Origin of the sequence: Nonomuraea sp. NPDC050328 (genome assembly GCF_044459405.1) — a bacterium.
In the GTDB taxonomy this organism is placed as follows: Bacteria; Actinomycetota; Actinomycetes; order Streptosporangiales; family Streptosporangiaceae; genus Nonomuraea.
In genome coordinates this window covers 1-57,671 of the sequence record NZ_JBITIW010000003.1, presented here as the reverse complement: position 1 = coordinate 57,671, position 57,671 = coordinate 1, and the positions used below count along the sequence as shown (strand labels likewise).

Sequence of the window (57,671 nt, the reverse complement as noted above, 5' to 3'; positions counted from 1 at the left end):
CCTCCGGCCGCTACCCGCACCAGCGCGACGACCACCCCGCCCCGCACGACCCGAACTTCTCCGGCGTCGGCCGCTGCCTGACCGGCGAGGACGGCTCCTACAAGTTCACCACGATCAAGCCCGGCGCCTACCCCTGGCGCAACCACCGCAACGCCTGGCGTCCGGCGCACATCCACTTCTCCGTCTTCGGCACCGCCTTCGCGCAGCGGCTGGTGACGCAGATGTACTTCCCCGGCGATCCGCTGTTCGCCTTCGACCCGGTCCTGCGCTCGGTCACCGACGAGCGCGCCCGCCAGCGGCTGGTCGCCGCCTACGACCACGAGCTGTCGGTGCCGGAGTGGTCGCTCGGCTACCGCTGGGACATCGTGCTCGACGGCCCCGCCGCCACCTGGACGGAGTCCTGATGCTGCCGCCCACCCCCTCCCAGACCGTCGGCCCCTTCTACGGCTACGCGCTGCCCTTCCCGGGCGGCGGCGACCTCGCCAGCGGCGGGATCACCGTGCACGGGCTGGTGCTCGACGGCGCCGGGGAGCCCATTCCCGACGCGTTGCTGGAGTTCTGGCAGGCCGACGCGGCCGGATCGCTGCGCGGCGCGCCCGGCAGCCTGCGCCGCGACCCGGTCACCGGGGCGATCGTCGGGCGGCACGGCGCGGACTTCACCGGCTTCGGCCGCGTCGCCACCGACGCCGACGGGCACTGGATGGTGCGCACCGAGGTGCCCGCCACGGGGTACATCAGTGTCTGCCTGTTCGCGCGCGGCCTGCTGCATCACCTGTACACGCGGATCTACCTGCGGCCCGATCCGTTCGTGGCGGCGCTGGAGCGGGGTGAGACGCTGCTGGCCGTACCGGAGCGGGACGGGGTGTGGCGCTGGGACCTGCGGCTGCAGGGGGCGAAGGAGACGGTCTTCCTTGACTTCGGATGACGCCGGTAGCTGGGCGGACGTGGGCCTGCTCGCGCCGGCGCGCGGGGCGGTGCGCGAGAGCGGCGACGAGGCCGTGCTGCGCGCCATGCTGGCGGCGGAGGTCGCCCTGACCCGGGTGAGCGGCGCTCCGGCGGAGGCGGCCGAGGCCGTGGCCGCCGCGGCGCGCGAGCTGGCCGTACGCCCGGCCGAGCTGGCCGTCCGGGCCCGCGCGGGCGGCAACCCGGTGATCCCGCTCGTCGAGCTGCTGCGCGCGGCGGCGGGCGAGCACGCCCGCTGGGTGCACCCCGGCGCGACCAGCCAGGACATCCTGGACACCGCGCTCATGCTGGTCACCCGGGACACCCTGCGGCCGATCCTGACCGACCTGGGCGCCGTCGCGCGGGCGCTGACCGCGCTGGCGCGGGAGCATCGTGACACGCCGATGGCCGCGCGCACGCTGACCCAGCAGGCCGTGCCGACCACCTTCGGGCTCAAGGCCGCCGGCTGGCGCAGGCTGGTGCTGGACGCGCACGCCCGGCTGACCGCGCTGGCACCGCCCGCGCAGCTCGGCGGTCCGGCGGGCACGCTCGATCCGGCCCTGACCGCCGCCTTCGCCCGCGAGCTCGGCCTCGCCGAGCCGCCGCTGCCCTGGCACGTCCTGCGCACCCCGATCGCCGACCTGGCCGGGGCGCTGGCCTTCGCCTCGGGCGCGCTCGGCAAGCTCGCCCTCGACGTGCTGGTGCTGTCGCGGACCGAGATCGGCGAGCTGTCGGAGGGCGTCGGCGGCGGGTCGTCGTCGATGCCGCACAAGCACAACCCGGTCAGGTCCGCCCTGATCGCCGCCGCCGCGCGGCAGGTTCCCGCGCTGGCTTCCGTGCTGTACGGCTCGCTGGCCGCCGAGGACGAACGCCCCGCCGGGGCCTGGCACGCCGAGTGGCAGCCCCTGCGCGAGGCCCTGCGCCTGGTGGCCGGCGCCGCCCGCGACGCCGACGAGCTCGTCGCCGGCCTGCGGGTGCATCCCGGGCGCATGCGCGCCAACCTGACCGTCGAGGGCGACACCGGCTCGGCCGCCGCCCTGGTGACGCTAGCCCTGGAGGAACGACAGTGAGCCTCGAGTTCGTGATCGACGGCCCCCCGCACGGCGAGCCGCTCGTGCTCGGCCCGTCGCTGGGCACCACCGCCCGGCTGTGGGAACCGCAGCTCGCGGCGCTGGCCACGCGCTTCCGGGTGGTGCGCTTCGAGCTGCCCGCGCTCTCCTCGATGGAGGAGCTCGCCGCGGCGGTCGTGAAGCTCGCCGACGAGCTCGGCTTCGCCGCCTTCCACTACGCGGGCGTCTCCATCGGCGGCGCGATCGGCGCGACCCTGGCCCTCACCCACCCGTCCCGGCTGCGCTCGCTGGCGCTGGTCTGCTCGGCCGCCCGCTTCGGCGAGCCGGCCGGCTGGCACGAGCGGGCCCGGCTGGTCCGCGGCCAGGGCACCGGGCCGCTGGCGGATCTGGCCAGGCAGCGGTGGTTCGCGGTGCCGCCGCAGCCCGGCGACGCCGTACGGGAGGCCCTGCTGGCCGACCTGGCCGCGGCCGACCCGCAGGCCTATGCCGCCTGCTGCGAGGCGCTGGCCGGCTTCGACGTGCGCGACCGGCTCGGCGAGATCGGCGTGCCGACCCTGGTGCTCGCCGGGCGCGACGACCCGGCGACGCCGCCCGCGCAGGCCCGGCTGCTGGCCGACGGCATCCCCGGCGCCACCCTGGTCGAGCTGGCCGGGGCCGGGCACCAGGCAACCGTGGACCGGCCCGCGCAGGTCACCGCGGCGCTGCTGGCGCACCTGCCGGCCGCGTCGGGGACGGCGGTGCGGCGCGAGGTGCTCGGCGACGAGCACGTGGACCGCGCGCTGGCCCGCACCACGCCCTTCACCCGCGACTTCCAGGACCTGATCACCCGCTACGCCTGGGGCGAGATCTGGACCCGCCCGGGCCTCGACCGGCGCACCCGCAGCTGCGTCACGCTCACCGCGCTCGTCGCCCGAGGCCACCTGGAGGAGCTGGCCCTGCACGTGCGGGCCGCCCGCCGCAACGGGCTGAGCGCCGACGAGATCGGCGAGGTGCTGCTGCAGACCGCGATCTACTGCGGCGTCCCGGCGGCCAACGCCGCCTTCGCCGTCGCGCAACGAGTACTGGAGGACGAGTGAACCGCACCCGCGTCGGGATCATCGGCGGCGGCCCGGCGGGGCTGCTGCTCGGCCACCTGCTGGACCGGGCCGGGATCGCCAACGTGGTGCTGGAGAGCCGCACGCGCGCGTACGTCGAGCACCGCCAGCGGGCCGGGATCCTGGAGCAGAACACCGTGGACGTGCTGCGCGAGTGCGGCGCGGGCGCGCGCATGGACCGCGAGGGGCTGGTGCACGAGGGCATCGAGCTGCGCTTCGACCGGCGCTCGCACCGGGTGGACTTCCCCGGCCTGACCGGCGGCCGGACCGTCATGGTCTACGCGCAGACCGAGGTGGTCAAGGACCTGGTCGCGCTCCGCGCCGGGCCGCTGCTGTTCGAGGCGGAGGCGCTGGCGGCCGACCCGGACGCAGGGGTGATCCGCTACCGGCACCGGGGCGCCGAGCACGAGCTGGCCTGCGAGCTGATCGTGGCCTGCGACGGCTTCCACGGCATCGGCCGCGCCTCGATGCCCTCGGTCACCACCTACCAGCGCGACTACCCGTTCGCCTGGCTCGGCATCCTGGCCAGCGTCCCGCCCTCGTGCGAGGAGCTCATCTACGCCCACCACGAGCACGGCTTCGCGCTGCACAGCATGCGCTCGCCGTCGGTCAGCCGCCTCTACCTCCAGGTCGATCCGGACGACCATCTCGGCAACTGGCCGGACGAGCGGATCTGGGACGAGCTCGACACCCGCTTCGCGGTGGACGGCGACTGGCGGCTGGAGCGCGGGCCGATCACCGACAGATCGATCACCCCGATGCGCAGCTTCGTCGCCGAGCCGATGCGCTCGGGACGGCTGTTCCTGGCCGGGGACGCCGCGCACATCGTGCCGCCCACCGGGGCCAAGGGGCTCAACCTGGCCGTCGCCGACGTCACCCTGCTGGCCAGGGCGATCATCAGCGGCGACGAGCGGCTGCTGGCGGGCTACTCCGAGGCCGCGCTGCGCCGGGTGTGGCGGGCCGAGCACTTCTCGGCCTGGATGACCGCGATGTTCCACCGCGACCACGGCCAGGACCCGTTCGAGCACCGGCTGCAGCTCGCCCAGCTGAGGTACACCGCCGCGTCGGACGCGGCGATGACCTCGCTGGCGGAGAACTACGTGGGCCTGCCCTTTCAGTAGGCGGTGTTGGTGAAGCCGGTGCGGGCCACGATGTCGGCGTAGCCGTTGACGTCGAAGTCCTCGGTGTAGAAGTAGGTGAACCCCGGCGTCCCGGCGGCCACGGCGGTGCCGAACTGGTGGCCGGCCGTGTTGGGGTTCATCCGGATGGCCGGGAAGCGCCCCGCGGTGCTGCCGTCGGCGTTGAAGCCGCGGGCGTAGACCTCCTGGCCGCGGCCGGAGTTCCAGATGTCGGTCTCGGTCCAGCCGGTGACGAACCGGCCCGAGTCGTCCACCGCGATGGACGGGCTGCCCTGCACCGCGCAGACCGCCCCGTCGCACAGCGGCGGGTACTCGTAGGTGGGGTCGGCGTCCGCTCCCTTGCCGTTGACGCCGACCGCCACCGGCCGCTCGGCGAAGCGCTGGGCCAGGGCCGGGGTGAAGCCGCGCACCCGAACCCGCCAGACGCCGTCGAGGTTGTCGCTCCAGGCGACGACGCTGTCGCCGGCTCCGGTCACCGCCACCGCGGGGGCCAGGTGCTGGGCGGCGGCGTTGACGCTGAGCCGGGTACGGCCGGCGAGCGTCGCGCCGGTGGGCGACAGCCGCTTGCCGTACACGTGCTGGGTCTCCTGCCAGGCGACGGTGGCCGCGCCGGAGTGGTCGACGGCGACGTCGGGCCGGGTGCCGGTGCCGACCGCGACCGGGCCGAAGGTCCGGGAGGCGGGCGAGGCGTAGCGGGCGGCGCGGACGGTGCCGGTGGCGCCGTCCTCCCAGACGACGGTGAAGGCGCCGGCGCCGGTCACCGCGATCCTGGGCCGGGTCTGGTCGCCGCCCCATTCGGGGGCGTTGGCCCAGATCGTGGCGCCGAGCGTGCCGGTGGCCGACAGGGTGCGGACGGCGATGTTGTGCTCGCCGCGGCAGTCGCCGTCCTCCGACCAGGCGAGGTAGGCGGTGCCGGCGGAGTCGACGCCGACGGCGGGCTGGCGGTGGTCGAAGCCGCTCGCGCAGCCGACGCCGCCCATGGAGACCTTGACCGGCCCGGTGACCGGCGCGCCGTCGCGGTAGATCCGCGCGTAGACCTCGTTCCCGCTCTCCCAGGTCACCGCGGTGTAGCCGTCGCGCACGGCGGCGGCCCGGGGTGCGCGCTGGTCCTGCGGGCCGTTGGCGGCCATCTGCAGCGCGGCGGCGGGGTAGGCGGCGGGGACGAGCTGGATGAGCTCGTTGTGCATCGCGCGGTAGTCGGCGTCGTAGGCGGCCCAGACCGCCGCGTCGTTCACCCGCACGATGGAGTCGTCGGACCAGGTCAGCGAGCCGCCGATGAGGTTGTGCGAGCCGGTGTAGACCAGGCGCTCGCCGGTCGCGCTCTCGGTGAGCATGATCTTGGAGTGCAGGTTGGCGTGGCCGCAGGTGCCGGCGAGCGGGTAGTGGCAGCCGCCCGGCCGGTAGCTGAAGGTGACGATGCCCTTCTCGGCCAGCTTCACCGCGACGGCGACCGTCTGGTTGCCCTCCGGGACGATCACCTGCACCGTGCAGCCTGCGCCGCGCTTGGCGCCGAGGGCGTTGATGAGGTCCAGGCGCTCGGTGCTGAACTGGGAGTGGGCGATGCGGATGCTGCCGGGGCAGGCGACCGCGTTGACCGCGTCGAGGATCGGGTCGCTGGCGGCCGAGCGCGGGGTCATCCAGACGGTGACCTTGCCCGAGGTGGAGGTGAACGGCGTGGTCCAGGTGTGATCCTGCTGGGAGGCGAGCTTGTCGAAGACCGCCCGGTAGCCCGCGGCCAGCCCGGCGTCGCCGTAGCTGATCAGCAGGTTCTGGTGCTTGCCGTAGTCGCCGTCGAGGTTCTGGGAGCTCTGGGCGACCACGTCGGTGCGGCCGTCGGCCAGTTCGCTGACGACCATGAACTTGTGGTGCATGATGTCGGCGTTCGTGGGACTGTTGCAGCCCAGGTCGCACAACACGACCCGGCCGGGGCCGAGCGCGGCGGAGAGCTGGTCGAGCTGGGGGCTGTGGCCGGAGTTCTCGGCGACCACGCGCACGTCGACGGACCGCTGGGTGGCGGCCTCGATCAGCGCCTCCTTGATCTGCGTGCTGTCCAGGCGGTAGGTCGCCATGCGCAGGGTGGCGCCGGGCGCGGCCTGGTCGATGAGGTCGAGTGTGCGGGTCTCCAGCGAGCTGTCCACGGTTCCGGTGATACTCGGGTAGGAGAAATGGGCCTCCAACTGGGGGGCGGAGGAGGCCAGGAGTAAGGCCATAATGATCTTCAACATCGTCCGTCTCCGGGTGCCGCGGGCTCAGGCCGACGTCTCGGCCGGGGTCGGGGCCCGTTCCGCGGCGCGTCCGCGCGGGGCCGGGCCCGGTGCGCTTGCGGGGCCTCGCCTTCCCGGCGGCCCGGTACGGCTCGCGCCGGGCGGCTGCCCGTCACGTTCCCGCCCTCAGCCGTTGTCCCGTTGCGCCGAACCCGTACCGCCCATTTATAGTGGAGCCCATCATTAATCTCGTCAAGAGGGGGACCATGTGACGCCCGCCGTGACCGGGGGCGACCTCCAGCACCTGCGCCGCCTCAACGCCCTGGCCGTGATCGCCGCGCTGCGCGAGGGCGGCCCGCTGCCCCTCACCCAGGTGGCCGAACGGGCCGAGCTGGCCCGGGCGACGGTCAAGGAGGTCGTGCGCGAGCTCACCGAGCAGGGCTGGGTGGCCGAGATGGAGCCCGCCGGGGGCGCGAAGGGGCGGCCGGCCCGCCGCTACCGCTTCCGCGCCGACCGGGGCCGGGTGCTCGGCCTCGACATAGGGGCGCACAAGGTCCTGGCCGCGCTGGCCGACCTCGACGGCAACGTCGTGCACCTGGCCCGCGAGGAGGTGACCCCGGCGATGAGCCGCCAGGAGCGGCTGGCCGCGGTCGACCGGGCCGCCAGCGCCTGCCTGGCCGCCTCGGGCACCGCGCCCGAGCAGGTCTGGGCCGCCGTCGCGGGCAGCACCGGCTACATCGACCTCGACGGCAACGTGGTGCTGTCGCGGGCGATCGAGGACTGGTCGGGCGTGCCGCTCGCCGCCCACCTGGGCGACCTGCTGCCCTGCCCGGTGCTGGTGGAGAACGACAGCCGGCTGGCCGCCCTGGCCGAGTGCCGGCGCGGCGCGGCCCGCGGCGTGCGCAACATGGTCTTCCTGCACCTCGGCCGGCGCGGCGGCGCGGCCATCGTGCTCGACGGCGTCCCGCTGCGCGGCGGCGGGGGCGCGGCGGGCGAGATCGGCGTGCACCCGCTGTTCCGCCTCGGCGGAGCCAGCGAGGTGCTGCGCTCCCCCGGCCCCGGCTCGGCCGCCGACGACGGCGCCGTCTTCGAGGCCGCCCGCCGCGGCGAGCCCGCCGCGCAGGCCGCGGTCATCCGGTACGCCAAGGTGATCGGCCTGGCCGCGGCGGCGATGTCGCTCACCGTCGATCCCGACCTGGTCGTGCTCGGCGGCGGTTTCTCCCGCTCGGCCGACGTGCTGCTCCCGCCGCTGCGGGCCGAGCTGGAGGCGATGTGCCTGCGCATCCCGGCGGTGCTGGCCTCCACGCTGGGCGACGAGTGCGTGGCGGTCGGGGCGGTGTGCCACGCGGTCGAGCACCTCAACACGGTGTTGTTCAACCCGGAGACGGGGCCGGTAACGGTGTAGTCCACCGAATAGGCGGGCTTGCGGCGGTCAGGCGATGTCGCAGATGCGGGTGCCGGTGGCGACGCTCTCCCCCACGACGGCGGCCAGGCCCCGGACCACTCCGGGCTTGTGCGCGGTGATCGGCTGCTCCATCTTCATGGCCTCCAGCACCACCACCAGGTCGCCCGCGGCCACTGTCTGGCCGTCCTGGACGGCCACCTTGACCAGGGTGCCCTGCATCGGGGAGACCAGGGCGTCGCCGGTCGAAGCGCCGGGGCCGCGCGTGGCGGAGCGGCGCCCGGCCCGCCGCCCGGCGCCCGTAGCCGCGACGACCTGCGCACCGACCTGGGCGGGCATGCTCACCTCGACGCGCCTGCCGTCCACCTCGATGACGTAGACGGCGCGCTCCTCCGCCGGGTACGGCTCGCCGGAACCGCCGTCGTAGGCGGGCAGCCGGCCGCCGAACTCGCTCTCGATCCAGCGCGTGTGCACCCGGAACGTCTCCCCGGCGAAGTCCGGGTCGGCGACCACCGCCGCGTGGAAGGGCAGCGTGGTGGGCAGCCCCGCGACCTCGAACTCGGCCAGCGCCCGGCGGGCCCGCTCCAGCGCCTGCCGCCGGGTGGACCCGGTGACGATCAGCTTGGCGAGCATGGAGTCCCAGGCCGGCGAGACGACCGAGCCCTCCTCCACGCCCGAGTCGATCCGCACGCCGGGACCGCCGGGGACCCGCCAGCGCGTCACCACGCCCGGCCCCGGCAGGAAGCCGCGGCCAGGGTCCTCGGCGTTGATCCGGAACTCGATCGAGTGGCCGCGCGGCTCGGGGTCGCCGTAGCCGAGCTCCTCGCCCTCGGCGATCCGGAACATCTCCCTGACCAGGTCGATCCCGGTGACCTCCTCGGTCACCGGGTGCTCCACCTGGAGCCTGGTGTTGACCTCCAGGAAGGCCGGCGTGCCGTCCTCGGCCAGCAGGAACTCGCAGGTCCCCGCGCCCACGTAGCCCACCTCGCGCAGGATCCGCCGGGAGGCCTCGCGCAGCCGCCGGTCCTGCTCGGCGGTCAGGAAGGGCGCGGGGGCCTCCTCGACGAGCTTCTGGTGGCGGCGCTGCAGCGAGCAGTCGCGGGTGGAGACCACGACGACGTTGCCGAAGCGGTCGGCCAGGCACTGCGTCTCCACGTGCCTCGGCCGGTCGAGGTAGCGCTCGACGAAGCACTCGCCGCGGCCGAAGGCGGCGACCGCCTCGCGCACCGCGCTGTCGAACAGGTCGGGGATCTCCTCCAGGGTGCGGGCGACCTTCAGGCCGCGGCCGCCTCCGCCGTACACCGCCTTGATCGCGACCGGCAGGCCGTGCCGGCGGGCGAAGGCGGTGACCTCGGCGGCGCCGCCGACCGCGTCGGTGGTGCCGGGCGCGAGCGGCGCGCCGGCGGCCTCGGCGATCAGCCGGGCCGACACCTTGTCGCCGAGCCGCCGGATGGCCTCCGGCGGCGGGCCGATCCAGACCAGCCCGGCGTCCAGGACGGCCTGGGCGAAGTCGGCGTTCTCCGACAGGAAGCCGTAGCCGGGGTGCACGGCGTCCGCGCCGGAGTCGCGCGCGACCCGCAGCAGCTTGGCCACGTCGAGGTAGGTCTCGCCGAGGCTCTGCCCGTCCAGGCGGAAGGCCTCGTCGGCGAGGCGCAGGTGCGGCGCGTCCCGGTCGGACTCGGCGTAGACGGCGACGCTGGTGAGCCCGGCGTCCCGGCAGGCGCGCGCGACCCGGATGGCGATCTCGCCGCGGTTGGCGATGAGCACCTTGCGCAGGGCCCGGCCCGCGGCGCGCTCACGCATCGCCCACCGCCACGGCGTCGGCCCGGCGCGCGGACCGCCTCGGCGGCCGGTCGGGCAGCCGGCCCTCCCGCTTCAGCACGCGCAGGGTGGGGCTGTCGAGCCGGCCCGGCCGGCGCCGGTGCAGCGGCACGAGCGGATCGGGCAGCAGGCGCTGCAGCGTGAACACCGCCCGCAGCCCCAGCTTGACCAGCAGTTCCCCGAGCGGGTGCGGGTCTTCGAGCTGCTGCACGCGGCGCATGTTCGGCGGGATCACGGTGAGGATGAAGGTACGGCCCAGCCCGCGCAACGGGCGCGGGAACCAGCGCTCGGCGAACTGGCGGACGAACGCCTCGCTCGCCTCGTGGCCCTTGCCGGTGCGCGGCCAGTGCCGGGCGTCGTACTCGTCGGCGAAGTCGACCATCTCGTCGAAGCCGGCGGGAAAACCCTGCACGGGAACTCCCCCTTCGGAGGTGACGTGCTCGCAGAGCGCTCGGGCCCAGCGGTGGTAGGCGGTCTTCAGCCGCTCGGAGTAGCCGGGCAGGCCGACGAGTTGCTGGAGGCGGTGGGGCAGGACGGCCAGCAGGCACATGCCCTGGACGTAGTCCTCGTTGTGCGCGAACGCGCCCGGCACGCCCTTGGCCACCGCCTCGTGGATCCGGTTGAGCAGGTCCATCGAGCGCTTGACCGGCTCGCTGCCGGGCGGGTGCAGGTACCACGTCCACAGGAAGTAGGCGCTGTCCTCGAAGCGGCGCTGCGGGCGGTGCACGACCTTGCCGCCGAAGATGAGCGCCTCGCCACCGTGCCTGGGCATGGTCACGTCCATGAAGTTGACCACGTAGCCGACGTTGAGCAGGAACTCGTTGAGCCGGTAGAGGGCGATCAGGCGGACCATCTCGTGGTACTGCGTGGCCGGGTCGAGGCGGTCGAGCTCCCGGTCGATCCACTTGTACCGCAGGCCCCTCATTCGCCCGCCCTCTCGGGGGCGGCGAAGGCCGGGAACAGGCCGGCGACGCGGTCGAGCAGGGCGTTGTGCTCCTTGGTCAGCGCCTCCAGGCGGTGCCTTAAGTGGCCGACCTCGCAGAAGAGACCGGAGATGATCGCGCTCTCGTCGCCGTCGTGGTCCCTGTAGGGGTGTTCCTCTCGGCGGTGCTCTTCTCGCCGGGGCTCTGTTCCGCGCTGGTCTGTTCCGCGCTGGTCTGTACGGCGGGGCTCTGTACGGCGGGGCTCTGTACGGCGGGGCCAGGTGCCGTCCAGGTCGATCGCCCGGGTCAGCACGTCCACCACCCGGCGTTGCAGCGCCGGGCTCGGCTCCAGGCCCAGCTCGCCGCCCAGCCGGGCCCGCAGCCGCTCGTAGATCGACAACGCCTCCGCCTGCCGTCCGCACCGGTAGAGCGCGACCATCAGCAGGTCGTGGAACCGCTCGCGGAACGGGTGCTCGCCGATCAGGCCCTCCAGCGCGGCGATGATCTCATGGTGGCGGCCCAGGCGCAGGTTGGCGTCGTGCAGGGCTTCGAGGGCCGACAGCCGCCGCTCCTCGAGCTGGACCGCGAAGGTGGCGCAGACGTCGCCGCAGATGGCGTCCTCCAGCGGCAGGCCGCGCCACAGGTCGAGCCCCTGCCGCAGCAGTGTGGCGGCGCGTCCCGGATCGGCGGCGACCATCGCCCTGCCCTGGTCGGACAGCTCCAGGAACCGGTCGGCGTCCGTCTTCACCGGGCCGTGGCGCATCACGTAGCCCGACTCCTGGGTCAGGATCGCCCAGTCGCCCGGGCCCGGGCGCAGGCCGTCCATCAGGCGGCGCAGCCGCGCGACGGTGGCCTGCAGCGAGTTGACCGCCGTGACCGGCGGGTTGGCGCCCCACAGCTCGGCGATGAGGCGATCGGAGGACAACACCTGGCCGGCTTTGATCACCAAGGTGGCGAGCAGGGCTCGCTGCTTCCGGCCCGGCGGAACGACCCGGCGCCGGTGCTCGTCGTCGAAAATCTCCACCGGACCGAGAATGCGGAATCGTATCACCTGCCACTCCCCGAATGAGTTTCATATTTCTCGCCGGGCCCGGCCCCGTGCAATTCCAGCTTTCCGGGCCCACATCCGGGAACACTAATTTCCGAAGCGGCGAATTGCACGTCTGATATTCGTGACATACACCGGGACTCCAGCGCCTCTCCAGCGAAAACGCCGCTACCTGGGATGATGTACGGCGAGAATGCCAAGCTTCGTTCGACGGACCATTCTTCGGCGCTGTCCGTAGCGAGAAGAATTCGTTCCGTGTTCACTTGTGCGTCGCCTGGGATTGAGGCGTCTACGTGCGGAAGCTTGCTCGCTACACCCACTTCCAGATGCTTGATGGCGATGCTAACGTTAGACCTACTCACGCACGGTGGCGTTTTCGGTTAAGCACGCACGGCGCAAATGGGAAAACGCCGGGTGCGCGCAGGTCCCAGCCCGTCAATGCGAAGGGAAAGCCAACAATGAGCGTCTCCAAGAAGCTTGACTACGACCTGTCCGCCCTCCCACTCGATGTCTTCGACCTGGCCGACACCGGCCTCACGGTCGAGTCCCTCACCGCCGGCCACGGCATGCCGGAGAACGCCGCCTCAGGGCCGTGCAGCATCGGCTGCTGCTCCTGCGTGGCCTGACCAGCACCGACCGTGCCGCCCGCCCCGGCGGGCGGCACCGTCCCGGCGACGAAGGGGGAACCGGTGGAGCCCACACGCGCCCCCGGCTGTGGGGCGGAGGTGCACGAGCCGCTGGTGGTGCGCGTGGCGGGGCTGCCTGCTCACGTGCTGGGGTCTTTGCGGTTCGACACGCTCTTCGCCGAGGCCGGGGCGTTGGTGGACCTGGAGTCCGAACTCCGGACCGAAGGGGTCGAACTGGCCGAAGCCCTCCACCCCATCATCGGCCCTCCCCCGCGTCCCACCCCCGCACCCACCCCTGTGGCCGAGACCACCCACGCGCCCACCTCCGGCCCCGTCTGGGTCTCCGCCGCCGCGACAGCACCTGCTGGGCCCGCCTCCCCCCAGGAAGCCGGGGATGCCACCTGCGTGGAGGAGGTCGGGAGTGTGGTGAACGCAGGCGTGGGTGGGGGTGTCGTGGCCGTGAGCCTGACAGACGCGGGGCTGGCGAACGGCGGCGGCTCGGGTCTGACGAACGCGGTTCGGCCGTATGTGGTCGGGCTGCGGCGGGCGCTGCATCAGGGGCGCCTGCCGGGAAACGGCGAGTGGAGCCCGCAGGTGGCAAGCGCCCTGCCCGACGAGCTCGCCGCCCGGGTGGCCTGCTGGGTGGAGCGGCTGGGCGACTGGCGGCGACGAGTAGCGGACCTGCCCGAAGTCCTGGAGAAGGAGAGCACCGGCAAGCTGGCCGCGCTACGGGGGGCAGCCGCACACCCGCATCTACGGCGGGCCCTGGCCCAGGCCAGCCCCACGTTGTCGGCTGAGCTGGACAAGTGGCTCGCCGACGGTGATCGGCGACTACGGCGGGCGTCACTGGTCCGGCTGGCCAAGTACGTCAGCCGGGCGGCGGCCAAGACCAGCCCGTACAGCACCTTCACCATCACCGGCACCGCCGACTGGACCTCCGACGGGCCGGCGGTGTCGCTGGACCTCAGCGCACCGGTCGCGGGCGTGGTGGAACTCGACGGCCTGCCGCTGCGGCGGCTTGCACAGCGGCTACGCGACGACCCCCGGTTGCGCTCCCGGCTACCTGTCCGGGCCAATCCCAGCGTCACCCTGCACGATGGGGTGATCAGCTTCCTGGGGCCCCAGCCCGACGAGCCGATCCTGTCCCTCCCGGCCACCCCGGCGCTGCTGCACTGCCTGCAGGTGGCCGGCGCGGGCGAGCCCCTCACCCGGGACGGTCTGCGTGATCGGCTGGCCCGCCGGGCGGACGAGGCGGAGGTGGTCGGGCGGTTCCTCGACGGTCTCCTCGACGTCGGCTTGCTGGAACGGCAGGCTCCGATCGTCGAGCACGCCCCCGACCCCTTCGTGCCCCTGACAGCTCTGTACGGCGAGCTGCCGGAGGTGGCCGAGCCGGTGCGGCGGCTGTGTGAGGCGCTGGACAGGCCGGTACCGATCAGTGACCTCGCCGGGGAGCGTGCCCGGCAGCGAGCCCTCCAGCAGGCCGCCGACGAGCTCGGCCTGACCAGAGGCGGTGCAGGGCGCGACCTGGGGCCGGGGGAGCCCAGTGCGGGGCCGGTGGGGCGGGAGAGTGCGGTCTTCACCGGGTCCGCCGCGAGTTGCGCGTTGCCTCGGTGGGCGGACGCGCTCGACGATCTCGATACGGTCCGCCGGTGGCTGGGTGCGTTCGACCCCACGTTGCCGCTGCGGGTGGTGCTCGGGGCGTTCTGCGCGGAGCGGTTCGGGCCGGATTATCGGGTGCCGTTCCTGGTGGTGCACCGGGCCGTGCACGAGGCGCTGGCCCGTCCGGAGAGCCGGCACGGGCGGCTGCTGTCCGCGGTGCTGACGGCGCCGCCTGGCGAGCTGGTCGCCGACCACGGACTGCCGCGCCTGCGGGAGCTCGGCCGGATCAGGGACGCGGCCCGGCAAGCGGTCACCGAGTCCTGGCCCGGCACGCTGAAGGAGTCACCCGCCAGCGGGCCCGCCCTCCCGCGGGTGTCGCTGCCCGGTCGGCCCAGCGACCTGCGGGACACGCTGGCCAGCCGGTCGGACGCCCTGCGGGAGTTGCTGGGGAGCCGGCCCGCGTGGGTGGCTGGGCCCGGGTCGCTGGCGTGCTACGTGCAGCCGATTCCCGGGCCCGGGCCCGTCCTGTTGGTGGTGAATGCGGCGCATGCCGGGTACGGCAGGGGGCGTAGCAGGGTGGTTCAGCTGGTGGAGCGGGCGGGTGGGGCGGTCTCCAGGGATCCGGGCTGGCCTGTGCCGCTGCCGGTGGCCGAGGTGGGGGGTGGGTTCGGGTCGGCGTTGAATCGGCGGGTGCCCAGCGCGGGCTACGAGATCGACTATCCCTTCGCCGCGAGTGGGCGGGCTGAGGAGCAGCGGATTCCGCTGGGGGAGCTTGAGGTGGTGCCTGAGCCGGGCACGGGGCTCGCCCAACTGTGGTCGCGGCGGCTGAATCAGCGGGTGCGGCCGATGCATCTGGGGATGATGGCCGACATCCTGCTCCCTCCGGCGGCGCGGTTGCTGACGTTGGGGTTCGGGGGGAGCTACTTCCTTTATCCGAGTCTGCCGCCTTTCCCGGCGCCCGCTCCAAGGGCGGGGGTCGCGGTCTCGCCTCGGGTGGAGGTGGGGCGGGTGGTGGTGCAGCGGGCGCGGTGGGCGGTGCCTACAGGGCTGGTGCCCGTCCAGCGCAAGGGTGAGCAGGATGCGGGCTACTACCTGCGGGTGCTCGGCTGGGTCAGGGAGATCGGGTTGCCGGAGCGGTGTTTCGTCCGTGCGCCGGTGACCGGGCGGGGGCGGCTCGGGGCGATCTCCGACAAGTCTCGCAAGCCGCTGTACGTCGACTTCGCGAACTGGCTGCTGGTGCTGGTGCTCGACCGGGCGGTGCGGGAGGCGGGGGCGGTGGTGGTGTTCGAGGAGGCGCTGCCCGATCCGGCGACGGCAGAAGGCGCCGTCACCGAGTTCCTGCTGGAGATCGGGGAGGGCGGACGTGCATGAATCGGCCTGGGTGAGCGCCCACGCGTTCCATCCCGCCGACCTCGACGAGCTGCTCGTACGGGTGGTCGCGCCGCTGGTCGGCGAGCTGACCGGCAAGGGCCTGCTGAGGCGCTGCTTCTTCCTGCGGTACTGGGACGGCGGCAACCACCTGCGGTTGCGGATCCTGCCGGACAACCCGGCCGACCGGCCTGCCGTACGGCGGCTGGTGGAGGAGCGGTTCGCGGACCACTTCGCGCGCCATCCCGCGGCCGGCGGCCCGTCCCCTGAGGAGTACGCGGCGCAGGCGCGGGCTCTAGCCGCCCGCGAGGGCGTGCGCGACTACGAGCCGCGGCCGTTTCCGGTGAACACGGTCCGGTTCATGGCCTACCGCCGCGAGCACCGCCGGTACGGGTACGGGGCCGACATCGAGGCGGTCGAGCGGCACTTCGACGAGTCCAGCCGGCTCGCCCTGGCCCTGCTGACCCGCGGGCTGTCGGCGGACCGGCTGGCGGGAGCGGGGCTGGCCATGCTCCTGCTCACCCGGTTCTGCGGCGGCCGTCCCCCGGCGGTCCCGCCCGAGGGCGAGGAGGTGCCCGCCAAGGTGGTGGAGCTGGCCGGGCAGATGCGGCTGCTGGCCGGGCGTGCGGCCGACCTGCCCGCGCGCTGGCCGCTGGTCGCCTGGGCCCGGTCGGTCTCCGCCCTGGCCCGCGCGCTCGACGGCGGCGGGGCCGGGCGGCCCCGGCCCGGTGACGTGCTCGACCTCTGCGCCCACCTGGTGTGCAACCGGCTGGGCCTGGCTCCCCCGCTGGAGTCGCGGCTGAGGCGGCTGGCGGCCGGCGCGCTGGCCCGGCTGGAGCAGGCATGACCGCGCTGACCTCGCTGGAGCGGATATGACCGGCACCGGCTGGCACAGCGTCCACGTGCACTACCACGGCGACGACCGCGGCCTGGTGCTCGACGCCGTCCGGCCCCTGTTCCGCCGGCTGGCCGGCCGGGTCACCGGCGCGCATCATCTGCGGCACTGGCGCCAGGGGCCGCAGCTACGGCTCAACCTGCGGACCACCCCGGACCGCTTCGCCGAGGTAGTCCTGCCCGCCGTGGACGAGCTGATCGGCGGCTACCTGCGCGCCCGCCCCTCGACTCGCCGCCTCGACCCGGCGGCCGTCCTGCCCGAGCATCGGCGGCTGGCCGCGCTGGAGGACGAGCGCGGGCCGCTGGAGCCGTGGTGCCCGGACAACTCCTTCCATGTCGCCCCCTACGACGACCGGGTGCACGTCCTGGGCACGCCCGAGATGGCCGGGCTGCTGGCCGGCTTCTACGCCGACACCACCGACCTCGCCTTCGACCTGACCGAGGGCTGCGCCGGCGCGGGCGCCCTGCTGGCCGCCGCCTTCGACCTGGTGGTCGCGACCGCGCACACGCTCACCGAGGACGGCATCGGCCGCGGCTTCGTCTCGCTGCGCTCGCACGCCGAGGGCTTCCTCAGCCTCGACCCTCGCGGCCCTGAGCGGCGGGCGGCCTGGGAGGCGCACCGCCGCCGCCACGCCGACGCCCTAGCCGCCCGCCTGCACGCGGTGGTCACCGAGCCGGGCCGCGTGCCGTACGTCCCGGATTGGGTGGCGGCTCTGGGCCGCCACCGGGCGCGCGCCCGCGCGCTGCTCGCGGCGGGCACCTTCGTCATGCCGTACGGCGAGGCCGCCGCCGAGGAGCGGCTGGGCCGGGCGAGCCCGTTCCACCGGGCCCTGTTCGCCGATCCGGACTGGGCGGCCCGGCGCGCCTCGCCCGGCTTCGCGCTGAGCAGGCTGGCCCTGAACACCACCTACCTGCACCTCACCCGGCTCGGGATCGCGCCCGCGGAGCGGTTCCTGCTGTGCCATCTGGCCGCCGGGACCGTCGAGGACAGCTTCGCCCCGCTCCAGGAGAGGTGAGCACATGCGTGCGACAAGGGAGAGCACCGGCTGCGTCGACCGGGTCGGGCTGCGGCCGGGCGCGTACGGCGCGATCTCGGCGGACGGGGTGCTGCACCTGGTCACCTGGCGGCGCAGCGAGTCGTTCACGGAGGGGGCGGTGTGGAAGCTCGCCGTGCTGCGCCGGCTGGCCGCCGGGCCGGCCGAGCCGGCCGATCTGGCGGCGGAGGCTCCGCAGCACGACGTGGCGGGGTTCGTCGGGCTGCTCGGCGATCGGGGGTGGCTGACGGTCACCACCTGGTCCGAGGGCCGGGCGTTGTACACCGTCCGGCCCGAGCTCGCTCCCCCGGCGGCGCCGCCTGGCTTCGACGGCGCGGAGCTCGTGCTCTCGCGCTTCGCGCTCATGCGGCGGGCCGAGGGCCTGGTGATCGAGTCGCCCATGGCCTGGGCGCGGGTCGAGGTGCACGACGCTGAAGTCGCCTCCTTCTGCGGCGCGCTCGCCCACGCCGCGAGCAGCGGCCCGCACGGGGAAGTGGGCCGCCGCGTCCTGCACGACCTGCGCCGGGCCGGCCTCGCCGTACCGGCGGGCGACCCGGAGCCTCGGGCGCGCCTGTGGCAGCCGCACGAGCTCTGGTTCCACCATCGGACCCGGTCGACGGTCCCCGACCTCGGCTACCGCCGCGACCTCACCACCCCCACGCCTCAGGAGGCCGCCCTGCCCTGGCGGGCGGGTGTGCGGCTGGCCCGGCCCGACCTCGACCGGCTGCGGCGGCACGACCCGCCGCTGGCCCAGGTGATGGAGGCCAGGCGCTCGATCAGGGCCCATGACGACTCCGCCCCGGTCACCGCCGGGCAACTGGGCGAATTGCTGCATCGATGCGCCCGGGTACGGCAGGCCACCGGGCCGGGCGGCGCCCGGCACACCAGCCGTCCCTACCCCTCCGGCGGGGCCGTCTACGAGCTGGAGGTCTACCCGGTGATCCGGCTCGCCGCCGGGCTGGAGCCCGGCCTCTACCGCTACGACCCGCACGACCACCGCCTCGACCACGTCGGCGGTCCGGGGCCTGAGTTCGTCCGGCTGCTGCATCAGGCCGCCCGCGCCACCGGCTCGGCGGGCCCGCCTCAGGTGCTGCTCGTCCTGGCCGCCCGGTTCGACCGGTTGATGGCCCGCTACCAGGACATCCCGTACTCGCTGATCCTGAAGCACGCCGGCGTGCTGCTGCAGACCCTGCACCTGGCCGCGACCGCCATGGGGCTCGGGAGCTGCGTCCTCGGCGCGGGCGAGGGCGCGGCCTTCGCGGCGGCAACGGGCCTCGACCCCACCGTGGAGGGCAGCGTGGGCGAGCTCGTGCTGGGCAGCCTGCCTGGGGCCGGCCGCTGATGGGCCTGTCGCTGCGCCGGGACACCTACTACGCCGCCTGCCCGGACGGGGTCTACGTGCTCACCCACTCGGGGTCGGTGTCGCTCAAGGGCCCTACGGTCGCCCGACTGCTCGACCTGCTCGCGCCCTACCTGGACGGCACGCACACCCTGGCCGACCTCACCGAGCACCTGCCCGCCCGCCGCCGTGAGCTCGTCCGCAAGCTCATCGCGCTGCTGGTCGAGCAAGGCCTGGTGCGGGAGCTGCCCCTCGAGGCGCCGCCGGACGCGGGCGGCCAGGTCACCTTCCTCAGCCACTTCCGCCCCGACCCGGCCGAGGCCTTCCAGCGGTACCGGGCCACCCGGCTCCGCTTCCTGGCGCCGGGGCGCGGGCCGGAGCCGGGCGGCCTGCTCGGCGCCTGCGTCCGGGCCACGCGGCTCACCGGGCTGCGGGACATCGAGCTCGTCGGCGCCGACGCCCTGCTCAGCGGGCCGGACGGGCCGGTCGTGCACGTGGCCGACGAGCCCGACGTGGAACGGGCGGAGCTGGTCGACCGGCTGTGCGCGGAGCGCGGGATACCGCTGACGCAGGTCGTGGTGGTGGGCCGCAGCGCGTGGCTGGGGCCGGTCGGCGCCGTCCCCGAGCGGGGCCGGACCTGGTCGTCGGGCTGGCTCCGGCTGAGCGCCCGCCCAGAGGTACGGCCGGCCGACCGGCTGCCGGTGCGCGTGCGGGGAGCGGAGGCCGCGGTGGTGGCGGGACGGCTGGCGCAGAGCCTCTTCCGCACCGCGACCGGGCTCGTCGAGGCGGGCGAGAGCACGATGGTGGAGATCGACCTGACCACCCTGGCCGGCCGCCGGTGCCCGTTCCTGCCGCACCCGTTCACCCTCCCGGCCGCTCCCCCGACGGCCGCGGGGCTGCTGCGTACCGTCGCCGAGCTGGAGCGGGGAGCGCCGCTGAGCGAGGAGGAGTTCTCCACCCGGGCCGCCTCGTGCGCCCGCGACCCGGCCGGGGTGGTGAGCGAGCCGGACGAGCACGACTTCGCGCAGGTCCCGCTGCACGTCTCGCGGGTGCGGGTCTTCGACCCGGTGGGCACGGCCGAAGCGATCACCGTGACCGGGGCCGGGCTCGGCTTCGCGCTCGCCCGCTACCGGGCGGTGCTCAGAGCGCTGGCGGCCTACGCCTCGCTCATGGCCGATCCGCGACGCCTCGTCGCCGAGGACGGCCGGGCGCTCGCCGGGCCGGGCGACGATCTCACCGCGGTGCTGGGCGCGCTGCGGCGGGGAGACGTGCGGGCCTGGGCGTGGGGCGTCCGGGTGGGCAGCGGCGAGCCCTGCCGGGTTCCCGCGGCCGACGCCTTCCCCGGCGAGCCGCGGCCGGGCGCGGCGGCGGCCTACTCCTGGGCGGAGGCGGTGACGGCGGGCGTGATCGCGCTGTGTCACCGGCTCACCGTCGAGGAGCTCGCCGCCGCCGAGGACCCCTTCCCCAGGGTGCCGTGCGCGGGGCAGCCGCTCGACCCGGCCGGCGGGCGGTACCTGGCGATGCTGGCCGCGATCCGGGCGCGCGTCGAGCTCTACGACGTCACCGGGTCGCTGGGCGTGCCTGCCGTGTTGTGCCGTCTGGAGGGCGAGCCGGTGGGGTGCGCGTCGGCGCTGTCGTCGGGCGAGGCGGTGACCGCGGCGCTGGAACAGGCGCTGCTGCACTACCAGGCGCGGCAGAACGGGCAGGCCGATTACGCCCCGCCGCCCGTGCCCGATGTGCCCGGTGGCCGGTGTGCCCGGCCGGCCGAACCGGTGGCGATCACGCTCGCCCAGGCGTGCGCCGCGCTCGAACGGGGCGGGCGGCGGGTGGTCGCGGTGCCGCTCGACCACGATCCGGAGGTCTTCTCGCTCATGCCGTACCTCGTGCGGGTGGTGCTCGCCGATGGGTGAGCCGGTGCTGGTCGGTCGGGGGATGCTGGCCGACGCGGTCGCGCGGGCCGTGCGAGCGCTGCGGGCGGGGCCGGACGGCCTGGCGTCGGCGCCGGAGGACGTCCCGCTGGTGATCGTCTGTGCCGACGGCTGGGACGGCAGGCCGTACGCGCGGGTGAACAAGACGTGCACGGCCCGGGAGGTGCCCTGGCTGCCGGTCCGGGCCGAGCTGGGACGGGTCGTGGTCGGGCCGCTGACCCGCCCCGGCGTGCCCGGCTGCGTGAGCTGCGCCGAGGAACGGCGGCTGCGGGCCAGGGAGGAGGCCGCCGGGCACCGGGCGGTCATGGAGCGCCACGGCCTCACCCTGGCCGAGCGGCCGTCGGAGTGGCTGACCCCGCTGGCCGCGGGGGTGATCGCCGCGCTGGTGGCCGACGAGGTGCACCGGACCCGGTCGGGCCGCTCGCCCAGGACCGCGGGCGCGCTGCTCGTGGTCGACCTGGCCGGGCTGGAGGTGGTCCGCCGGCCGTTCCTGCCGGTGCCCTCGTGCGAGGAGTGCGGGCGGCTGCCGGCCGACAGCGCCCGGCGGGCCCGCCTCGACCTGCTCGCCAGGCCCAAGCCGGCGCCCGCCGCCCACCGGGTCAGGCAGGTACGGCTGGCCGACCTGAAACGCGTCTACCTCGACGAGGAGTGCGGCGTGGTACGGCGGCTGCACCGCGGCGACGATCACGGGCTGGCGGTGTCGGCGGCGACGATGGGCCTGCGCGGGGCGCGGGTGGAGTCGGGCTTCGGCCGCACCCGCGACTACCACAGCAGCGGCGTCACCGCGGTCCTCGAAGCGCTGGAGCGCTACGGCGGGACGGAGCCGGGCGGCAAGCGCACGGTGGTGACCGGCTCCTTCGCCGAGCTGCGCGAGCACGCGGTGGATCCGCGCCGGTTCGGCCTGCACCCGGAGGAGTCCTACAGTCCGGGCTTCCCCTTTCGGCGCTTCGACGAGCGGGCGGGCTGCCGCTGGGTGTGGGCGCACTCCTTCGCGCGGGGCGGGCCGGTGCTCGTCCCGGAGGCGTTCGCCTACTACGGGCTGCGGCACGCCGACCCGGACCGGCCGCCGTTCGCCTACGAGATCTCCAACGGCTGCGCGCTCGGCGGCTGCCTGGAGGAGGCGATCCTGCACGGCGTCCTGGAGGTCGCCGAACGCGACGCCTTCCTGATGACGTGGTACGCCAGGCTGCGCCCGCCCCGGATCAGGCTCGCCTCGGCGGCGGACGGGACCGTGCCGCTGCTGGCCGAGGCGCTGGAGGCGGAGACGGGCTACCGGGTGTCGGCGTTCGACATCACGGCCGAGCACGGCGTGCCGTCGGTGTGGGCGCTGGCGGTCAACCCGGACGGGCGCGACCGGCGGCCCAAGGCGGTGTGCGCGGCCGGCTCGCAGCTCAGCCTGGAGCGCGCGGCCGAGAACGCGTTGCGGGAGCTGGGTCCGGCGCTCAGCGATCTGCTCCGCCGCTATCCGGAGCAGCGCGGGCGGGCGGCGGCGATGGTAACCGACCCCGGACTCGTCACGGGGATGCCCGACCACTCGCTGCTGTACGCCCACCCGGCGGCCTTCGAGCGGCTGCGCTTCCTGACCGCGACGCGGCGTTCGCGGGAGCTGTCCGGCGTGCCGGCCGCCTTCCGGCACGCCGACCTGCGCGACGACCTGGCCGGGCTGCTGGCGCGCTACCTGGACAGCGGCCTGGACGTGCTGGTGGTGGACCAGACCTCGGCCGAGCACCGGGCGGGCGGCTTCGCCTGCGTGAAGGTCCTGATCCCCGGCCTGCTGCCGATGACCTTCGGGCACGACCGGCGGCGGACGGCGGGCCTGCCCCGGCTGTACCGGGCGGTGTCGCCCGCGCGCGTCAACCCGCACCCGCATCCCTTCCCGTGAGGGTCGCGGGGGCGGGCCGACCGCGCCGGTTCAGGTCAGCTCGACGGAGCTGGCGGCCTCGAGCGGCGAGCGGATCCAGGTCATGAGCGAGACGCCCAGCCCGTAGGTGGCCACGCGGCGGCCGGGCGTGACGACGATGAAGCAGATGCCCGGCATGTCGGCCTCGCCGAGCGAGGTGATCGCCTTCAGCGAGCCGGCCGCCAGCAGGTCCTGGATGTGCGGGTCCTTGGCCGGGAGCAGCTCGGCCGTGCCCTGGAACTGCAGGGTGTACGGCGGGCCGAACGGGATGCGCCGGCTCGGCACGCAGATCGCGACGTGGCCGTTCTCCCGGATGTTGCGCGCCTTGACGGTGGACTCCAGCGTCGCCATGTACAGCTTGCCGCCCGCGTGCGCGTACAGCATGCCCGCGACGTGCGGCCGGTTGGCCGCGGAGGAGGTGGCGATGGTGCAGAACGTCTGCTTCGCGATCGTCCGCCGGACGACCGCCTTCAGTTTCTGGTCGGACAACGTCCGCCCCCTTCTGTCTCGGTGCCGGTCACACCCCGCGGCCGGCCGCATCGCGGTGGCGCGCCTCGACGCGTTCCTTGATCAGGGCCATCTGGATCTTGCTGTTGTCGTTGATGCTGCTCTCCATCCAGGCGTCGTCGACGGGCGCGTCGGGCTTCATCGCGAAGTCCTGGATCCACACCATGCGGGTGCCGCTGGCGACCTCCTCGTAGGTCCAGCGGATGTTCATGTAGGCGAAGTTGCCCGGCTCGACCCGGCGGGCGGTGACCGTACGGGTGGCCGGGTCGGCGACGCGCTCCGACACCCACGACCACACCCGGCCCTGCTCGTCGGGGTGCTTGGTGAGCCGGAAGAGCACCCGGTCGCCGTCGCGTTCGAGGATGTCGGCCGCGGCGTACTCGCTGAACAGGTCCGGCCAGCCGGCCACGTCGTTGGTGACGTCCCAGGTGAAGCCGAGCGGCGCGGCGATCACGATCTCGTTCTCGGTGTGCGCGGGCATGGTCAGACCGCCTTCGCCGTGCGGTCGTTCACCGCGGCCAGCAGCTCGCCGGGCGTCTGGCTCGACTCGGCCTCGGCGCCGAGGGTGAGCCGGTAGCGGCGTTCGAGCTCGGCCACGATGCTCAGCAGGCCGAGCGAGTCGACCTCCAGGTCCTCGAAGCGCACCGTGGGCGATTCGAGGGTCTCGGCCGGCACCGTGACGCCCGCGCTCTTGCTCATGATCTCGGCGAGTTCCTCGTAGGTCAGCGTGAGCTCGGTCATGGGCTCCTCCTGCGATGCGGGTTCAGTGGCGGGTTCATGGGGGTGGGTTCAAGGGACGGGGTTCATGGGCGGGTCAGGACCAGGGCGGAGTTCCCGCCGTACAGGCCGCGGGCCAGGATCAGCACGGTCTTCAGGTCGGCCCGCCGCGCGGTGCCGCGCACGAGATCGAGGTCGTGGGCGGGGTCGGTCAGGTTGGGCACGGGCGGGATCAGGCCCTGCTCCATGCTGAGCACGGCGCAGGCGGTGTCGAGCGCGGCCGATCCGGCGTAGGCGCGGCCGGTGCCGGCCTTCGGCGCGGCCACCGGCACGGCGGCCGCCCGGGGCCCGAACAGGATGCGCAGCGCCTCGGCCTCGGCGCGGTCGGCCTCCGGCGTGCCGAGCGCGTCGGCGAAGACCACGTCCACGTCGGCCGCGGACCGGCCCGCCTCGGCCAGCGCGAGCGCCGCGGCGCGGGCCAGGCCCTCGGCCGAGGGTCCGGGCCGGAAGGCGCCGGTGAACGTCGAGGCGTGCCCGGCGATCACGGCGCGGGGCGTGGCGCCTCGCTCGCGCGCCGCCGACGCCTCCTCCACCACCAGCATCGCGCCGCCCTCGGCCGGGACGAAGCCGCCGGCCGAGGCGCTGAACGGCAGGTAGGCGCGGCTGGGGTCCCGCTGTCCGCTGAGCAGGCCGTGACCGTACTGGCAGGCGAGGGAGAACGGCGCGTACGGCGCCTCGGCGCCGCCGGCGAGCATCGCGGCGCGCCCGCGGCCGATCTCGCGCGCGGCGTGGGCGAGCGCGTCGAGCCCGCCCGCCTCGTCGGTGACCAGCACGCCGCACGGGCCCTTGAGTCCGTGCCGGATGGAGATCTGGCCGGTGCTCGCGGCGTAGAACCAGGCGATGGACTGGTAGGGGCCGACCGCGCCGGGCCCTTCGGTCCACAGGCCCTGGATCTCGCGCTGGCCGAAGTCGACGCCGCCTGCGCAGCTCGCCGTGACCACCCCCATCCCGTACGGCGGGAGCCGCGCGGGGTCGAGGGCGGCGTCGTCGAGGGCGAGCTGGGCGGCGGCCAGCGCGATGTGGGTGAACCGGTCGGTCTGCACCACCCAGCGCCGCTCGACGTGCGCGCCGACGTCGAAGCCCGGCAACTGCCCGCCCACGGTGAGCGGGTAGGCGCCGGCGTCGTAGTGGGTGATCGGCCCGATCGCGCACTGTCCGGCGCTGGTGGCCGCCCAGTAGGCCTCGGCGCCGAGGCCGGTCGGGGCCAGCACGCCCAAACCGGTGATCACCGCCGTCCTGGCCGCCGTGATCCCGGTCGTGGCGGTCCCGGTCATGGCGGTCCCGGTCGTCGTCGTGGTCCCGGTCATCGGCTGCCTCCGCGGTCGAGGACCACGGCCGACTGGAAGCCGCCGAACCCGCTGCCCACCGACAGCACGGCGTCGAGCCGCCGCTCGCGGGCGGTGATCGGCACGTAGTCCAGGTCGCACTCCGGGTCGGGCGTCTCCAGGTTGGCGGTGGGCGGCACCACGCCCTCCCCCATCGCCAGCACGCAGGCGGCCAGCTCGATGGAGCCGATCGCGCCGAGCGAGTGCCCCACCATCGACTTGATCGAGCTCACCGGCACCCGCCGGGCGTGCTCGCCGAGCGCCCGCTTGAAGGCGGCGGTCTCGTGCCGGTCGTTCTGCTTGGTGCCCGAGCCGTGCGCGTTGACGTAGTCGACCTCCTCCGGGTCGAGCCGGGCCTCCGCCAGCGCGCAGGTGATCGACTCGGCCATCTCCACGCCCTCGCGGGTCAGGCCGGTCATGTGGTGGGCGTTGCCGTGCGTGGCGTAGCCGCCCACCTCGCAGAGGATCTCCGCGCCGCGGCGCATGGCGTGCTCGCGCTCCTCCAGCACCAGGACGGCGGCGCCCTCGCCGAGCACGAAGCCGTCGCGGTCGAGGTCGAAGGGCCGGGAGGCGCGGTGCGGCTCGTCGTTGCGCGCGGAGGTGGCGCGGATGGCGTCGAAGCAGGCCACCGTGATCGGCGAGATGGGCGAGTCGGCCGCCCCGGCGATCATCACGTCCGCCCGGCCCTCCTTGATCGCCTGGTGGGCGTAGCCGACCGCGTCGAGGCCGGAGGTGCAGCCGGTGGAGACGGTCTGCACGATCCCCTGGGCGCCGGTCAGCTCGGCGATCTCCCCGGCGAGCGGGCCGGGCGAGAAGGCCGAGTGCAGGAAGGGCGAGGTGTAGCGGTGGTCGACCAGCCAGGCCCGGCCCCGGTTGGAGGCCACGATGTAGTCGTTCTCCAGCAGCGTCGTCCCGCCCACGGCGGTGCCGAGCGAGACGCCCACCCGCCACGGGTCGGCCCAGTCGCCGTCCAGGCCGGCGTGCGCCAGCGCCTCGCGGGCCGAGACCGCCGCGAACTGGACGTAGCGGTCCATGCGCGCCGCCTCCTGCGGGTCGAGCCCGTTGGAGGCGGGGTCGAAGTCGCACTCGGCGGCGATCCTGGAGCGGAAGCCGGTGGCGTCGAACAGGGTGATGGCCCTGGTGGCGGTCCGGCCTTCGGCGAGCAGGCCGAAGAAGGCCTTGCTGCCGACGCCGCCGGGCGCGAGCACCCCGACACCGGTGACCACCGTCCGTCTAGTCACCCGGGCCCTCCTCGGTGTCCACGTGGCCGAGCTCGGGGCGGGGGGCCAGGGGGGTGAGGAAGAAGGCGATGTGCGCCTGCTCGGCGCCGGTGTTGCGGACGCGGTGCCGTACGTCGACGGGGACCAGGACGGCCTGTCCCGCCCTCAGCTCGTACGGCTTGCCGTCCAGGTCGACGGTGACCGAGCCGGTGGTGACGTACAGGTACTCCTCGGAGTAGGGGTGGTAGTGCTCGTTGACGCGTTCGCCCGGCCGCAGCACCGCCACGCCCATGTAGCCGGAGGTGGATCCGACGGTCTTCGGGCTCAGGAGCACGCGCAGGTCGCCCCCGCGCTTGGTGTTGCCCGGCACCTCGGCGAGGTCGACGACGCGGATCTCCGGCGCGCTCATGCCCGCTCCCCGGCGTCGAGCGAAGTGTGCCTGCGGATGGCGTAGCGCTCGTGCCTGCGGTCGTCGCTCACCGCCACGATGGGGGCGGCGAGCCGGTCCACCTGGTGGCCGCGCGCCCAGCGGGCGTAGTGCTCGGCGCTCTCCCACTCGCTGGTGATCACCCACTGGCCGGGGTCGTCGAGCGACTGCAGCAGCTGGTCGCTGAGGTGCCCGTCGGCCGCGGCCACGTCGTGGCGGATGCCGTCGTAGGCGGCCACCAGCTCCCCTTCCCCGTCGGCGCGCAGGTGGAGCATCACCCGCAGCCTGCTGTCCGCCGCGCTCACGCCGGCTCCAGCACGGTGCCCTCGACGACGTGCAGGCTGGTGCCGGGGACCGGGCGGACGGAGTCGTACTGGATGCCGGCGCGCTCCATCAGCTCGCTCAGGCTGCGCCGGGTGTGCTTGCGTCCGCCGACGTTGAGCAGCAGGAACAGGTCCATGGTGGTGGTGACCTTCAGCTCGGAGCTGTCCTCGACGAGGTTCTGCACCAGGGCCACGCGGGCGCCCGTGGGGGCCGCCTCGGCGACGCGGCGCAGGGCGTTGAGGGTGCTCTCGTCGTCCCACTCCAGGACGTTCTTGAAGATGTACAGATCGGCCTCGACGGGCATCTCGCGGCGGCAGTCCCCGCCGACGACCGTGGCACGCTCGGCCAGGCCGCCGCCGGGCAGCAGCGCGGCGTCGGCGCCGGCGACGACGGCTTCCAGGTCGAACAGCACGCCGCGGGCCCGCGGGTGGCGCTCCAGTAGGGTGCGCAGCAGGTGGCCCTGGCCGCCGCCGATGTCGGCGACGGTGGCGACCCCGGTGAGGTCGAGGGTGTCGGCCACGGCCGCGGAGGTGATGGCGCTCGACTGGGTCATCGCCCGGTTGAACACCTCGGCCTGGGACGCGTCCTCCTCCTTGAGGTAGGCGAAGAACTCCTTGCCGTAGATGTCGGGGAAGACCGCCTTGCCGGTGCGGACCGCCTCCTCCAGGCGGGGCCAGGCCTCCCAGGTCCAGGGCGCGCTCGCCCACAGCACCATGTACCGCACGCCGACCGGGGCGTCCTCGCGCAGCAGCCGGGACAGGTCCGTGTGCGCGTAGCGGCTCTCGCCGACCTCCTCGAAGACGCCGTGACTGGTCAGCGCGCGCAGCAGGCGGTCGAGCGTCTCGGCGTCGGCGCCGACCGCGGCGGCGAGGGCGCTCGCGTGCGCGGGCTCGTCGCCCAGGGCGTCGGGCAGGCCGAGCCGTACGCCCGCGCGCAGCGCGCCGGCGAATCCCAGGCTCATGCCGAGTTCGCGCAGTCTCGTCACGAGCAGCGGGTCCGGAGTTTCAACGCGAGTATTCACGAATATCCGCCTCTGCCTCTCTGTGGATTGGTCTGCGGTCAGCGTAAATGAATAGGCCTATCTTTCATAGCCCCGGTCAAGTTAATCTGACATCGACCGTGAATCCCGTTCGAGGAAGGGACACAACCTGCCATGGCTGAGATCTCGACCGGCCAGGACTTCGCCACCTTCATCAATGTTTTCCGTACGGAACCGCGTAACCAGCAGCGGCTAATCGACCGGATCATCGCCGCTCACAAAGCGGTAATCCAGCACCGTCCCGGCTATGTCTCCACCAATGTGCACGCCAGCGTGGACGGTTACGTGGTGGTGGACTACACCCAGTGGCGGCGGCGCGAGGACTTCGAGGCCATGGTCCGCGATCCCGCCGTGGAGCCGCACTTCCGGCCGATCGGCGAGCTCACCAAGGGTGAGCCCATGGCGTACGAGGTCGTGTACTGCCACGACGCGGACTGACCGGCGGCCGGACATCGGCGCACCCCTGGAGCGATTACGCCCAGGGGTGCTTTCGTTAGTGCCTCTAACTTGACTTTATACTGCTAACGTCGTACCATCACCCCGTCACCAGCCCGTCATTAACCGAGCCATTACCCGGTAATTCCCCGATAATGGACCGAGTAAGAGAGGCTTATCCGATGGAGACTGCCGCCGTGACGCTGAGCGTCATCCTGGCCATATCCTTCCTCGGCTCCGGCGCCATGAAATTGTTCGGCCAGGCGAAAGTCGTGGCCGGGCTGAAAGAACTCGGCGTGAGCCGGCAGATGACCGCGGTCATCGGCGCGCTCGAATTGGCCGCCTCCGCGGGGCTGCTGATCGGCATAGCGGTCCGCTGGCTCGGTGTGGCCGCGGCCGGCGGGCTGGTGCTCTTGATGATCGGAGCCGTCGTCACCCATGTGCGGGCCGGCGACTACGGCGATCCCAAGCGCCGCCCGCCGGCGCTCATGCCGGTGTTCCTGGTGGTGTTCTCGGCGGTGACGCTGGCCCTGCTCCTGACCACGCTCTGAGCGCACCCTCGATCATCAGCGCACCGGCCAGCGCGGCCGAGAGCTCCGCGGCCGGGTCGGCGGGAAGCGCCTGGGCCCGCCAGGCGACGAAGCCGTCCGGCCGGACCAGCGTCGCGCCGTCGCGGCCGGTGCCGAAGGCCGTGGCCCAGCGGCCGGTCAGGTCCTGCACGTCACCGCCCGGCCCGGCGCGGTGTTCGCTCAGCCGCAGGCCCGGCCGGTCCGCGGCGGCCTTCGCGACCGCTTCCGACCAGCCGGGCGCCGAGGTGAGCAGGGTCCAGCCGGGGCCGAACAGGTCGAGCGTGGACGTGCGCCCCCCGGCGGTCTCGACGGGCAGGTGCGCCGCCCTCGACCCCGGCCGCCCCGACGGCTCCCTCGGGTTCTCCGTCCCGCCGCCTCCCGGGTGCGGCGGGTAGAGGTAGCCCAGGGAGACGGTGTTGTGCGGGAGCTGCGGCGGCAGGGGCGGCGGGGCCGCGCCGTCCGCGGCGAGCCAGGAGAGGGGCATGCGGGCCAGCGCCTGCACCAGGGTCAGGTCCGCGACCGGGCGCCGCTCCTGGTCGTAGCTGTCCAGCAGATCGGTCCCGGCGGTGCCGTCGAGGACGGCGGCCAGCTTCCAGGCCAGGTTGTGCACGTCCTGGATCCCGGTGTTGCCGCCGAAGCCGCCGCTCGGCGGCATGACGTGCGCGGCGTCCCCGGCGAGGAGGACGCGGCCGGCCCTGAACCGGTCGGCGACCGCCGCCGCGACGTCCCAGGGGCCGACGCCGCGCACCCGCGCCGTCGGTTCCGGGCGGCCCAGCGCGGTCTCGATCAGCCGCAGGCAGCGTTCCTCGGTGAAGTCCTGCGGCCCTTCCCCCCGGTCCGGGTCGTAGGAGACCGACAGTTGCCACAGGCCGCCGTCGCGGGGCAGCAACGCGCCGCCCACGTCCTCCACGTAGCAGGCGCCGAACCGGCGGCCCTCCAGCTCGGCGGCGAGCTCGGCCTCGAAGACCACGCTGACCTGGTGGCCGAGCACGCCGGGGCCGTGCCGGGCGACACCGAGCAGGCGCCGCACGGTGCTGCCCGCCCCGTCGGCGGCGATGACGTACCGGGCCGGCACGACGGACTCGGCGCCGGAGGCCCGCTCGCGCAGCCGCACGAGCGCCGCCGGCTCCCCGTCCTGGAGCCCGGTGACCTCGACGCCGTAGCGGAGCACGGCTCCGTGCCGGACGGCGTGCTCGGCCAGGATGGGTTCCAGGACGTTCTGGTCGCAGGCGCAGGCGTCGGCAGGGCTGAGTCCGGCCGCGTCGTCCTCCCAGGCGGCCGTCTCCCAGACCGCGCCGGGCGCGGACAGGTTCCGCACCCGCGCGATCCCGCCGATGTCGCCGCCGGGGGTGCCGGCCCGCTCGATGGCGCCGGACAGGCCCACCGAGCGGAACAGCTCCATCGACCGCACGGTGAGCCCGCGGAAGCGCGGCAGCGGCGAGGGCCCCGTCGCCCGCTCCACCACCTGGCAGGCCACCCCGTGCGCGGACAGGAACACCGCCGCCGACAGCCCGGCCAGCCCGGCGCCCACGATCAGGACGGGGACCTCCTCGGCGGCGCTCATACCGGGACGGCCTCGATCACGCTGTCGGACGGCAGCCCGGGGAAGAGCACCGACCGCACCGACCTGACCTCGAAGCCCGACTTGTCGAGCAGCACCCGGACCTCCTCCTCGCTGCGCTCGCGGCCGTCGACCGCCATCATCAGCAGGTCGATCAGCTTCGCCAGGCTGAAGCCCTCGCCCTCCAGCAGGTGTTCGAGGACGAGCAGCCGGGCGTGCGGCGGCATGGTGGCGCGGATGGTGGCCAGCAGCTCGGCCGACTTCTCGTCGTTCCAGTTGTGCAGGCAGTGCGCGAGCACGTACACGTCCCCGTCGGGCGGGACCGAGTCGAAGAAGCTGCCGCCGACCAGTTCGCACCGGTCGATCAGGCCCTGCGCGGCCAGCCGCTCACGGGCGTAGGGCAGGGTGTCGGGCAGGTCGAACAGCACGCCCTTCAGGTGCGGGTTGTCCTTGAGCACGTGCTCCAGGAGCGCGCCGTCGCCGCCGCCGAGGTCGACCACGGTGCGGGCGCCGGAGAAGTCCATCTCCGACAGGGCGGCCATGGCCACCCGGGGCGCGGTCCTGCCGTGTGCGGCGAAGAAGTGGTCGCGCAGCTCCGGGTGCTCGCCGATGTAGTCGTACAGGTGCTTGCCGTACACCTTCTCCGAAGCCGGGCGGCCGGAGCGCACGCTGGGCAGCAGCTCGGCGAAGAGCTTGATGTGCTCCAGCCCGTTGAGCAGGATGAAGTGCTTGAAGGAGGAGGGCGAGTCCGAGCGGAGCATGCGGCCCTCGTCGTTGAGGGCGAAGTGCCGGGGGCCGGTCTCCATGAAGACGCCGACCGCCGACAACGCCCGCATGACGCGGTAGAGCGAGTCGGGGTGCGCGCCCACGGCGGCGGCGACCTCCGCGATGTCGCGCGGCTCGTCGGACAGGTGGTCGGCCACGCCCAGCTCGCACACCACGTACCCGGCCTGGGACAACCAGGTGCCGGTCAGCACCCCGAACAGCGGGCGCTGGTTGATCTGCGGCGGTTCCGCGACGGTCATGTCGGGTCCTTTCATCAGCGGGCCGCCGGTCCGGCGCCCGGCTCCCAGTGGTAGAACTGCCGCGCCGAGGCCTGCTGGACCGAGCCCCAGCGGCCCTCGAACGGGGTGATGTACTCGTCGAGCGCCTTGCTGATCTGCTGGAAGAGCGGGTTGTCGTGGTTGCGCGTCAGCGGCCCGGCCACCGGCTGCTCGGCCTCGACCATGTGGATGTAGATGTCGTGGAAGGTGAAGAGCTTGCGCCGGGTGACGCCGATCAGGTGCGGCAGCTCGGTGGCGTCGGACTCGGCGAACAGGCGGGCGATCTCGGCCTCGCTGCCGGGCTTGAACTTGGCGACGATGAGGGTGGTGTGCATGGCGCTCCCTTACGTTCCGGACGGCGCGCCGACGCGCGCGATCGAGTACTCGAAGACGTTCTCCTGGCGGACGGTGCCGTCCGGCCGCACCGAGCCGGCGAAGGCGGTGTCGAACAGGGCGCGCACGGCCGGCTCGCCCAGGTGCCCGATGGCGAAGCGCAGCAGCCCGGTCGAGCTCAGCGCCATCCAGGCGGCCTCGACGCTCGCGTAGACGAACGGGCAGGCCACCTCCCCGGTGGTCACCGGTTCCAGGCCGGCGCGGCGCATGACCGAGCGGATCTGCGCGGGGGTGTTGGCGGCCTCGCCCTGGCTGCCCTGCGGCGGCCGTGGCAGGGCGGCGACGACGGAGAAGAGGAAGCCGGTGGTCTCGCACCGGTCCGGCTCGCCCCAGCCGCCCAGGCAGACGGCTCCGCCGTACCGGGTCTTGCGGGCGAATCCGGCGACCGCCGCCACCGGGTCGGCCGCGTAGCGCAGGGCGTTGAAGGACATGACCACGTCGAAGCTCCGGTCGGCGTACGGCAGGCCGTCCAGCGTCCCCGTGCTCAGGTCGGCGGCTCCGGGCACCCGGCGGCGGGCGATGCGGACCAGTTCCGGGGCCGCGTCCAGGCCGCTGACCTCGGCGCCGCGCGCGGCGGCGAGGGCCAGGGCGAGGCCGGAGCCGCAGCCGACGTCCAGGACGGTGCTGCCGGGGCGGAGGTCGAGGGCGGCGAGCGCCGCCTCGAACAGCGGGGTGCACTGCGCCTCCTGGATCTCGGCCCAGTCATCCGCCTGCTGGTCCCAGAGGCCGGCCTCCGTCGGAGGCGGGGCCGGGGGTGAGGCCGGGGGTGTGGCCCGGGTCGGCGGTGAGGCCGGGGTGGTGGTCACGACGTCTGCTCTCCTTGATCGGGCGGAGCGTGTACGGGTAGCGGTAGGTCTCCTCGCCGCGCAGGGCCGCGACCCCGGCGAGGATGGACAGGACGAAGGCGGCCACCCAGATCACCGGGACGAGCAGCACGCCGACCACGGTGAAGGGCAGGGCGAAGCTGGCCCCGACGACGGTGAGCTGGAAGTTGAGCGCCTCGACCGCGTGCCGCCGCACGTGCGGCGAGGCGTGCCCGCCGAGCAGCAGCACGGCGGCCGGGCCGAGGATCGGCAGGCCGAGCGGGGCGAGCAGGTGGGCCAGCCCGGCGACGGTCCGCGCGCCGCCGCCGGGCGGGGGCGGGCGCGGGACCGCCGCGGGCGGCGGCACCTGGTCGCCGTAGAGCTCCGTGACGATGGCCAGGAGCTCGGCGCCGGTCCGGGCGGTGATCGCCTGTTCCAGCGCCTGCTCCAGTTCGGCCTCGTCGCAGCGGCCTTCGGCGTAGGCGGTCTTGACGTACTCGACCACCTGGTCGCGTTCGGCGCCGGTCGGGCGGGCCAGAGCGGCGTGCGCCCTCGGGACGTGCGTCCCGTCAGAGGTCCACGGTGATGTCATAGGTGGCGATCCAGGTGTTCATCTGCAGCGTGTTGTCCAGCAGGTTGCGTTCCATCCGCCCGGCCGGCCCCGCGCTGTCGGCCCGGGCCTGGGCCCGGTCCTTCGCGAGCAGGCCGTGCACAGGCGCGGCGGGGTCGGCCAGGATGCCGGCCAGTTCCCGGTTGGCGGCCTGGTCGTAGGCGGGGTTCTGGGTGGAGGGGTAGGGGCTCTTGCGCCGTTCCAGCACCGAGCGCGGGAGCAGGTCGGCGGTCGCCGCGCGCAGCAGGCTCTTCTCGTGCCCGTCGTGGGTCTTCATCGACCAGGGCGCGTTGAAGACGTACTCGACGAGCCGGTGGTCGCAGAAGGGCACCCGCACCTCCAGCCCGCAGGCCATGCTGGTGCGGTCCTTGCGGTCCAGCATGAGCTGCAGGAACCGGGTCAGGTGCAGGTGGCTGATCTCGCGCATCCGCGCTTCCTTGGGGCTCTCCCCCTCCAGGCGCGGCACCTCGGCGATCGCCTCGTGGTAGCGCTCGGCCAGGTAGCTCTGCAGGTCGAGCTTCTGCAGCAGGCCGAGGTCGAACAGGCCGGTGTGGTCCATCGAGCCGTAGGCGGTCCACGGCAGCACCGGCGCGTTGACCACGTTCGGGTCGTGGAACCACAGGTAGCCGCCGAACAGCTCGTCGGCCGACTCCCCGGAGATCGCCACCGTGGAGTGCTCGCTGATCGCCTTGAACAGCAGGTAGAGCGAGGCGTCCATGTCGCTCAGCCCGATCGGGATGTCGCGCGAGCGCAGCACGGCCCCGCGGGCCTCCGGCGAGGCGAGCCGGGCGGCGTCGAGGTCGATGTCGGTGTGGTCGGAGCCGACGTGCCTGGCCACCTCGGCGACGAACGGGGCGTCCAGCGAGCCCCGCATCTCGTCGGCGGTGAACTCCTCGCCCTGGCCGGCGAAGTTGACCGAGAAGGAACGCGCCTTCTCCCCGCGCAGGCCCAGCTTCTTGGCCGCCAGGGCGGTCAGCACGCTGGAGTCGAGGCCGCCGGACAGCAGCACGCAGAGCGGCACGTCGGCGACGAGCTGCCGCTCGACGATGTCCTCCAGCAGGCCGCGGACGGTGTCGACGGTGGTCTTGAGGTCGTCGGTGTGCGGGCGGGCCTCCAGCTTCCAGTACCGCCGGGCGGTACGGCCGGCCGCGCTGACCTTGACCGTCTGGCCGGGGAGCACCTCGAGGATGTCGCGGTAGACGGTCTTGCCGGGGATGCGGGTGAAGGTGAGGATCTCCCGCAGGCCGTCCAGGTCCATCACCCGCTTGACCAGCGGGTTGGCGATGATCGCCTTGGGCTCGGAGCCGAAGACGACGCCGTTGGGGGTGGGGTGGTAGTAGAGCGGCTTGACGCCCAGGCGGTCGCGGACCAGCAGCAGCTCCTGGCGGCGCACGTCCCAGACGGCGAAGGCGAACATGCCGTTCAGGTGCTCGGCGCAGTCCTCGCCCCACTCCAGGTAGGCGGCCAGCACCACTTCGGTGTCGCTGGCCGTACGGAAGCGGTGGCCGCGGGCGCGCAGTTCCTCGCGCAGCTCGCGGTAGTTGTAGACCTCACCCGAGTAGGTGAGGACCGCCTGGACACGGCCGTCGTGCTCGGCCGTCATGGGCTGGACGCCGCCCTCGATGTCGATGACGGCGAGCCTGCGGTGGCCGAGACCCGCGTGGGTCTCCAGCCACACGCCGGCGCCGTCGGGGCCCCGGCAGGCCATGGTGTCGGCCATCTCGCCCAGCAGCCGCCGCTCGCCGGTGAGATCACGGTCGAAGTCCACCCATCCGGTTATGCCGCACATGCTCGGTCCTCCTTCGGTGGGGATCTGGTGGGGGGTCGGTCATCGGCCGTAGCCGACAGGCAGCTTGTACGGCCCGCGGAAGGTGGGCATCACCGAGCGCTCGACCGGGTCGGCGAGCAGCCGGGGCGCGGGGACCCGCTCGACGAAGGCGCGGACCGCCTCGTCGTGGACGAGCTGGCCGAGCCGGCCGCCGAGGCAGTAGTGGATGCCGTGCCCGAAGGCGATGTGCTTGACGCCGGACCGGCCGAGGTCGAGCCGCTCCGGGTCGGCGAACTGGGCCGGGTCGCGGTGGGCCGCGCCGATCCAGACGAACACCTCGTCGCCCGCCCGCAGCTCGTGCCCGCCCAGCTCGAACGGCTCGCGCGCGCGGCGCTTGGTGAGCTGGATGGAGGCGTCGTAACGCATGAGCTCCGGCGTGGCCTCGGCCACCGCCTCCGGATCCTCGCGCAGCCGCCGGTAGGCCTCGGGGTCGCGCAGCAGGTGCAGGAGGCTGTTGCCGATCTGGTGGGCGGTGCTGACCTGGCCGGCGGTGAGCAGGAAGGCCAGGTTGCCGTGCAGTTCCTCCTCGTTGGCGAAACCGCCGTCGGTGTAGCAGTCGGCGAGCGTCTGCACCAGGTCGTCCCGCCCCGCCTCCTCGCGCCTGGCGGCCACCTGCTGGGCGAAGAAGGCGGTGTACTCCGCCACCCCGCCGAGCAGCTTCCGCTGGTGCGTACGGCTCAGCGGGCCGTCGTCGATCAGCAGGCCGAGACTGAGCATCCACGACAGGTAGCGCTCGTCGTAGGCCGGGATGCCGAGCAGGCCGGTCAGGCTGATCGCGGGCAGCACGAACCCGAAGCGGTCCATCGCGTCGAACTCGCCGCTCTCGCCGGTCAGCACGGCGTCCAGCAGCGCGTGGGCCAGCTTGGCGACGTCCTCGCGCATGGCGTCCACCTGACGGCGCAGGAACGGCCTGGTCAGGTGCTGGCGCAGCCTGGTGTGCTCCGGGGCGTCGCTCACCACGATCTGCTGGTCGATCGCCCGTTGCGCGGCGTCCAGCCCCGGCTCGCCCGGCAGGCGGTCCTGGCCCCAGTGCGGTCGTCTGGCCGACAGCCTGGGGTCCATCAGCGCGGTCTGCGCCGGGGCGTACCCGGTCACCATCCACGCGCCGTGGTCGCCCATCTCCTCGTCCCAGTACACCGGGTCGGCCTCGCGGACCCGCCGGTAGAGGGGGTAGGGGTCGTCGATGTGCTCCCGGCGGTAGATGCCGGCCATCGTGACCTTCGTCATCGGCTGCCTCCTGCGCCGTCGGGCCCTTCATGAACGTCCAGCTCCATGACCGTCCTGCCGTCGCCGGGGTCAACCCCTCGCCAGCCCCGCCCACCCCTGCTGACGACCACCCCGCCGGGGACCCCGTCTGGGGAGCCGGGGACGGCCTCAGCCGGGCAGGTCAGCCGGGCGATCCGCAGCCTCCCGGCTCGACCACCCGTCACCGCCCCGAGGACGGCCTCCACCGCCGCGACCGGCAGCCGGTGGCGGGGCGGCAGGTCGGCCACCCACAGGTCGGCAGGCCAGCACGGCGCCACCTCGGCCACCCGGCCCTCCCCCTCGTCCCGCCACCGCGCACCGGGAATCACCAGCCCACGCCACTCCAACCCCGGCCCGGCAACCGACTCGCCACCTTCGCGGCCACCACCCGCTACGGCGGAACCGCGCCCAGCAGCCGGCACGGCAGAACCGGGCCCAGCGGCCGGCTCACCGTCCTCCCGCCCACCAGCCGAGGCGGCGGCGGCGGGCGCGCCTCGTCCAGCCGGTACGGCGGGGCCGTGGCCGGTGGCGGTTGTGACGGTCATCGAGGCCACCGCGGAGCCGTCCTCGGGCCGGCGGAAGATCACCGAGACGGCCCAACGACCGTCCAGCTCGGTGACCTCGGCCTCCCGGTCGAGGATCAGGGCACCGTCCTGGGCCACCAGGCCGGCCAGGTCGACCTCCACCCCACGCAGCTCGTCAGGAACAAGCGGAGGCCCCTGCTCCGGCACGAGCCACTCCGCCGACCGCAAAGCGTTCTCGAGCAGCAGGCTCGCCGGGAGCGCCGCCCGCCCCCCGACCAGGAAATCGCCCAGCGCAGGCACGGCCGCGGCGTCGAAGCGCACCCGGCAGGACAACCGCTCCTGGGGCCGGAAGACGAGCGGCTCCCCCAGGTGGAACAACCGCGGGCAGGCGACGTCAAAGCCCGGCAGCTCATGCTCCACAAGGAACTGGGCGGCCTGCACCGGCCGCAGCGCCTGCCCGAGCCGCCCGAGGAAGGTCACCTCCCCAGCCCCGGCGACGAGCTCCCGGCACCAGAGGTCAAGCCCCTCGGCGGGGTCGAGCGCGCTCATGTACCGCAGCGCGGCGTCGACGTTCCCCGAGACGCTGAGGTCCTGCCACAACGGCCAGCACACGGTGAGCGCGCGGAACGACGGCCCGGCGGATGCCGTCTGCCCGGCCCACAGCCCGAGCCGGGCCAGCGCCTCGTTCCCCGCCGCGTAGTCGAGCTCCCCCGTCATGCCGCCCAGCCGCCCGGTGAGGGATCCGGCGGCGCAGAGGAAGTCCAGGTCCCGTTCACGGACGCCGGCCAGCAGCCGGAGCAGGCCGGTGACCTTGACCGCCACCCCGGCCAGCAGATCGCGGTCGGACTTGGCGGGCAACCGAGCGGGCCGATCGACCCCGGCCAGATAAACCACACCGGCCAGCCGCCGCCCCGGCCCGCCAACCACCGCGTCCAGCCGCACCCCCGGGTCCCCCTCCAGCTCCGCCTGCGGGGAACCGACCGGGGGGCGGCGCGGGGACAGGTCGTCGAGGAGGGCGTCGACCGCCGCCTGGTCGGTGAGGTCGCAGGGCAGGTAGCGGATGCGTAGGCCGCGGTCGGCGGCGGTGCGGAGGTTGTGGTGGAGGTCGCGCCGCTGGGACAGGCGGGCGAGGTGGGTGCGGGTCTCGCGCAGGGAGCCGTCGGCGGCGGCCTGGCGCAATCGGTCGTGGCGGTAGGCGGTGAAGCCGGGCTCGTCCAGGGTGAGCCAGTCCTCGTCGCCGGCGGGCGGGGGGCGGCGGCCGGTGACGACGACCTCGCACCCGTACCGCTCGGCCAGTTCGGTGGCGAGGGCGTAGCCCAGGCCGACGCCGCCGCCGCAGACCAGCACGATGTCGTCCGGGCCCAGCTCGGTGGCGGGGGGTGGGGTCGGGCGGCGGCGGGGGACGAGGGTCATGCGCCGGCCCTGGTGGTAGCCGACCTCGCACAGGCCCCACCGGTACAGCTCCCGGGCCACCAGGGTGGGGAGGTCGGGCTGGCGGGGGTGGGCGACGTCCACGATGCGGGCGTTGAGGGTGGGGAGTTCGCGGTGGAGGGTCTTCGCCAGGCCCGCCCAGATACCGCCGAGCGGCTGATACACGACCGGCCCGCCGAGCCCACCGGACGGCTCGCCGTACCCCACGGTGTCGCTGAGCCCGCCGGACGGCTCGCCGTACCCCATGGTGCCGCCGAGGTAGGTGACGGCGAGGTAGCCGAGGCGGTGGCAGTCGGGCTCGGCGGCCCAGTCGTCGTAGCAGTGCCGCAGCACAGCGAGGGTGCGCAGCAGGGGCTTCTCCCAGGCGGTCGGGTCGGCGAGGTCGAAGGGGTCGGCGAGGGTGAGGTCCACGACGGCGTCGGGCACGCCGGGGTCGCCGAGCCGCCAGAGCCGCGCCCCGGCGGCGGCGAGCTCGGCGCTCACCCGGTCGGCCGTCTCGTCGAGGCCGCCGAGTACGGTGACCAGCCGCCCGGCCAGGTCCTCGCTGGGGTGGCCGGGCAGGGGCGGGGCGGGGGCGCACTCCCAGGTGTAGCGGTGGACCGTGGGGTTCGGCATCGGCGCGCTCACGCCCGCTTCCGGGTGAGCCGCAGCCGGATGCCGCCCGCCGGGCGCAGCGACACCAGCCCGATCGGGACGACCCGCTGGTCGGGCACCAGGCTCAGGGTGAAGCGCCGGACGATCATGGCCAGGGCGAACTGCAGCTCCAGCAGGGCCATGGCGTAGCCGACGCAGCGTCGCGGCCCGCCGCCGAAGGGCAGGTAGGAGTACCGCGCCGGTCCGGGGCCCGCGGGGCAGAACCGTTCGGGGTCGAACTCGTCGGGGTTCTTCCACACCTCGGGGTTGCGGTGCGCCGCGTACGGGGGGATGAGCAGGGTCGTCCCGGCGGGCACGTGGTAGCCGCCGATCACGTCGTCCTCGACCAGGTCGCGGGGGAAGACCCAGATCGGCGGGTGGAGCCGCAGCGACTCGTCCACCACCTGCCGCAGGTACGGCAGGCGCGGCAGGTCGGCGGGGACGGGCGCCCGGTCGCCGAGCACGTCGCCGAGTTCGGTCTCCAGCTTGCGGCGCACCTCGTCGTGGGTGGCGACCGAGTAGAGCGTCCAGGCCAGGGCGCAGCCGGTGGTCTCGTGCCCGGCCAGGAAGAGCGTCTTGAGCTCGGCCCTGATCTGCCGGTCCGGCCACGGACGGCCGGTCTCGGCGTCGGTGGCGCTGAGCAGCGCGCTGACCAGGTCGTCGGGGTCGCCGCCGCCGGCGCGGTGCAGGGCGATCACGTCGTCCATCACCCGGTTGAGCACGCCCTGGTGCCGCCGGAGCTCGCGCCGGTACCTGGTCGGCACCCAGCGCGGCAACATCTGGCTGACCTCGCCGGTGAGGATCATCGCCTTGAGCGAGAAGCGCACCGCCGGGGCCAGTTCGGCGTAGCGTTCGCGCAGGTCGACGCCGAAGAGCATGCGGCTCAGGACGCCCATGGCCAGCCACATCATGTCGTCGACCAGCTCCACCTCCTCGCCGCGGTCGGCGGCGGCGCCCCAGCGTTCGAGGAGTTCCTCGACGCTGGCGGTGATGACGCCGGAGGCGCCGTGCAGCCAGGAGCGCTGGAAGAACGGCTGGCTGACGTCGCGGCGGGCCCGCCACTCGGGGCCGTCGGTGGTGAGCATGCCGCGGCCCATGAAGAGGTTGAAGCCCTGGTAGAAGCGGCCGCGGCGGTAGTTGTCGACGTTGTCCTGCAGGACGTGCTTGATGAACTCCGGCCCGGTGAGCTGGTGGACGAGGTAGGGGCCGAGCCGGACGCGGGCGATGCCGCCGTAGCCCTGCAGCTCGGTGAGCAGGCTCAGCGAGTCGCGCTTGAAGCTGCTCAGCGCGCCCATCAGGTGGCGGCCTTCCGGCCCCGGCGCTACGGGTGCGGTCATCGTGACTGTCCTCCAACGGCCGCGGGGGCCTGGTCGGGCGCGTGGAATTCGCCGGTGCCGATGTCGAGGTGGCCGAGGACGGTGGCGGTGATGTCCTTGATCTGGGCGACGACCTCGTGGCCCGGACCGGCCGCCACGAAGCGGTTGGCGGACGGGCCGGCGCCGAAGGCCGGGCCCGGCGGGGTGGCGTAGAGCTCGATCGGCCCGGCGGCGGCCAGGTCCAGGTCGTTGGCCCGCTGGTAGAGGTCGATGCGGCGGATGGCCAGCGGCGCGGCGACCGGGACGAGCCGCCCGTCGACCGGGTGCAGCACGCCCATCCGGGCCAGGCCGTCCAGGAGCAGGCTCGGCATGGTGAAGCGCGACCAGACCGGGTCGCCGGCGGGCAGGTCCGGCGCGAACCTGGCGCGTTTGCCGCGCGGGTGGGAGCGGGTGCCGGCCGTGGTCACGAACGGGCCGGTGAGCCGTACCGGGCCGCCCGGCAGGTGGTAGGGATCGGGCACGGGGAACTCGGCGGGGTCGTCGGGCCAGGGCTGGATGCGCGGCGGGGCGGCGAACCGGGCGGCCAGCAGGACCCGGGTGCTGAAGTGCGTGACGTCCTCGGCGAGGAGCGCTCCGTTCGGGGCGACGAGGTCGGTGGCCAGCCGTACCTCGACGGTGGCCAGGTTCTCGTCGGCGTGCACCAGCCGGGCGTGGACGCGTTTCGGCGCGGGGGCGACGCCGGGGTAGAGCCGCAGGAACCGCTCGAAGCGCAGGTCGGTGAAGCCGACCACGGGCAGGCCGGGGCGGAGCGCCTGGGCCGCTTCGGCGGCGATCTCCGTCAGGAAGGTCCCGGGCAGGGTGGGGTGGCCGTTGACGAGGTGGTGCCGCAGGTAGGGGTCGGTGTCGACGTCGAAGGCGCACGGCCAGGCGAGGGCTTCGCCGGGCGTGCCGGTGGCGGGTCCGCGCAGGTAGAAGGGCGTGGGTTCGCGACGAGCAGAGTTCTCGAAGAAGTTCGGGTAGGACTGGGTGACCGTCCGGCGCTCCGGCTCGCCCAGGTAGACGACGCTCGCGGCCGGGGTGGCGGCGTGCAGTTCGCGGACGAAGTGGTGCACGCCCTCGTGCGGCTCCATCGGCGTGTAGAGGCCGCGCCGCTCGTAGTAGTCGCTCACCAGGGGGTCGGCGCCCATGCCGACGCCGCCCCACAACGTCCAGCCGAGGGTCAGCTCGGCCTCGCTCGCGGCGGCCGCGGTGGCCAGGAAGTCGTTGCCGGAGGCGTAGTCGGCCTCGCCGAGCTGGCCGAAGAAGCCGAGCAGCGAGCCGAAGCTGCACCACAGCGCGGGCGGCCGGGCGGCCAGGGCCCGCTTGAGGTTGCGGTGGGAGCGCAGCTTCAGGTCGCGGACCGCGCGGAAGGTGGCCAGGTCCTTGTCCGGCATCAGCGCGGAGGCGTTCCGGCCGGCCGCGTTGACCAGCAGGTCGATGCCCGGCGTCTCGGCCAGGATCGTGCCGATCGCCTGCCGTACCGCGTCGGGGTCGGTGGCGTCGCAGGTCAGGTAGCGGACGCGGTCCGGGCCGCAGTGCGCGGCCATGGCGTCGAGGTTGCGGCGGGCCGCCCTGGCGTCGGCCATCCGGTCGTACTCGCGGCTGAACACCGCGACGGGCACGCCGGGTCTGGCCTTGAGCTGGGTGCGCAGGTAGTCCTTGCGGCCCGCGGTGAAGTCGGCCTCGTCCTGGGTGAACAGGTCGGGCGGGTAGGTGCCCAGGGGGTTGCTGCCGAGCAGGTAGAGGGTCGGCCGGAACTGCTCGGCGAGGGCCTTCATCAGCTCGGCGGTGATGCCGCGTGCGCCGCCGACCGCGACGACCACCGACCGGTCGGACAGCCGTGCCGTGCCGGTGACGTCCGCTGGTCGGTCCACCAGCGTGTAGGCGTGCCGTTCGCCGTCCACGGCGTACACCACCGGGAGGGTGCGGGCGCGCCGTGCCTCCTGCTCTGCTTCCTGTACGGCGGAGCGGACGTCGCGGGCCGAGGTGGCGAGCAGGAAGCGGTCGGGGGCGGGCGACTCCAGGTGGGCGGTCTTCATCAGGCCGGAGAACAGGCCCACGTACGGGTGGGGGCGGCCCGCCCGGTGGGCGCCGAGCAGGACCATCGTCGCCGGGGCGGTGGTGGCGTGGCGCAGGCACAGGAAGGCGAGGTCGTGCAGGCGCTCGAGGTCGGGGGCGGGGTCGGTCAGGGGTGGGGTGTCGGCCAGGTCGGCCAGCAGGCTCAGGTGGGTGGGTGGGCGGTCGCCGAGCAGGGCCGCCACCGCTTCCTCGGTCGGGTCGGGCAGGTGGTGCCAGCCGGGGCGGGGCTCGGGGAGCGGCCGGCTGGACAGGACGATGGTGCCGGGGGGCAGGGTGAGGGCGGCGGCGCGGTCGGGGGTGTCGACCAGGAGGATGGACCCGGCCGGCAGGAACGGTCGGGGCGGGCCGGTGGCCGGGGCGGGGGCGGGCCGTAGCTCGGCCACGTGCCGCCGCACCTGCACCGGTTGGCCCGGGCCGTGGTGCTCGCCGTCGGCGAAGCGCGCGTCCAGGAGAGGCTCGGGCGTGGAGGCGGGGGTGAAGGTGATGGCGGGGGCGCCTGGGGTGGTGGAGCAGGTGACTGTGACGGGGCTGTCGGAGTGGAGCGCCCGCAAGAGGGCCAGGCCGCCGGACGCGCCGAGGTAGCGGGCGTGCTCGGGGGCGCCGGCACCGCACTCCAGCACCGCCGCGCCCTCCGCCGCCGCGCCCTCCGCCGTGGCGGCCTCCGCCGTGGCGACGTCGGCATCGGCATCGGCATCAGCATCGACGTCGATCCAGCCGAGCACCGGCAGCCCGGCCGCTGCGGCGACCGGCTCGGTGGCGAGGGCGAACAGGAAGGCCCCCTCGGCCGCCTCCGCCCCCCCGAGCAGGGCGCGCATCTCGGGCAGGGTGTTGCCGTTGATCCCGCCCACCAGGGCCAGCCCCGCCTCCCCCGCCCGCAGATACCGGCAGGCGACGTCGAAGGAGTGCAGGGTCGAGGCCAGCCCGGCGTCGATCGTCAGGTTGGGCCCGTTGAGGTGGAAGTAGTTGGCGACCCGCGCCGAGATGATGTTGGGCATCATCCCGGGAAAGGAGTCCTCGTTGGAGGCGGGCACGAGCCGCTTGGCCTCCTCCCGCAGCCCGTTCAGCACAGCGGGGAGCGCCCCGGAGGCGGCCAGCCGCTGCCCGCCGGACAGCACCGCCTCGACGCTGTCCAGGTAGCAGCGGTTGGCGTACAGCAGGCCGGCCCGGGTGGGGCCGAGGTGCCCGACCACGACGGCGGCCCGCTCGGCGAGGTCCGTCCAGGCTCCGGCGAGCTGGGCGCGGAGCTGGTGCCCGCACTCCAGGATCATGAGCTGGCAGCGGTCGATCGTGCGGGTGGTGCGCGGCGGCAGCCGTACCTTCTCGAACTCCGGCACCGGGTAGAACTCGCCGAAGCTGCTCTCCGGCGCGGGGCCGTCGCCGCGGAGCCATGCGGCGGCGTCCTGCCCGGCGCCGGGCAGGTGCGCGGCCCAGCCGACGAGCGCGATGCGCTGCCGACCCGCGCCGGGCGCAGCCGCTACAGGCCGGGCGCGCGGGGTGTCGGTGAGGACCAGGTGGGCGTTGGTGCCGCCGAAGCCGAACCCGGAGACGGCGACGGCACGGCGCGGCCCGCTGGGCCAGGGCCGTGCCTCGGTGGGGATGTGCAGCCGGGACTCGGCGATGCGGAAGTCCTCGGGCGGCGACTCGAAGCGGAACTGCGGCGGGATCGTCTCGTGCCGCAGCCCCAGCGCGCCTTCGATCACCGACAGCACGCCGGCCGCCCAGCCGGTGTGCCCGACCAGCGACTTGTTGGAGGTGACGGCGACCGGCCGGTCGGTGTGGTAGCCGCGCAGCGTGGTGAACTCGGCGACGTCGCCGGCCGGAGTGCCGGTGGCGTGGGCGATGATCCAGTCCACGTCGTCGGGCTCGGCCCGCCGCATGGCCAGCGCCTGGCCGTCGGGGTTGGGCGCGTAGATCGCCTTGCCCTTGCCGTCGGAGGAGGTGCCGATCGTCTCGATCACGCCCAGGATCTCGTCGCCGTCGGCGCGGGCGCGGCTGAGCCGCTTCAGCACGACCACGGCGGCCCCGTCGGCGAAGATCACGCCGTCGGCGCCGGCGTCGAGGGCTCGGACGGTGCCCTGCTTGGACAGGCCCTGCAGCTTGGCGAACAGCACGGTGCCGCGGGGCCCGAGCGCGAACGCGCCGCCGCACACGGCCACGTCGGCGTCGCCGCTGAGCAGCGCCTTGGCCTCGATGTCGATCGCGTAGAGGGAGGAGGAGCAGGCGGTGTCGACCATCTGCAGGCGGGTGGCGGGCGGGAGCAGCCCGTCGACGGCCCGCCGGCCGACCTGGTGGGGCAGGTAGCGGCCGGGGTCGGCGGTGGCGCCCCGGTGGTAGCGCCCGGCGAGCCGCTCGCGCACCTCGGCCTGGACCGCCGCGCGGGTGGCGTCGTCCAGGTCGAGCCCGGCCAGCAGGCGGTCGGCCCGGTCGGTGACGGCGGCCAGGACGCCGGCCTCCTCCAGGTGCTGGTTGCCGTCGGGGGTGTAGCCGATGCTGCAGGAGAAGCGGTCGCCGGGACGGACGGTCACCCCGTCCAGGGCCTGGGCGATGGAGTGGCGCAGCCACAGCGTGGTGTGCTCGTGCTCGCCGGGCTGCTCGCCCTCGGCCAGCACGCCGGGGGCGGGGCGGAAATCGGTGATGAAGACGCAGTGGTCCTGGTAGGACTTGTCCTCGGCGTCGGGGTCCGTGGAGTGGAACTCGGCGCTGGGCCAGCGGTCGGCCGGGACGGGGACGAAGAGTTCCGCGCCGCGCAGGCGCAGGTCCCAGTACTCCTCGGGGCTGTTGGCGCCGGCGACGGCGAGGCCCATCCCGACGATCGCCACCGCGTCCTCGCCCGGCTCCTCAACAGGTTCTTCTGCGGGGCGGGGCTGAGACGTCGGCGGGCCGAGGAGGGTGGTGCCGAGGGACAGGCCGCCGTCGGCCAGCACCACCTGGCCGGTGATCCAGCGGGCCTGCTCGCTCGCCAGGAAGGCCACGACCGCGGCGAACTCCTCGGGCGTGCCGAGCCGTCCCATCGGGGTGGCCCGCCGGATCGCCTCCTGCATGCGTTCGGCGTCGGGGAAGCGTCCGGCGACCTCGCTGACCAGCATCGCCGCCGAGGCGGTGTTGACCCGGACGTTGCGCGGGGCGTACTCGGCGGCCAGGTACCGGGTCAGCGCCTCCATCGCCGCCTTGGCCGGGGCGCAGGCGAAGTAGTTGGCCATGACGAACTGCGCGCCGCCGAGCGCCGAGACGTTGACGATCGAGCCGCCGCCCCGCCGCTCCATCAGGGGCACGGCGTGCCGCGCGCACTCCAGGGCGCCCTTGACGTTGGTGTCCCAGCCCTTGTCCAGGTGCTCGCCGGTGACCTCGGCCAGCGGGAGCAGAGCGCCCGAGGCGGCGTTGTTGACCAGGATGTCGAGGTGCCCGTGCCGTTCGGCGACGGTCTCGAACATGCGGGCGACCTGCTCGGGACGAGCCACCGAGGCGCGGATCGGCTCGGCCGACCAGCCCGCCTCGGCCAGCTCGGCGCAGGTCCGCTTGGCCTCCTCGTGCGCGTGGAAGTAGTTGACGATCACGTGCGCGCCGCGCCTGGCGAGATCGGCCGCGATGGCCTTGCCGACGTTCCGCGCGCCTCCGGTGACCAGCGCGATCTTGCCGTCCAGCCGCTCCATGGGTCAGCGCCCGGCGCTCTCGTGCGCCACCGACCTGACGTAGGCGATGACCTTGCCCATGGTGGCGACCTCGTCCAGGCGGAAGCTGCCGGGCCTGGCGGGCAGGCCGTACCGTTCGGAGACCCGGGTGAGCAGTTCCACCTGCTTGACGGAGTCGATGCCGAGCTCGGCCTCCAGCAGGACGTCGTCGGTGAAGACCTCGACGGGGTACTCCAGCGCGTCGGCGTACAGTTCCCGGAGCTCACGGTCGAGGTCACCGGCCGGTACGGCGGCGCCGTACTCCTCGAACTCGCGGCGGATGTGATCCAGGACCCCGCGCCCGCGCGCGGCCCAGAACGCGGCGAAGGCGGCGGCATCGACGCCGGGCAGCAGCCCGGCCGGCACGGCCGGCTGGGCCGGCTCAGTGTCGAGGCGGGCGGTGTCGAGCCGGGCGGTGTCGAGCAGGCCGAGTTCGCGCAGCCGCGCCACGGCCGGTTCGGCCGACCGGGCGCCGGCGGGCAGCCCGGCGACGACGGTGATCCCGTCCGCGCCCAGGTTGCGCAGGATCAGCTTGCCGGTGGTCTCCAGCGCGCCGCACTCGACGAAGACCCGCGCCCCGGCCGCGTGCAGGGCGTGCGCGGCCTCGGCGAAGCGGACGGGAGCCACGAAGTGCCCCGCGAGCAGGTCCCCGAGGTTCTCGCCCGGTTCGTAGAAGCGGTGGTAGATCGGCGAGTAGACCGGGGTGTGCGGCTCGCGCTGCGGGATGGCCCTGATCGCGGCGGCGAAGCGGGCGGCGGCCGGTTCGAGGAGCGGGCAGTGGAACGGCACGCTCGCCGCGAGCCGGGCGAAGGAGACGTTGATCGCCCCGGCGACGCCGCGGACGGTCTCCATCGCGGCCCCCGACCCGGACACCACGGTCTGGGCGGCGTGGTTCTCCGCCGCCACGGCCAGCGACTCGTCCCCGACGAAGGCGACGAGCTGCCGCGCCCGGTCCGCGCCGGTGGCGAGCGCGGCCATGTAGCCGCCGCGCAGGTCGAGGCCGCCGATCGCGTCGACCCGGGCCCAGATCAGCCGGGCGCCGTCCTCGACGGTGTAGGCCCCGGCGCAGACGAGCGCGCCGATCTCGCCCAGGCTGTGCCCGGCCAGGACGTCCGGCCGCCAGCCGGCGCCGGTGAGCACCCGGTGCACCGCCACGCCCATGCCGTAGATCGCGAGCTGGGAGACCCAGGGCTCGTCGGCGAGCAGGCCCTCCATCGTCGCGGGCGTGGTGCCGAGCACGATCGCCGACAGCTTGCGCCCGGCGACGGCCGCGGTGACCGCGTCGATCTCGGCGAACACGTCGCCGACCTCCGGATGCCGTTCGGCGGCGGCGAGCAGGGCCGTGCCGTCGAAGGCCCCCTGCCCGGGGAACAACGCCGCCGTGGTGAGGTCCCGATCCTTCATCGTGTGATCTACTCCCCTGGTTGGTCTCACGTCTGACTGCCGGCACCCGGCATCCGCAGGATCAGGCAGGTGGTCGTGCCGTGCGCGCACAGGTCGCCGGAGGCGTCCGTGACGCGGCACTCGGCCGTGGCGGTGCGGCTGCCCAGGTGGACGACCGACGCCTCGCACCGCAGCCGCCCCGAGTGCACACTCACCTGGCGGACGAAGTTGCTCTTGACCTCGAGCGTGGAATAGAGGACCCCGGCCGGCAGCATGGTGTGCACCGCGCAGCCCATGACCGTGTCCATCAGGGTGACGAGCACGCCCCCGTGCACGCCGCCGAACGGGTTGTACTGGTACTCGGCCGGTTCCATGACGCCGGCCGCCCGGCCCTCCTCGGCGTCGGTGAGCCGGAAGTTCAGCATCGAGCAGGCGGGCGGCGGCGGCAGGGCGCCCTTGATCAGGGCGCGGAGGCAGTCGAGACCGCTCAGGCCGAGACCCTCGCGGGCGAGGATCCCGGGGTCCTCCCAGGAGATGACGTGCTGGCGGGTGCCGGCCGGCTCTGGCATGGACTGGCTCCTGTCTGTCTCGGTGCCCCGTGGGACCGGCTCGCGGTCAGCGGATCTTCTCGGCGCCGCCGTCGACGACGTAGTCGCCGCCGGTGATGAAGCCCGCCGCGGGCGAGGCCAGGAAGACGATCAGGTTGGCCACGTCCTCCGGCGTCCCCCACCGGCCGAGCGCCACCTGGGCGAGCGCGGGCAGGCTGGTGAGGAACTCGTCGGCCTCGAAGCCGTAGGAGGCGGCCAGCCGCGGGCCGTACTCGTCCCACAGCGGGGTGCGGATGAGGCCGGCCGAGACGGTGTTCACCCGGATGCCGCGGGGCGCGAGCTCCTCGGCCAGGCCCTTGCTCAGCACGGTCACCCCGGCCTTGGCGGCGCCGTACCAGTGCGGGCCGGTGGAGGGCCAGCGGGCGACGCTGGAGGACAGGTTGACCACCGACTCGCGCAGCAGGCCGAGCAGCGAGCGCGTGACGCGGACGGCGGAGAAGAGGTTGAGCTCGATCGCCCGCTGCCAGGCGGCGTCGTCGATGTCGCCGAGGCCGGCCACCGGCAGCCCGGTCAGGCCGCCGACCAGGTTGACCAGGATGTCCACCCGGCCGAGCTCGGTCTCGGCGGCGCGCCGCAGCGCCTCGGCCCCCTCGGTGGTGGTGAGGTCGGCCTGCAGCGTGAGAGCACCGCTCTCCTTCAGCGCGGGGCTGAGCTCGATGTCGGCGCCGAGGACCGTGACGCCCTCGGCGAGCAGCGTGCGGACGACCTGGCCGCCGATGCCGCCGCCGGCCGCCGTCACGACCGCGGTTTTTCCGGAGAGATGCAGATCCATTTTCCCGTTTCTCCTTCTGATGGGCCGGGACGGGACGCGTCCAGAAGGGCCTGCGCAGCCGTGCGGACTCGATGAGAAAAATATCGGGACGCAATAATCTGCCGGTCATTTACAGCCCACGAGCCATTCATCACCGGCCCATCGCCCGCGATGACCTGCCCCTGGAGAACCGCCGTTTCCGCGTTTCCGAAATGGCTCGCGGGTTGCTGCACTGTGACCGCTCGCCCATAGGCTGCCGCGAGGTGTGTTATGTGCGCCGCTGCCGTCCGCGCGGAATGCGAGTATCCGCTGGATTCTTAGGGGATTCATTGATGAATGGGCAGGAGAGCGGAACAGAGCGGTCCGGGGCGGAGCAGGTGGCCGTGGTCGGCCTCGCCTGCCGCCTGCCGGGCGCGACCGGTCCCGGCGCGCTCTGGCGGCTGCTTCGCACCGGGTCGAGCGCGGTGGGCCAGGCGCCGGCCGACCGGTGGGGCGGCGCGAGCGAGGCCGACACCGGCCCGCGCCGCGGCGGCTTCCTCGCCGACGTCGACCACTTCGACGCCGCCTTCTTCGGCATCTCGCCGCGCGAGGCGGTCACCATGGACCCGCAGCAGCGGATCATGCTGGAGCTGGTCTGGGAGGCGCTGGAGGACGCCCGGATCGTGCCGGCCACCCTGCGCGGCAGCTCGACCGGCGTCTTCGTCGGCTCGCTGCGCGACGACTACACCGCCCTCGTCTACGGGTACGGCGGAGCCGCCATCACGCCGGAGACGATGACCGGCACCAGCAGGGCCGTCATCGCCAACCGCGTCTCCTACCACCTCGGGCTGCGCGGCCCCAGCCTGACGGTCGACGCCGCCCAGGCCTCCTCGCTGGTCGCGGTGCACCTGGCCGCCGAGAGCGTGCGGTCGGGCGAGTCGGCCATGGCGCTGGCGGCGGGCGTCAACCTGAACCTGCTCGCCGAGAGCGCGGTCGCCGAGGACCGGTTCGGCGGGCTGTCGCCCGACGGCGAGTGCTTCACCTTCGACGCCCGCGCCAACGGCTTCGCGCGCGGCGAGGGCGGGGCCGTGGTGGTGCTGAAGCCGCTGAGCCGCGCCCTGGCCGACGGTGACCGCATCTACGGGGTGATCCGCGGCGGCGCGGTGAACAACGACGGCGCCACCCCCGGGCTGACCGTGCCCAGCGCCGAGGCCCAGGAGCAGGTGGTACGGCAGGCGTGCGAGCGGGCCGGGGTGCCGCTCGACGCCGTCCAGTACGTGGAGCTGCACGGCACCGGCACCCCGGTCGGCGACCCGATCGAGGCCGCCGCGCTCGGCGCCTGCCTGGGCGCGGCCCGCCCGGCCGGCTCGCCGCTGCCGGTAGGCTCGGTCAAGACGAACATCGGGCACCTGGAGGGCGCGGCGGGCATCGCCGGGCTGCTCAAGGTGCTGCTCAGCCTGCACCACCGGGAGCTCCCGCCGAGCCTCAACTTCGAGACGCCCAACCCGGCGATCCCGCTGGAGGCGCTCAACCTGGCGGTGCAGCGTGACCTCACCTGCTGGCCGCGGCCCGACCGGCCGCTGGTGGCGGGGGTCAGCTCGTTCGGGATGGGCGGCGCCAACTGCCACCTCGTCCTGGAGGAGGCCCCCGCCCGCGCGGCCGAGCCCCGGCCGAGCGAGGTGCCGGAGACGGTGCCGGAGACGGTGCCGGAGACGGTGCCGGAGACGGTGCCGGTCACGGTGACCTCGGTGGTGCCGGGAACGGTGCCTTCGGTGGTGCCGTGGGTGGTGTCGGGGCGGTCGGCCGAGGCTCTGGCCGCTCAGGCCGGGCGGCTGCTGGAGGTCGACGCCGAGCCGCTCGACGTCGCCCGCACGCTGCTGTCGGCCAGGACCACGTTCGAGCACCGCGCCGTCGTCCTGGGCCGCGACCGCGAGGAGCTCACCAGCGGCCTGCGCGCCCTCGCCCATGGCGAAAGCGCCCCGAACCTCGTCCGCGGCCCCGGCGGAGGACCGGAGCGGATCGTCTTCGTCTTCCCCGGCCAAGGACACCAGTGGGCCGGAATGGCCGCCGAGCTGTGGGACCAGGCCCCGGCGTTCGCCGCGAAGATGGCCGAGTGCGAGGCGGCCCTGGCCGAGTTCGTCGACTGGCGCCTGAGCGCGGTGCTCCGAGGCGAGCCCGGCGCGCCCGCCCTGGACCGGGTGGAGGTCGTCCAGCCCGTGCTCTTCGCGGTCATGGTCTCCCTCGCCGAACTGTGGCGCTCGTACGGCGTGCGGCCCGACGCGGTGGTCGGCCACTCGCAGGGCGAGATCGCCGCGGCCTGCGTCGCCGGCGCGCTGAGCCTGCGCGAGGCCGCCCGGGTGGTGACCTTACGCGCCCGGGTCATCGCCTCCGGCGCGGCCGGGCGCGGCGGCATGGCCTCGCTGCCGGTGAGCCGCGCCGAGGCCGAGGACCTGCTGTCGCGCTGGCCGGGCCGGCTGTCGCTGGCCACCGTCAACGGCCCGGCGGCCGTCGTGGTCGCCGGCGACGTGGACGCGCTGGACGAGCTCCTGGCCCGGTGCGCCGCCGAGGACGTCCAGGCCCGCAAGGTCGCGGTGGACTACGCCTCGCACTCGGTGCACGTCGAGGCGCTGCGCGAGCCGCTGGCCGAGGTGCTGGGCGCCGTCCACCCGACGGCGTCCGTGGTGCCGTTCCACTCGACGGTGACGGCCGGGCCGCTGGAGGGGACCGCGCTCGACGCCGGGTACTGGTACCGCAACCTGCGGCAGACCGTCCGGTTCGAGGAGACCGTCGCCGGGCTGCTCGACGACGGCGACGCGGTCTTCGTGGAGCTGTCGGCCCATCCCATGCTGGTGGCGGGGCTGGAGCAGATCGCCGAAGCCCGCGGCAGCGAGCGGAGCGCGGCGATCGGCACCCTGCGCCGGGACGAGGGCGGCCTCGACCGCTTCCTGGCCGCGGTGGCCGCCGCCCACGTCCACGGGGTGGCCGTGGAGTGGAACGTGGCCGGTGGGGAGCTGGTCGACCTGCCGACCTACGCCTTCCGGCGCCTGCCGTACTGGGTGGGGCGGGAGCCGTACGCCCCCGAAGCGGCGGCCCGCCCGGCGCCGGCCGGACGGCTCTCCGCGGCGGACGGGCGCGAGCGCCGCCGGGTGGTGCTCGACCTCGTCCGCTCGGAGGCCGCGGCCATCCTCGGCCACCCCGGCCCGGCCACCATCGAGCCGGACCGGACCTTCCGCGACCAGGGCTTCGACTCGCGGATGACGGTGGAGCTGCGCACCGCGCTGGCGCTGGCCACCGGGCTGCGGCTGGCGACCTCCCTGCTGTTCGAGCACCCGACCCCCGCCCGGCTGGCCCGCCACCTGGACTCCCTCCTCCCGGCCGGCGGCCCCCTCCCCGAGGAGGCCCCCGCGACCGCCGAGGTGGTCGCGCTCTCCGGAGCGGGCGGGCGCGGCGGGATGGCCGGCTCCCGCATGGCCGAGCCGATCGCCATCATCGGCATGGCCTGCCGCTACCCCGGCGACGTGCGCTCCCCAGAAGACCTCTGGAACCTGGTCGCCGCCGAGATGGACGCCACCGGCGACTTCCCCGCCGACCGCGGCTGGCGGGACGACCTCTACCACCCCGACCCCGGCGCCTCCGGCACCAGCTACGTCCGCCGCGGCGGGTTCCTGCGCGACGCCGCCCTCTTCGACGCCGCCTTCTTCGGCATCTCCCCCCGCGAGGCCCTCGCCATGGACCCGCAGCAACGACTGCTGCTCGAGACCGCCTGGGAAGCCGTCGAACGGGCCGGCCTCGACCCGACCACGCTCCGCGGCAGCCGTACCGGCGTCTTCGTCGGCGCGACCGCCCTGGAGTACGGCCCGCGGATGGACGACCCGGCGGCCGGCGTGGAAGGACACCTGCTCACCGGCGGTACGGCCAGCGTCATGTCCGGGCGCATCGCCTACCAGCTCGGCCTGACCGGCCCCGCGCTCACCGTGGACACCGCCTGCTCGTCCTCCCTGGTCGCGGTGCACGCGGCGATCGGCTCGCTGCGTTCCGGCGAGTCGGCCCTGGCCCTGGCCGGCGGGGTCGCGGTGATGTCCACGCCCGGGATGTTCGTCGAGTTCTCCCGGCAGCGCGGCCTGGCCCCCGACGGCCGCTGCAAGCCGTTCGCCGCCGGAGCCGACGGCACCGCCTGGGCCGAAGGGGCCGGCCTCCTGCTCCTGGAGCGCCTGTCCGACGCCCGCCGCCACGGCCACCGCGTGCTCGCCCTGATCCGTGGCTCCGCGGTCAACCAGGACGGCGCCTCCAACGGCCTCACCGCACCCAACGGCTCCTCGCAGCGGGAGGTCATCCGCGCCGCCCTGGCCGACGCCGGCCTCCGGCCCGGGGACGTGGACGCCGTCGAGGCCCACGGCACCGGCACCGCCCTCGGCGACCCCATCGAAGCCGACGCCCTCATCGCCACCTACGGCCCCGCCCACTCCCCCGCCCAGCCCCTCGCCCTGGGCTCCCTGAAGTCCAACCTCGGCCACACCCAGGCCGCCGCCGGCGTCGGCGGTGTGATCAAGATGGTCCAGGCCATGCGCCACGGCGTCCTCCCCCGTACCCTCCACATCGACGCCCCCACCCCCTTCGTCGAGTGGAACGGCAGCGGCGTCGCCCTCCTCACCGAATCTCGCCCCTGGCCCACCGTCTCCCGCCCCCGCCGAGCGGCCGTCTCCTCCTTCGGCATCAGCGGCACCAACGCCCACCTCATCCTCGAACAGCCCCCGACCGCCCCAGAACCCGCCGCTGCCTCCGGAGCCTCTTTCCCGGCCCCGGCTGGTTCGACCCAGGCTGGCTCGGTCGCAGCTGGTTCGGTCGCAGCTGGTTCGGTTCCGGCTGGTTCGGTGGCTTGGTTCTTGTCCGGCAAGACGCCACAAGCCGTCCACGACCAGGCAGCCCGACTGGCCGACCACGTCCGGGCCCACCCAGAGCTCAACCCTGCCGACGTCGCCCACACCCTCGCCCGCCGCACCGCCCACGAATACCGAGCCGCCGTCACCGGCGAAACGCTCGACGAACTGGCCGCCGCCCTCGCCTCGGTCACTGTGGTTCAGGCCCCGCCACGCCAACCGGTGACGTTCATGTTCTCCGGCCAGGGCAGCCAACGGCCCGGGATGGGCCGCCACCTGTACGCCACCCAGCCCGTCTTCGCCCAGGCCCTGGACGAGGTTCTCGCGGCGTTCGACCTGCCGCTCAAGTCGATCCTCTTCTCCGACGACGGTGACCTACTCGGCCAGACCCGCTACACCCAACCCGCCCTGTTCGCCTACCAAACCGCCCTCTACCGGCTCGTCGAGAGTTACGGGCTGACGGCTGATCGGGTGATCGGGCACTCTCTCGGCGAACTCACTGCGGCCCATGTCGCCGGCGTCCTCATCCTTCAGGACGCCGCCACCCTCATCACCGCCCGAGCCCACCTCATGGCACAAGCCCCACCCGGCGCCATGATCTCCATCCACGCCACCGAAGCAGAAGTCACCGACACCCTGCAAGGGCGGACCAACGTCTCGATCGCCGCCACCAACACACCCACCCTCACCGTCATCTCCGGCAACGCACACGCAGTCGAAGAGATCGCCGCCCTGTGGGCCGAGCGCGGACGACGGACCAAGCGGCTCCCAGGTGACCACGCCTTCCACTCACCCCTGATGGACCCGATCCTTGACCAGTTCCGAGCGGTGGCAGCGACCATCACCTACCACGCGCCCAAGATCGCGACCACAAGGGAGTCCTACGACGCCGACTACTGGACCCAGCAGATCAGACAACCCGTCCACTTCCACCAAGCCCTCGAAGCCGGAAGCGCCTACGTGGAGATCGGACCCGACACCACCCTGACCACCCTGACCCGCCACACCCTCCCCGAAGCCACAGCCATCTCCACCCACAACTTCCCCGAAGCCCTAGCCCAAGCCCACACCCACAACCTCCCCACCACCTGGCCCACCGGCAACCAAACAGACCTCCCCACCTACCCCTTCCAACACCAGCGCTACTGGCTAACCCCCACCCCCGCCAACACCCCCACCACCCTCGGCCTGGACACCCCGAACCACCCCTTCCTCCTGGCCGCCACCGACCTGGCCGAAGCCCACCAAACAATCCTGTCCGGCCGCCTCCCCCTCCCCGACCACCCGTGGCTGTCCGACCACGTGATCGAGGGAGCCCCCCTCCTCCCCGGCACAGCCTTCCTCGACCTGGCCACCACAGCCGCCCGCCAGGTGAACGCCCGAACCGTCGAGGAACTCACCCTCGAAACCCCCCTCCACCTCACCCCCGGCACCCGGCCCAGGCTGCAGGTGACCGTCGACCCCCCGGCGGAGAACGGCGACCGCCGGTTCGCCATCCATTCCCGCGCCGAGGACGCCTCGTGGACCCGCCACGCCACCGGCGCGCTCAGCGACCGCGACCTCCCCACCTCACCGATCACCGCCTGGCCGCCCCCCGGCGCGGTGCCCGAGGACGTGACCGCCCTCTATGACCGCCTGGCCGACCTGGGTTACGCCTACGGCCCGGCGTTCCGGCTCGTGGAGTCGGTGTGGCGGGCCGGTGAGGAAGTCTTCGCCGAGGTGCGGATGCCCGAGCCGGGCCCGTTCGCCCTCCATCCCGCGCTGCTGGACGCCTGCCTGCATCCGCTGGTGGCCACCGGTTCCGACCCGGGCACGATCCGCTTGCCGTTCGCCTGGACCGGGGTCACGCCGGGACGGGCCGGAGCCGAGCGGCTGCGCGTGCGGCTCTCCCCGGCGGGCCCGGACACGTTCAGCGTGGCCGTCACCGACGAGTCGGGCGCCCCGGTGCTCACCGCCGAGTCGCTCTCGCTCCGCCCGATCGCCCGCTCGCAACTCACTCACCTGGCCAGCGAGAACGACGGCCTCCACGAACTGGCCTGGCGCCCACTCATCCCCGCCGAGCCGTCGCAGACGAGCTGGGCCGAGGTGACCTCCGCCGACCAGCAGTCGCGGCCGAGCTGGGCCGAGGTGACCTCCGCGGACGACCTCGCCGCCGCCGCAGGTGTCGACCTGGTCCTCGTACGGCAAGCGGTCCCCGGCCCGCACACCCCCGAGGCCGCGCACACACAACTGACCCACGCTCTCAGCCTCCTGCAACGCTGGCTCGGTGACGACACCTTCGCCCGCTCCCGCCTCGTCTTCGTCACCCGGCACGCCGTAGCCGCCCTCCCCGGCGAGGACGTGACCGACCTGTCGAACGCCGCCCTCTGGGGCCTGGTCCGGACGGCCCAGTCCGAACACCCCGGCCGCCTCCTCCTGGTGGACCTCGACCACCGGGCCAGGATCGAGGACGCGCTCAACGCCGCCGCGACAGGCGAACCACAGGTCGCGATCCGCGCCGGCGTGCCGTACAGCCCCCGCCTGATCCCGGCCACGACCGCCGCCGATGGACCGACCCCCGTTCAAGCGGCGCTCGACCCGGCCGGAACCGTGCTGGTGACCGGCGGCACCGGCGGGCTCGGGGCGCTGTTCGCCGAGCACCTGGTCACCCGGCACGGCGTCACCCGCCTGATGCTGGTCAGCCGCCGCGGCCTGGACGCCCCCGGCGCGGAGCGGCTGCGCGAGAGGCTGACCGCGGCGGGCGCGGCGGTCGAGATCGTGGCCGCCGACGTGGCCGATCCCGGCGCGGTCCAGGCCCTGCTCGACGGCATCGCCCCCGAGCACCCGCTGACCGGCGTGGTGCACGCGGCCGGGCTGCTGGACGACGCGACCGTCGAGACCCTCACCCCCGAGACCCTGGCCGGCGTCCTGCGCCCCAAGGTGGACGCGGCCTGGCACCTGCACCGCCTCACCCTGCCGCACAAGCTGTCGGCGTTCGTGGTCTTCTCCTCCATCTCCGGCCTCGTCGGCATGCCCGGCCAGGCGGGGTACGCGGCGGCGAACTCCTACCTAGACGCGCTGGCCGCGCACCGAGCGGCGGCCGGACTCGCGGCCACCTCCATCGCCTGGGGCCTGTGGGGCGGCGACGCCGGCATGGGCGCGGACCTGGACGGCACCGGCCTGGCCCGCTGGGCCCGCTCCGGGGTCGCGCCCCTGGCGCCGGCCCGAGGCCCCGGCCTGTTCGACGCGGCGCTGGCGCACGGCGGCACTCTGCTGGTGCCGGCCGACCTCGGCCCGGCCCGCACCCGCACCGACGCCCCGCCGATCGTCCGGGAACTGCTGCGGCGAACCCCGGACCGGCCCGACACCTCGGCGGCTGAGCCGTGGCACGTCCAGGTCGTGCGGAGGCCGCGCGAGGAGTGGCCGGCCGCGACGACGGAGCTGGTGCTCAGCCGTACGGCAAGCGTGCTGGGCCACGCCGGTCCGGCGGCGATCGACCCCGACCGCACCTTCCTCGACCTGGGCCTCGACTCCCTCACCGGCGTCGAACTGCGCAACCACCTCAACACCGCCACCGGCCTGCGGCTCCCGACCACGATCGTGTTCGACCACCCCACCCCGGCCGCCATGGCCACCTACCTGCACGGCCAGCTCGCCCAGCAACACTCCCCCGCCCACACGGTCCTCCAAGAGCTGAGCCGCGTCGAAGCCCTGCTCACCGCCGGGCCGCTCACCGACCCGCAACCCATCACCAGCCGTCTGCGCCACCTCCTCGACCTGTGCCAAGGCCACACCCCCGGACCTCATGACGATCTCGACAGCGCCAGCGACGGCGAGTTGTTCGCGTTCGTGGACGGCCTCGACTGACCCCGACCACCCGCTACCAGGAGGAGTGACACCGCGTGGCTGACGAACAGGAACTCCGCGACTACCTCAAGCGCGCCATCACCGACGCCCGCCAAGCCCG

At 74.1% G+C, this 57,671-nt stretch carries 42 protein-coding genes (1 of these 42 running past the window's edge); 17 read left to right on the top strand and 25 right to left on the bottom strand.

Annotated elements, in window-relative coordinates:
• The 5 genes in view from pcaH to ACIBG7_RS11435 are tightly spaced (each overlapping or abutting the next) and all read left to right on the top strand, a layout consistent with a single transcriptional unit that may run on beyond the window.
• Window positions 1-404 carry the 3' portion of a protocatechuate 3,4-dioxygenase subunit beta gene (gene pcaH / locus ACIBG7_RS11455; RefSeq protein WP_397335987.1) on the top strand. The gene continues 328 nt to the left of window position 1, outside the view, so the window shows 404 of its 732 coding nt (coding positions 329-732); its start codon lies off the left edge, out of view; its stop codon occupies window positions 402-404.
• Complete coding sequence (locus ACIBG7_RS11450) at window positions 404-925, top strand: protocatechuate 3,4-dioxygenase subunit alpha (protein ID WP_357929819.1); 522 nt, start codon at window positions 404-406, stop codon at window positions 923-925. The genes pcaH and ACIBG7_RS11450 overlap by 1 nt, the downstream gene beginning before the upstream one ends.
• Entirely contained in the window at window positions 912-2,012 is a 1,101-nt protein-coding gene (locus ACIBG7_RS11445) for a lyase family protein (RefSeq protein WP_397335986.1), read from the top strand. The genes ACIBG7_RS11450 and ACIBG7_RS11445 overlap by 14 nt, the downstream gene beginning before the upstream one ends.
• Window positions 2,009-3,088 carry a 4-carboxymuconolactone decarboxylase gene (gene pcaC / locus ACIBG7_RS11440; RefSeq protein WP_397335985.1) on the top strand — a complete coding sequence of 360 codons (1,080 nt, stop codon included), beginning with the start codon at window positions 2,009-2,011 and terminating at the stop codon, window positions 3,086-3,088. Before ACIBG7_RS11445 ends, pcaC begins: the two co-directional genes overlap by 4 nt.
• A complete protein-coding gene (locus ACIBG7_RS11435; RefSeq protein WP_397335984.1) occupies window positions 3,085-4,227 on the top strand; it encodes a 4-hydroxybenzoate 3-monooxygenase in 1,143 nt (380 codons plus the stop codon). Before pcaC ends, ACIBG7_RS11435 begins: the two co-directional genes overlap by 4 nt.
• Here ACIBG7_RS11435 and ACIBG7_RS11430 read toward each other — a convergent pair.
• The gene (locus tag ACIBG7_RS11430) at window positions 4,221-6,470 is read right to left on the bottom strand and encodes a phosphatidylserine/phosphatidylglycerophosphate/cardiolipin synthase family protein (RefSeq protein WP_397335982.1); all 2,250 of its coding nucleotides are present in this window, start codon (window positions 6,468-6,470) and stop codon (window positions 4,221-4,223) included. The two genes, ACIBG7_RS11435 and ACIBG7_RS11430, sit on opposite strands and share 7 nt — an antisense overlap.
• Window positions 6,471-6,717: 247 nt before the next feature.
• Between ACIBG7_RS11430 and ACIBG7_RS11425 the strand changes: the two genes are divergently transcribed.
• Window positions 6,718-7,854: an ROK family transcriptional regulator gene (locus ACIBG7_RS11425; RefSeq protein ID WP_357929833.1), complete on the top strand. Its 1,137-nt coding sequence runs from the start codon at window positions 6,718-6,720 to the stop codon at window positions 7,852-7,854.
• A gap of 27 nt (window positions 7,855-7,881) precedes the next feature.
• Here the strand turns inward: ACIBG7_RS11425 and ACIBG7_RS11420 are convergent, their stop codons facing one another.
• Genes ACIBG7_RS11420 through ACIBG7_RS11410 form a run of 3 tightly spaced genes read right to left on the bottom strand, consistent with a single transcriptional unit; the run spans window position 7,882 to window position 11,619 of the window.
• Window positions 7,882-9,627, bottom strand: coding sequence for an acetyl/propionyl/methylcrotonyl-CoA carboxylase subunit alpha (locus ACIBG7_RS11420; RefSeq protein ID WP_397336696.1), 1,746 nt, complete (start codon window positions 9,625-9,627; stop codon window positions 7,882-7,884).
• A gap of 19 nt (window positions 9,628-9,646) precedes the next feature.
• A complete protein-coding gene (locus ACIBG7_RS11415; RefSeq protein ID WP_357929836.1) occupies window positions 9,647-10,597 on the bottom strand; it encodes a hypothetical protein in 951 nt (316 codons plus the stop codon).
• Window positions 10,594-11,619, bottom strand: a complete 1,026-nt coding sequence (locus tag ACIBG7_RS11410) for a BTAD domain-containing putative transcriptional regulator (protein ID WP_397335981.1) — start codon at window positions 11,617-11,619, stop codon at window positions 10,594-10,596. Before ACIBG7_RS11410 ends, ACIBG7_RS11415 begins: the two co-directional genes overlap by 4 nt.
• Window positions 11,620-12,101: 482 nt before the next feature.
• On the opposite strand from ACIBG7_RS11410, the gene ACIBG7_RS11405 reads away from it, so the two are divergent.
• The 7 genes from ACIBG7_RS11405 to ACIBG7_RS11375 all read left to right on the top strand — a co-directional run bounded on the left by ACIBG7_RS11405 (window position 12,102) and on the right by ACIBG7_RS11375 (window position 22,313).
• The gene (locus ACIBG7_RS11405; protein ID WP_357929841.1) at window positions 12,102-12,269 is read left to right on the top strand and encodes a thiomuracin/GE37468 family thiazolyl RiPP peptide; all 168 of its coding nucleotides are present in this window, start codon (window positions 12,102-12,104) and stop codon (window positions 12,267-12,269) included.
• Between the two features lie 63 nt (window positions 12,270-12,332).
• The gene (locus ACIBG7_RS11400) at window positions 12,333-15,239 is read left to right on the top strand and encodes a lantibiotic dehydratase (protein ID WP_397335980.1); all 2,907 of its coding nucleotides are present in this window, start codon (window positions 12,333-12,335) and stop codon (window positions 15,237-15,239) included.
• The gene (locus ACIBG7_RS11395) at window positions 15,232-16,083 is read left to right on the top strand and encodes a lantibiotic dehydratase C-terminal domain-containing protein (protein ID WP_397335979.1); all 852 of its coding nucleotides are present in this window, start codon (window positions 15,232-15,234) and stop codon (window positions 16,081-16,083) included. Before ACIBG7_RS11400 ends, ACIBG7_RS11395 begins: the two co-directional genes overlap by 8 nt.
• A 25-nt stretch (window positions 16,084-16,108) precedes the next feature.
• A complete protein-coding gene (locus ACIBG7_RS11390) occupies window positions 16,109-17,146 on the top strand; it encodes a thiopeptide maturation pyridine synthase (protein WP_397335977.1) in 1,038 nt (345 codons plus the stop codon).
• A 4-nt stretch (window positions 17,147-17,150) separates the two neighbouring features.
• Window positions 17,151-18,506 (top strand): SagB family peptide dehydrogenase, encoded by a 1,356-nt coding sequence (locus ACIBG7_RS11385; RefSeq protein WP_397335976.1) that lies wholly within the window; start codon window positions 17,151-17,153, stop codon window positions 18,504-18,506.
• A complete protein-coding gene (locus ACIBG7_RS11380; RefSeq protein ID WP_397335975.1) occupies window positions 18,506-20,413 on the top strand; it encodes a YcaO-like family protein in 1,908 nt (635 codons plus the stop codon). Before ACIBG7_RS11385 ends, ACIBG7_RS11380 begins: the two co-directional genes overlap by 1 nt.
• Window positions 20,406-22,313 (top strand): TOMM precursor leader peptide-binding protein, encoded by a 1,908-nt coding sequence (locus ACIBG7_RS11375; RefSeq protein ID WP_397335973.1) that lies wholly within the window; start codon window positions 20,406-20,408, stop codon window positions 22,311-22,313. The genes ACIBG7_RS11380 and ACIBG7_RS11375 overlap by 8 nt, the downstream gene beginning before the upstream one ends.
• Window positions 22,314-22,343: 30 nt before the next feature.
• On the opposite strand, the gene ACIBG7_RS11370 is transcribed toward ACIBG7_RS11375, so the two are convergent.
• From ACIBG7_RS11370 to ACIBG7_RS11335, 8 genes are all read right to left on the bottom strand, one after another.
• On the bottom strand, window positions 22,344-22,820 hold the full coding sequence (locus ACIBG7_RS11370; protein ID WP_357929860.1) for a pyridoxamine 5'-phosphate oxidase family protein: 477 nt from the start codon (window positions 22,818-22,820) through the stop codon (window positions 22,344-22,346).
• A 28-nt stretch (window positions 22,821-22,848) separates the two neighbouring features.
• The gene (locus ACIBG7_RS11365; protein WP_397335972.1) at window positions 22,849-23,319 is read right to left on the bottom strand and encodes an SRPBCC family protein; all 471 of its coding nucleotides are present in this window, start codon (window positions 23,317-23,319) and stop codon (window positions 22,849-22,851) included.
• Between the two features lie 2 nt (window positions 23,320-23,321).
• Window positions 23,322-23,579 carry an acyl carrier protein gene (locus ACIBG7_RS11360; protein ID WP_357929866.1) on the bottom strand — a complete coding sequence of 86 codons (258 nt, stop codon included), beginning with the start codon at window positions 23,577-23,579 and terminating at the stop codon, window positions 23,322-23,324.
• Window positions 23,580-23,641: 62 nt separating this feature from the next.
• On the bottom strand, window positions 23,642-24,922 hold the full coding sequence (locus ACIBG7_RS11355; protein ID WP_397335971.1) for a beta-ketoacyl synthase N-terminal-like domain-containing protein: 1,281 nt from the start codon (window positions 24,920-24,922) through the stop codon (window positions 23,642-23,644).
• Entirely contained in the window at window positions 24,919-26,181 is a 1,263-nt protein-coding gene (locus tag ACIBG7_RS11350) for a beta-ketoacyl-[acyl-carrier-protein] synthase family protein (RefSeq protein WP_357929871.1), read from the bottom strand. Before ACIBG7_RS11350 ends, ACIBG7_RS11355 begins: the two co-directional genes overlap by 4 nt.
• Window positions 26,174-26,569: a cupin domain-containing protein gene (locus tag ACIBG7_RS11345; protein ID WP_357929874.1), complete on the bottom strand. Its 396-nt coding sequence runs from the start codon at window positions 26,567-26,569 to the stop codon at window positions 26,174-26,176. Before ACIBG7_RS11345 ends, ACIBG7_RS11350 begins: the two co-directional genes overlap by 8 nt.
• Window positions 26,566-26,892, bottom strand: a complete 327-nt coding sequence (locus tag ACIBG7_RS11340; protein WP_397335970.1) for an antibiotic biosynthesis monooxygenase family protein — start codon at window positions 26,890-26,892, stop codon at window positions 26,566-26,568. The genes ACIBG7_RS11345 and ACIBG7_RS11340 overlap by 4 nt, the downstream gene beginning before the upstream one ends.
• Window positions 26,889-27,896 (bottom strand): methyltransferase, encoded by a 1,008-nt coding sequence (locus tag ACIBG7_RS11335; protein ID WP_397335969.1) that lies wholly within the window; start codon window positions 27,894-27,896, stop codon window positions 26,889-26,891. The genes ACIBG7_RS11340 and ACIBG7_RS11335 overlap by 4 nt, the downstream gene beginning before the upstream one ends.
• Before the next feature lie 168 nt (window positions 27,897-28,064).
• Between ACIBG7_RS11335 and ACIBG7_RS11330 the strand changes: the two genes are divergently transcribed.
• Entirely contained in the window at window positions 28,065-28,388 is a 324-nt protein-coding gene (locus tag ACIBG7_RS11330) for an antibiotic biosynthesis monooxygenase (protein WP_357929883.1), read from the top strand.
• 179 nt (window positions 28,389-28,567) lie between these two features.
• Window positions 28,568-28,936 carry a DoxX family protein gene (locus ACIBG7_RS11325; RefSeq protein ID WP_397335968.1) on the top strand — a complete coding sequence of 123 codons (369 nt, stop codon included), beginning with the start codon at window positions 28,568-28,570 and terminating at the stop codon, window positions 28,934-28,936.
• On the opposite strand, the gene ACIBG7_RS11320 is transcribed toward ACIBG7_RS11325, so the two are convergent.
• From ACIBG7_RS11320 to ACIBG7_RS11260, 13 genes are read right to left on the bottom strand one after another with little or no spacing between them, the layout of a single operon-like run.
• Window positions 28,872-30,518, bottom strand: a complete 1,647-nt coding sequence (locus ACIBG7_RS11320; protein WP_397335967.1) for an FAD-dependent monooxygenase — start codon at window positions 30,516-30,518, stop codon at window positions 28,872-28,874. The two genes, ACIBG7_RS11325 and ACIBG7_RS11320, sit on opposite strands and share 65 nt — an antisense overlap.
• Complete coding sequence (locus ACIBG7_RS11315) at window positions 30,515-31,540, bottom strand: methyltransferase (protein WP_397335966.1); 1,026 nt, start codon at window positions 31,538-31,540, stop codon at window positions 30,515-30,517. The genes ACIBG7_RS11320 and ACIBG7_RS11315 overlap by 4 nt, the downstream gene beginning before the upstream one ends.
• Before the next feature lie 14 nt (window positions 31,541-31,554).
• Window positions 31,555-31,893, bottom strand: a complete 339-nt coding sequence (locus ACIBG7_RS11310) for a TcmI family type II polyketide cyclase (protein WP_357929892.1) — start codon at window positions 31,891-31,893, stop codon at window positions 31,555-31,557.
• A 9-nt stretch (window positions 31,894-31,902) separates the two neighbouring features.
• Window positions 31,903-32,757 (bottom strand): class I SAM-dependent methyltransferase, encoded by an 855-nt coding sequence (locus ACIBG7_RS11305; protein ID WP_397335965.1) that lies wholly within the window; start codon window positions 32,755-32,757, stop codon window positions 31,903-31,905.
• On the bottom strand, window positions 32,654-33,346 hold the full coding sequence (locus ACIBG7_RS11300) for a DUF1707 and DUF4870 domain-containing protein (RefSeq protein WP_357929897.1): 693 nt from the start codon (window positions 33,344-33,346) through the stop codon (window positions 32,654-32,656). Before ACIBG7_RS11300 ends, ACIBG7_RS11305 begins: the two co-directional genes overlap by 104 nt.
• Window positions 33,324-35,153 carry an asparagine synthase (glutamine-hydrolyzing) gene (gene asnB / locus ACIBG7_RS11295; RefSeq protein ID WP_397335964.1) on the bottom strand — a complete coding sequence of 610 codons (1,830 nt, stop codon included), beginning with the start codon at window positions 35,151-35,153 and terminating at the stop codon, window positions 33,324-33,326. Before asnB ends, ACIBG7_RS11300 begins: the two co-directional genes overlap by 23 nt.
• Window positions 35,154-35,192: 39 nt before the next feature.
• Window positions 35,193-36,419, bottom strand: coding sequence for a cytochrome P450 (locus tag ACIBG7_RS11290; protein WP_397335963.1), 1,227 nt, complete (start codon window positions 36,417-36,419; stop codon window positions 35,193-35,195).
• Complete coding sequence (locus ACIBG7_RS11285; RefSeq protein WP_397335962.1) at window positions 36,416-39,019, bottom strand: KR domain-containing protein; 2,604 nt, start codon at window positions 39,017-39,019, stop codon at window positions 36,416-36,418. Before ACIBG7_RS11285 ends, ACIBG7_RS11290 begins: the two co-directional genes overlap by 4 nt.
• A complete protein-coding gene (locus tag ACIBG7_RS11280; RefSeq protein ID WP_357929906.1) occupies window positions 39,016-40,362 on the bottom strand; it encodes a cytochrome P450 in 1,347 nt (448 codons plus the stop codon). Before ACIBG7_RS11280 ends, ACIBG7_RS11285 begins: the two co-directional genes overlap by 4 nt.
• Complete coding sequence (locus ACIBG7_RS11275; RefSeq protein ID WP_397335961.1) at window positions 40,359-46,109, bottom strand: SDR family oxidoreductase; 5,751 nt, start codon at window positions 46,107-46,109, stop codon at window positions 40,359-40,361. The genes ACIBG7_RS11280 and ACIBG7_RS11275 overlap by 4 nt, the downstream gene beginning before the upstream one ends.
• Window positions 46,110-46,112: 3 nt before the next feature.
• Window positions 46,113-47,531 carry an acyltransferase domain-containing protein gene (locus ACIBG7_RS11270; RefSeq protein WP_397335959.1) on the bottom strand — a complete coding sequence of 473 codons (1,419 nt, stop codon included), beginning with the start codon at window positions 47,529-47,531 and terminating at the stop codon, window positions 46,113-46,115.
• 26 nt (window positions 47,532-47,557) lie between these two features.
• Window positions 47,558-48,079, bottom strand: coding sequence for a PaaI family thioesterase (locus tag ACIBG7_RS11265; protein ID WP_357929914.1), 522 nt, complete (start codon window positions 48,077-48,079; stop codon window positions 47,558-47,560).
• A gap of 46 nt (window positions 48,080-48,125) precedes the next feature.
• Window positions 48,126-48,890: an SDR family oxidoreductase gene (locus ACIBG7_RS11260; protein WP_357929917.1), complete on the bottom strand. Its 765-nt coding sequence runs from the start codon at window positions 48,888-48,890 to the stop codon at window positions 48,126-48,128.
• Between the two features lie 311 nt (window positions 48,891-49,201).
• On the opposite strand from ACIBG7_RS11260, the gene ACIBG7_RS11255 reads away from it, so the two are divergent.
• The gene (locus ACIBG7_RS11255) at window positions 49,202-57,571 is read left to right on the top strand and encodes a type I polyketide synthase (protein WP_397335958.1); all 8,370 of its coding nucleotides are present in this window, start codon (window positions 49,202-49,204) and stop codon (window positions 57,569-57,571) included.
• A gap of 35 nt (window positions 57,572-57,606) precedes the next feature.
• The coding region (locus ACIBG7_RS11250; RefSeq protein ID WP_397336695.1) for a polyketide synthase docking domain-containing protein at window positions 57,607-57,671 on the top strand (65 nt) is incomplete at its 3' end.

What these genes read in the sequence shown, in the direction of transcription:
- ACIBG7_RS11360 (WP_357929866.1), bottom strand. Translation starts at nt 23,579, where the DNA reads ATGACCGAGCTCACGCTGACCTACGAGGAACTCGCCGAGATCATGAGC.
- ACIBG7_RS11320 (WP_397335967.1), bottom strand. Translation starts at nt 30,518, where the DNA reads ATGAGCGCCGCCGAGGAGGTCCCCGTCCTGATCGTGGGCGCCGGGCTG.
- ACIBG7_RS11390 (WP_397335977.1), top strand. Translation starts at nt 16,109, where the DNA reads ATGACCGGCACCGGCTGGCACAGCGTCCACGTGCACTACCACGGCGAC.
- ACIBG7_RS11325 (WP_397335968.1), top strand. Translation starts at nt 28,568, where the DNA reads ATGGAGACTGCCGCCGTGACGCTGAGCGTCATCCTGGCCATATCCTTC.
- ACIBG7_RS11300 (WP_357929897.1), bottom strand. Translation starts at nt 33,346, where the DNA reads ATGACATCACCGTGGACCTCTGACGGGACGCACGTCCCGAGGGCGCAC.
- ACIBG7_RS11275 (WP_397335961.1), bottom strand. Translation starts at nt 46,109, where the DNA reads ATGGAGCGGCTGGACGGCAAGATCGCGCTGGTCACCGGAGGCGCGCGG.
- ACIBG7_RS11430 (WP_397335982.1), bottom strand. Translation starts at nt 6,470, where the DNA reads ATGTTGAAGATCATTATGGCCTTACTCCTGGCCTCCTCCGCCCCCCAG.
- ACIBG7_RS11415 (WP_357929836.1), bottom strand. Translation starts at nt 10,597, where the DNA reads ATGAGGGGCCTGCGGTACAAGTGGATCGACCGGGAGCTCGACCGCCTC.
- ACIBG7_RS11345 (WP_357929874.1), bottom strand. Translation starts at nt 26,569, where the DNA reads ATGAGCGCGCCGGAGATCCGCGTCGTCGACCTCGCCGAGGTGCCGGGC.
- ACIBG7_RS11450 (WP_357929819.1), top strand. Translation starts at nt 404, where the DNA reads ATGCTGCCGCCCACCCCCTCCCAGACCGTCGGCCCCTTCTACGGCTAC.
- ACIBG7_RS11330 (WP_357929883.1), top strand. Translation starts at nt 28,065, where the DNA reads ATGGCTGAGATCTCGACCGGCCAGGACTTCGCCACCTTCATCAATGTT.
- ACIBG7_RS11310 (WP_357929892.1), bottom strand. Translation starts at nt 31,893, where the DNA reads ATGCACACCACCCTCATCGTCGCCAAGTTCAAGCCCGGCAGCGAGGCC.
- ACIBG7_RS11355 (WP_397335971.1), bottom strand. Translation starts at nt 24,922, where the DNA reads ATGACCGGGACCACGACGACGACCGGGACCGCCATGACCGGGACCGCC.
- ACIBG7_RS11290 (WP_397335963.1), bottom strand. Translation starts at nt 36,419, where the DNA reads ATGACGAAGGTCACGATGGCCGGCATCTACCGCCGGGAGCACATCGAC.
- ACIBG7_RS11315 (WP_397335966.1), bottom strand. Translation starts at nt 31,540, where the DNA reads ATGACCGTCGCGGAACCGCCGCAGATCAACCAGCGCCCGCTGTTCGGG.
- ACIBG7_RS11405 (WP_357929841.1), top strand. Translation starts at nt 12,102, where the DNA reads ATGAGCGTCTCCAAGAAGCTTGACTACGACCTGTCCGCCCTCCCACTC.
- ACIBG7_RS11280 (WP_357929906.1), bottom strand. Translation starts at nt 40,362, where the DNA reads ATGACCGCACCCGTAGCGCCGGGGCCGGAAGGCCGCCACCTGATGGGC.
- ACIBG7_RS11365 (WP_397335972.1), bottom strand. Translation starts at nt 23,319, where the DNA reads ATGCCCGCGCACACCGAGAACGAGATCGTGATCGCCGCGCCGCTCGGC.
- asnB (WP_397335964.1), bottom strand. Translation starts at nt 35,153, where the DNA reads ATGTGCGGCATAACCGGATGGGTGGACTTCGACCGTGATCTCACCGGC.
- ACIBG7_RS11380 (WP_397335975.1), top strand. Translation starts at nt 18,506, where the DNA reads ATGGGCCTGTCGCTGCGCCGGGACACCTACTACGCCGCCTGCCCGGAC.
- ACIBG7_RS11260 (WP_357929917.1), bottom strand. Translation starts at nt 48,890, where the DNA reads ATGGATCTGCATCTCTCCGGAAAAACCGCGGTCGTGACGGCGGCCGGC.
- ACIBG7_RS11270 (WP_397335959.1), bottom strand. Translation starts at nt 47,531, where the DNA reads ATGAAGGATCGGGACCTCACCACGGCGGCGTTGTTCCCCGGGCAGGGG.
- ACIBG7_RS11255 (WP_397335958.1), top strand. Translation starts at nt 49,202, where the DNA reads ATGAATGGGCAGGAGAGCGGAACAGAGCGGTCCGGGGCGGAGCAGGTG.
- ACIBG7_RS11385 (WP_397335976.1), top strand. Translation starts at nt 17,151, where the DNA reads ATGCGTGCGACAAGGGAGAGCACCGGCTGCGTCGACCGGGTCGGGCTG.
- ACIBG7_RS11375 (WP_397335973.1), top strand. Translation starts at nt 20,406, where the DNA reads ATGGGTGAGCCGGTGCTGGTCGGTCGGGGGATGCTGGCCGACGCGGTC.
- ACIBG7_RS11265 (WP_357929914.1), bottom strand. Translation starts at nt 48,079, where the DNA reads ATGCCAGAGCCGGCCGGCACCCGCCAGCACGTCATCTCCTGGGAGGAC.